Genomic DNA, 55,167 nt, shown 5'->3' on the forward strand with positions numbered 1-55,167 from the left:
TACGGTCTCGCTGTCGGTCTCGCCAGCCAACCCCGCCTGCACGGGTTTCCAGTAGCAAGCTCCCAGCAGCCTGGTCAGCCCCGCCGCGAAGATCGTCTTGCCGATATCGGTGTCGGTGCCGGTGACGACGATGCGCATACTCAAAGGTTGCCAACCGCCTGCGAGGGATGGGAGGTTTGAGAGGACGCACCGTTGATCTGTTGCTGACGATCATCGGTGCCGGCATGGACCGGCTTTTCGGCTGCGCGCATGCCGAGCTTTTTCAGCAATGCGAAATCCTTGTTGCGCTCCGGATTGCCGGTGGTCAGAAGCACGTTGCCGGTGAAGATCGAGTTGGCACCCGCAAGGAAGCATAGCGCCTGCAACTCGTCGCTCATGGCATGGCGGCCGGCTGAAAGCCGAACCACGCTCTCAGGCATGAGAATGCGTGCCAGCGCTATCAGCCGCACGAAAGCGATCGGCTCGACAGGCTGGCTCTTTTCCATCACCGGTGTGCCCTTGACCTCGTTCCACATGTTGATCGGAACGCTTTCCGGGTGTTTCTCCAGCGTCGCCAGGATGACCAGCATCGCGATGCGGTCAGTCATGGTTTCTCCCATGCCGACAATGCCGCCCGAACAGATCTTGATGCCGCCGGCACGGACCAGCGCCAGCGTATCCAGTCTGTCATCAATGGTGCGGGTGGTGGCGATCTCGGGGTAGTATTCCCGCGACGTGTCGATGTTGTGGTTGTAGTAGTCGAGGCCGGCATCGTTCAGGCGTTCGACCTGCAGGGCAGTCAGCATGCCAAGCGTCACGCAGGTTTCCATGCCGAGCGCCCTGACGCCTTCGATCATGGCGCAGACCCGGTCCATGTCGCGGTCTTTCGGGCTGCGCCAGGCAGCCCCCATGCAAAACCGGGTCGCCCCACCGGCCTTGGCGCGCTTTGCGTCCTCGATCACGCGCTCCACTGCCATCAATTTGCTGGCCTTGACGCCGGTGTCGTGATGCGCGCTCTGTGAGCAGTAGCCGCAATCTTCCGGACAGCCGCCGGTTTTGACGCTGAGCAGGCTGGCGGTTTCGACGACGGTTGGGTCGAAGCGGTCGCGGTGCGTGCTCTGTGCCCGATGAAGCAAGTCGGGCAGCGGCAAGCCATAGATCGCTTCCGCTTCGGCCTGTGTCCAGTCGGTGCGCACGGCGCTCGCCTCTTCAAAGGGCGAGCGTGTCGGCATGGAAGACGCACTCACCGACCGATCCTTCCCAGCAGGCGTGCCGGGATCATCGCCGCCCCGGCTGCGACCATGGCGATGTTGATGAGGTCGCCCAGGATGAACGGGGTAAAGCCGAGCGGAACGATATCCTTGACGGGAATATAGAAGCCGAGCCAGGGCAGGCCGGCTGCGTAGGTGACGACGAGACCAGCCAGCATAGCCATGACGCGGCCGAACGTCTGTCTGCCTTCAGCGAGCCAACCGGTCAGCCAGCTGGCGAAGAGATATCCCAACAGATAGCCGCCAGTTGGCCCCATCATGTAGGCAATGCCGATTCCGCGTTCCGGCGAGCCTGAGAATACGGGCACCCCGGCAGCGCCAACCGCCAGAAAGGCGAGGAAGGTGGCTGTCGCCATGCGCGGGCCGGTGGCGATCGCAATGCCCATGACCGCCAGCGTGTACAGCGTCAGCGGCACCGGCCAGAATGGAATGCGCAGCTTGGCGCATAGCGTGATCAGGGCGACGCCCGCGATGATCGTCGCAGCAGTTCTTACCGCCTTGCGCGGCTTGACGCCGCGCAGCGTGAGGGTCTCGCTCATGATGTTCCTTTCTTAAATTATAGATAATCTATGATCTATATCTACATTGAATCCACAAAAGGAAACGAGTCGCAATAGGATTATAGATATTTTTATCCGACAATCGCGAAAGCGTCGCGAATGCCGCCGCTGGCCGACTTCTGGGGGCGGCGGCCGATCCACTGGACGTGGCCGGCCAGCGTGGTGCACGCGGCCTCGATCTGGCCCTTGCGCAAGGCCGATAGAATGGCGCGATGGTCGTGGTCGGTACGCGCTTCCCAGTCCGACTGCCAGGCGGCGAACAGAAAACGGGCGCTGGCGGCGTGGAGGTCGTCGATGGCTGAAAGCAGGCGCGTCATGGCGCAAGGCTCCAGGATAAGTCGATGGAAGCGCCGGTTAGCCTCCTCCCAGGAGCGGACGTCGCGCGAATTGTCGCCAGCCTTGGTGGCTTCTTCGGCAGCATCAAGAATGGCCGGCGTCAGATGCGGCGCGGCATGGCGCAGCGCCAGCACCTCAAGCGCCGCGCGCATTTCCGCCACTTCCTTCACTTCGGCGAGGTCAAAGCTGGCAACACGCACGCCCCGACGCGGTTCGCTCACCGCGAGACCTTGTGCTTCCAGCCGGCGAAAGGCCTCGCGCACGGGAACGTGGCTGGCACCGAACTCCTCGGCGATATGATCCTGCCGCAGCCGCGAGCCGGGTTCGATCTTGCCTGCGATGATGCGATCGGCCAGCGTCTTCGAAATGCGGACCGCGAGAGTGTCTTCTTTTTGTGCGCCCATGTTTCATAGATAATTTGGCGCGCGAGGCTTGTCGATTGGCCGACAGGACAAGAGATACTTCCCTTGCTGGCGTTTCCCCAGGCTTTCTCTCTGGGCAAAAAGAAAGGCAAGGGGCAGGGCACCTTGCCTTGAGATGACGCGGAGACGTAGATCTGCCTTTTTGGCTGGGCTACTCTATTTCCTGGAATTGCTCTAGCGCCGCGCCACCGGCGGCACATAATGCTCGAGTTCCGGTGCCGGGAAGCGAACCGTCTCACCGGTTTCCGCCGATTTGTAGAGGCCCATCATCATCTCCACCACGGCAAGCCCATCGTGGAAGGTTTCCAGCGGGGTCTCGCCCTTGCGGAAACATTCGGTCATGTGGCGGTTTTCGTCGGTATAGCCGTAGACGCCGGCCTCGTCTTCCAGCACCGGCATCAGGCCTTGTTCGGCATTCTGCTTCTCGACCAGGTCTTCGCCCTCCGAACCTTGCACGGCGCGCGACATGAAGATCTTAAGGCCGGTGCCCAGCGAATTGAATTCCATCGCATATTCAGGCCCCAGCAATTCGAGCTGGATGCGCAACCCGGCTCCCACATAGGCCCAGGATGTGGTGGCTTCGATCATCAACTCGTTGCCCGCTTCGTCCTCCAGCGCCACAACCCCGCGCGCGAAGTCTTCTGAAGGGTGGTTGCGATAGTCGACGCCGGAGCCGAAGCGGCGAGCGAGGTCGTCTGCGTAATGCGGCCGGGTCCATTTCAGGTTGGCAACGGTTCCGTTGACCGATTTGACCTTGAGCGAACCTCGCGCTGCGCCGGGAGCCGTCAGCAGATGGCGCGCGACTTCAAGGCTGTGGCACATCATGTCCGACAGCACGCCGCCGCCTTGTTTGTCGCCTTGCCAGAACCAGGCCTCGTGTGGACCGGAATGCTCTTCGGCGGCACGGGCAAGATAGGGGCGGCCGGTGGTCGATGCGGCGCGGCGCCAGATGATTTCCTTGCCGCGGATGACCGGTGTCGCGAACACCTGGTTTTCGAGATAGCCATGGTTCAGCCCGGCCTCCTCGGCCAGCTTCAGCATTTCGCGTGCTTCGGCAACGGTGCGCGCCAGCGGCTTTTCGCAGGCAACCGCGAACACCTTGGATCGGCCGGCCTTTATCTCGGCATGCAGCGTGCGCATGATGTCGAGGCGCGTGTAATTCGGCGACAGGATCCAGACCGCATCGAGCGTGGGGTCGCCAAGCAGGCTTTCCAGGCTGTCGTGGTTCTTGCAGGCGCCGAGACCGAGCTCTTCGGCCAGCTTGACGAAGTGCTCGCGTTTTTCGTTGCTGCGGCTGTAGACGCCGACAACATCGATGTTGCGCACGCCGACCAGCGATTTCAGGTGGAACTGGGCGATGAAGCCCGTCCCCACGAACCCGACGCGCAATCTCTCCTTCGGCAACTGTGCCATGATCGTCCTTCCTGCTTTGTCTTTCAGATTGATTTTGGCCGGGCGGTGGAGCCGCGGATCTGCAGCGTCGTCGGCATTTCCAGCGTCTCCGCTTCGACTTCTTCTCCAGCCAGCACCCGCAGCAACTGCCGCATCGCTTCCTGGCCGATCTCCGCGCGCGGCTGGCGCACCGTCGTCAGCGGTGGATAGTAGGCCTGGCTGAGGAACAGATCGTCGAAACCGACCACGGAAATGTCGCCGGGAACGTCGAGGCCTAACCGGCGCAACTCGTTGATCGCGCCGAAGGCCATTTCGTCGTTGGCGACAAACATCGCGGTTGGCCGGTCCGGTCGCTCGAACAGCTCGCGGCACAAGGCTTCGCCCGAGTGCAGCAGATAGTCGCCGACAGGTTCGTAGCCGTCCGGTATCGCCAATCCTGCAGCGTGCATGGCCTGGCGAAATCCTTCACGACGGCGGACGGCCATGATTTCGGGGATGGGGCCGCAGATATGGGCGATGGCTCGATGACCGAGCCCGATCAGATGTTCGACCGCGCTGCGTGAGGCGCCGACATTGTCGATCTGCACATGGGGCAACCCCATGCCTTCGATCGTTTCCAGTGCCACCACCACAGGCAGGCCCTGTAGATGGGATCGACTCTCTTCGCTCGACCACGGCAGCTTGCCGGTGATCAGGATCATGCCGTCGGCATGGCCATCGCGCAGCATGTCGAAATATTCGACCTCGCGCTCGGCGTTGTTTTCGGTGTTGCCCATCAGCACCGAATAGCCGGCAGCACGAGCGGTCGCTTCGACACCCTTCATGATCTCGAGATAGAAGGGGTTGCCGACATCGCGCACCACCATCAGCACTGCCATCGATTTCTGGGTGCGCAAATTGCGGGCGCTCACATTGGGCCTGTAGTTCAGCATCTGCGCCACTTCGCGAATGCGCGAGAGCGTCGGCTCAGCCACCAGGCCGGTATCGGAAAGCGCGCGCGAGACCGTGGCCGGAGAAACGCCGGCGCGGGCGGCGATGTCCTTGATCTTGGCGGGCCCGGCCATCCTGGTCAGCCTCGCATCGCCTTGGCGCGTCCGTAGAACAGCATCAGCGCCACCAAGGTCGCGCCGAACACCATCTGCCGGCCGGCCTCGTCGATATGGACGGTGGTCAGGATGCTTTGGAGCAGAACCAGGAGGATCGCACCGGCCATCGTGCCGGTATAGCCGCCCTTGCCGCCGGAGAGCGGGGTGCCGCCCAGCACCACAGCGATGATCGAAGGCAGCATGTATTGTTCGCCGACATTGGCGAAGGAAGATCCGGAATAGCCCAGCAGGCACATGCCGGCGATGGCTGCGAAAACGCCGGACAGCATGAACAACGCGACGCGGACCGTCTTGACCGGCACCCCGGCCATGAAGGCGGCCTGCTCGTTGGAGCCTATGGCGTAGACGCGATAGCCGAAGACCGTGCGGCGCAGCAGGAATGCCATGGCGAGCCCGATCAGCAGCCATAGCCAGATGATGCCCGGCAGGCCGAGCAGGAACGGTTTGACGACGAAATCGGACAGACCCGGCGCAGCGCGGCCGGATGGGATGCCATTGCGGATCACCACCAGCAGGCCCTGCAGCACGCCGAGCATGCCGAGCGTCATTACCAGTGGCGGGATGCGCAGCAGCGTCACTCCGACACCGTTGATGAGGCCGAACAAGGCGCCGACCACGATGCAGACGAGGATGGCTGGCAGGATGCCGCCATCGGCACCGTTCATGACATTGCCGGCCAGGATCGCCGCCAGCGAGACGACACCCCCGACCGAGAGGTCGATGCCCTCGCGTCCGCCCAGTATGACGAGATTCTGGCCAGCCGCGACGATGCCGAGCAAGGCAGCAACGATCAGCAGCCTCAGGATCTGGCCGGGTGACGCGAAGCCCGGCGACAGCCATTCGCCGACGGCAAGCAGCAGCACGATCAGGATCAGCGCCACCACGAGCGGCTTCTTCAGGAACGCCAGAACGGCATTCCCTGTGGTTTTAGAGGAGAGGGCGTCGGTGCTCATGCCCGTGCTCCGCGGCTGACGAGGATGCCTGTCATCAAGGCCAGGAGGATGGCGAGACCCTGTACGAAGTTCTGCCATTCCGAAGGCGTGCCGACGAAGAAAACCAGCGCATTGATGAGGCCGATGATGAGTGCGCCGACCAACGACCCTGTCACCGTGCCGAAGCCGCCGGCCAGTGCCGAACCGCCGAGCACGACGGCGGCGACCGAATAGAGCGTCATCTTGCCGCCGACCAGCGGATCGCCGCTTGCAGTGTCGCCGGTGATGCAGAGTGCGGCGAGCGCCGCGAACAGGCCGCAGAAAACGTAACCTTTGATGCGGATCGCGGTCACCGGCAAGCCGCTCTGGAACGCCGCCTGCTGATCGTCACCGACAGCCAGCATCTGCGTGGTCAAACGCAAGCGCATCAATATGGCGAGCAGGATTGCGACCGCGGCGACGGCAAAAAAGACAAAGGGGATGCCGAAGAAACGACCGCCATAGGTCGTCCAGTAGGCTTCGGGCGCCGGTGTGCCGGCCACAGGCAAGACGGTAAGTGCGAGGCCGGTGAAGAAGATGGAGGTCGCGAAGGTGGCGACGATCGCCTGCAATCTCAGGCCCGCCACGACGATGCCGTTGATCAGCCCGCAAGCGAGCCCGATCAGGGCGCCGACAAGGCAGGCAGCAATGACAGTGAGACCGTCACCGCCCCATTTCTGCATCAGCACGATCACCGAGACATTGACCAAGGATACAATGCTGCCCGCCGACAGGTCGATGTCGCCCGAAAAGACGACATAGGTCTGCGCCACGGCCAGCATCATCAGCGCCAGGTAGGTCGAGACGAGTCCGGTCGTCGAACGGAAGCTCAAGCTGCGCGGCTCGAAGATGCCGTTGAGCGCCAGAAGCAGGATGAGGATGATCAGTGCCGGCAGAAAAGGGTAGCGGCGGATCAGACGTCCAAGGCCAGTACCGGTCTGGGTTGCTGCGTTGCTCATCAGGCAGCCTCATATGCAGCATGGTAGAGATTGTAGCGGGTTCGATCGTCGCCCTGCAGTTCGCGGGTCACGACGCCCGAATTGAAGACCAGGATACGATCGGCGTTGGTGAGCAATTCGGCATCCTCCGAAGAATACAGCACGATGCCCATGCCCTCAGCCGCCAGGGAGCGGATGAGCTGGAAAAGGTCCGACTTCGCGGCAAGGTCGATACCCTTGGTCGGGTCGTCGAGCAGCAGGATTGCAGGCCGGTCGATCAGCCAGCGTGCGATCACCACCTTTTGCTGGTTGCCGCCGGACAGCGAATTCACCGGCTGGCCGATATCCCGGAATTTGGTCTTCAGCGCCTTCAGCGGTCCATCGGCCAGCGCAGAGAGGACGCCGGGACGGGCAAGCTGCAGCCTGTTGCGCAGGAAATGGATCGGCGTGACGTTTTCCAGGATCGGCCGGCCAGTCAAGGCGCCGTCGCGGCCGCGATCGCCGGAGACATAGGCAATGCCATTGCGGATGGCCTCGGCCGGCGTGCGTGCGGCGCAGGCCCTGCCGCTCACCTCGATCGTGCCGGTATTGTGGGGCAGGGCCCCGAAAATAGCGCGTAGGACCGAGGATTGACCTTGGCCATGCAGTCCGCCGAAGCCCAGAATCTCACCCTTGCCGACGGTGAAGGAAACATCGCGGAAGCCGGAGCCGCCGAGATTGGCAACCAACAGCATGGGCTCGCCGGCGGCAGCCGGTACAGGCGGCTTGCTTTCGGCCGACAGCGCCTCGCGTTCGCCCACCATCTGGCGGATCACTTCATCGGCGTTCGTCTCGGCGATGGCGGAAGTGGCGACGGTGGCGCCGTCGCGTATGACCGTGACCCGGTCGCCGATCGAGAAGATCTCGTCCATGCGGTGCGAGATGAACACCATGGCGCGGCCTTCCTGTTTCAGGCGGCGCAGAATCTCGAAGAAACGATCGACCTGGGCGCGGTCGAGCGCGGAGGTCGGTTCGTCGAAAATGAGGATAGGGGCCTCGCTGGCAAGAGCCTTCATGATCTCGACCAACTGGCGCTGGTCGGCGCGCAATCTGTCCACCGTGACATCGGCGGCAAAGCCTTCGCCGGCGACGTCCTGGAATTGCGCAATGATCCGGGCCGTCCGAGCCTCGAGTTCGGAACGATCGACAAAGATGCCACCCTTCACCGGCATTGCCGGCAGCAGGATGTTCTCAGCCACGGTGCGGCGGGCTGCCAGGCTGAGCTCCTGGTAGAAGATGCCGATGCCGAGCGCGCGCGCCGCGCGCGGTCCGTCGATGGTGACCGGCTTGCCGTCCAGCAGCACTTCGCCGGCATCCGGCCTCACGCTGCCGGCGACGATCTTGCACAGCGTGCTTTTGCCCGATCCGTTCGAGCCGATCAGCACATGCACTTCGCCAGGTTTGAGATGCAGGTCGCCGCGGCTTAGCGCAACTGTTGCGCCATAGGCCTTGCGCGCGCCGCGAACGATGAGTTCGGACATCGAAGCCGTCCCTTCGGCAGCCGGTTTTTACCCCGGATTGTCAGCTTACTTGAAAAGTCGTCCCGGATCCGCCCGGAGCACAGCTGCCGGGCGGAGGTCCTGAGACCTGTTATTTGAAGAGCTTTTCAGCGTCTTCGATCGAGAGCTGGCTGGTGAAGGAGTAGTAGCCGGGCTTGCCGTCCACGGCTTTCGCTGCGTCATCGAGGCTCTTGTTGTCGATGAAAGGGATCGGCAGGTACATGGCGTTGCCGTACTGGCCGGCAGCCGCAGGTTCCTTCAATTCCTTGCCCTGAAGCATCAGCACCGCGACATTGAGTGCGCTGGCCATGACCCCGGGTGGGTTCACCGAGGCGCCGGAATTCAGCTTGTCCTTCTTCCACAGGTCGATGAAGTCCTTGCGGATTTCACCGGTCGCGGCGATCGAGGACTGCTTGTTGGCGTCGATGATCGACTTCCATGCGCCGGCAGCCATGCCATCCTGCACCCAGACGCCGGTGATGTCCGGGTAAGTGGCAAGCAGGTTCTGCATGGCCTGCTGGCCCTGTGCCTGATCCCAGTTGGCGTTCACCTCGTTGACGATCTTGATGTCGGGATATTGGCCGAACACTTCCTTGTAGCCGGAAACGCGCATCTCGTTGGCGGGATGACCGGCAACGCCGTTGATCGCCACGACATTGCCCTTGCCGCCAAGCGTCTCGGCCAGCCATTTGGCGCCGGCGGCGCCCCAGGCCTTCTGGTCGATGCCGACATAGGTGGCATCCTTGGAAGACACTTCCGAATCCGTGGCGATGACCAGAATGCCGGCGTCCTTGGCCTGCTTGAAGATCGGGTCGAATGCGGTCGGGCTGTTCGGATTGATGATAATGGCGTTGACGCCCTGGCTCATGAAATTGCGCACCTGCGCGATCTGGCCGGGCACGTCGACATTGGCGCTCTGCACCACGACCTCGACATTGACGCCCTTATCCTTCCAGGCAGCAGCAGCGGCCTGGGCCTCCTCGATCATCTGCGTGCGCCATTCCGAGCCGACCCAGCCATTGGAAAGGCCGATCTTGAAATCCGCTGCGTAGGTGGAAAATGCCGACGCGGCCAGCGCGGTGGTGGCCGTCAAAGCCAATACGATCGCTTTCTTCATTATTGATCCTCCCTGAGTGCGACAACGGCAAGGTTATCAGGAATGAAATCGATTTCAATAGCGATTTCACGGCATTTCAGTGCGAATTTCGTCATCTGAAAGCGAAAATGAGGACGAGGTGTCCGGCCAAACCCGATGGGTTGGCGTTGCGTCTTACTTCGCGTCGATGAAGTCGAGCACGGCCTTGTTGTATTCGTCCGGAGCCTGCAGCATCGCGAAATGGCTGGCGTTGGGCAGGATGATCTCGGTCGCGCCGGGGATCATCTTGGCCATGGCGTCGGTGTGTTCGCGCTTGATCGCCTCATCATGGTCGCCGGCAACGACGGCGATCGGCGTGGTGATCCTGGCGAGCTGTTCCTTGTTCCAGCTCGGCTGAGTTTCCCACATCTTGCTGATCTGGCCGACGAAAGCGTCGTACTGGTCGGGCGTCTTGGACAGCTTCTTGTAGTCGCGGCCGGAGCGTTCGATGTATGCGGCGAAGGTCTTGTTGGTCAGCACGCCCGGATCGACGCCGTCGGTGCTGACATTGGCGGCCTGCGCAAAGACGCGCGTCAACCGGTCGGGATGGTTCATCGCGAGGTCGATGCCGATGATGCCGCCATCGCTCCAGCCCACCAAAGCGGTTTTGTCGATCTTGAGGTGGTCGAGCAAGGCGACGTAGTCGGACGCCATCAGATCATAGCCGAAGGGCTCTTCCGTGCGGGTCGAGCGGCCGTGCCCGCGGCTGTCGGCGACGATCACCTTGTGCGTCTTGGCCAACTCCGCCACCTGGCTCGACCAGATGTCGGCGTGGCCGAGACCGCCATGGATCAGCAGGGCCGGGGTGCCTTTGCCATAGACGGCGTAATACATCTGGATGCCGTTGACGGGAGCGTAGCCGCTGTCATCGGCCTTGGGCATCGGCACCGGTTCGGGCAGGGTCTGCCAGCGTTCCTCGGCATTGGCGGCACCTGCAAACAGCAGCAGGGCGGCAACGGTCAGGGCGGTCCACAAACGCGACATCGGGCGATCCTCCGGAAGGGAAGGCGGGATGAACCGCCTTCCCTTCCGGAAAGTCAACAGCGATGACGGTCGCGAGGCAAGGCCTCAAGCATCCTCTTCGACGAACACTTCCTCGCGCTTCTTGCGCACGGATGGCAGCAGGACGACCACCAGGACCAGGGCGGCCGCCAGCAGCAGGATGGCGCTGATTGGCCTGGTCACGAAGATCGATGGATCGCCCCTGGACAGGATCATCGCGCGGCGCAGGTTTTCCTCGAACAGCGGGCCGAGCACGAAGCCGAGCAGCAACGGAGCAGGCTCGCACCGCAGCTTGGCCAGCAGGTAGCCAAGGAAGCCGAAGAAGGCGACCGAGTAGAGATCCCAGGCGCTCGACTTCACCGAATAGACGCCGATCGCCGAGAACGCCATGATCGCTGGGAACAGCACCTGGTAAGGCACGGTCAGCAGTCTCACCCACAGCCCGATCAGTGGCAGGTTGAGCACGATCAGCATCAGATTGCCGATCCACATCGATGCGATCAGCCCCCAGAACAGTGCCGGTCGTTCGGCGGCGACGTCGGGTCCCGGCACGATGCCCTGGATGATCATGGCGCCGATCATCAGTGCCATCACCGGATTGGCCGGAATGCCCAGCGTCAGCATCGGGATGAATGAGGTCTGCGCCGCGGCATTGTTGGCCGATTCCGGCCCGGCCACGCCTTCGATCGCGCCCTTGCCGAATTCCTCCGGGTTCTTGGCGACCCGCTTTTCCATTGTGTAGGAGGCGAAGGAAGCGAGAATGGCGCCGCCGCCGGGCAGGATGCCCAGCACCGAACCGAGCCCTGTGCCGCGCAGAATAGGGGCCGCCATACGCCGGAAATCCTCGCGCGTCGGCATCAGTCCGGTCACCTTGCGGATCATCACCGAGCGGTCGTGTTCGTTTTCCAGATTGCGCAGGATTTCTGCGACGCCGAACACACCGACCGCCACCGCGACAAAGTTCAGGCCATCGGCGAATTCACGGATGCCGAGGGTGAATCGGGGCGTGCCCTCGAAAATGTCGGAACCGACCAGGCCGAGCAGCAGGCCGAGCACCACCATGGCCAGCGCCTTGACTATCGAACCATGGGCAAGTGCGATCGACGAGACCAATCCGACGACCATCAGCGAGAAGTATTCGGCCGCACCGAACTGCAGCGCGATCTTGGTCAGCGGTGGCGCAAACAGCGCGACCAGGAAGGTCGCCACCGTGCCGGCGAAGAAGGAACCGAGCGCGGCAGTGGCAAGTGCTGCTCCCGCACGACCGTTGCGCGCCATCTGGTAACCGTCGATGGCGGTCACCGCAGAGGAAGACTCGCCCGGCATGTTGATCAGGATGGCCGTGGTGGAGCCGCCATATTGTGCGCCGTAATAGATGCCGGCCAGCATGATCAGCGACGAAACCGGGTCGCCGATCTGGAAGGTCACCGGCAGCAGCATGGCGATGGTCGCCGTTGCGCCGATGCCGGGCAGCACGCCGATCAATGTGCCGAGGAGCACACCGACCAGGCAGAAAATCAGGTTCCACATGGTGGAAGCGGTGACGAAACCGAGCGCGAGATTGTCGAAAAGATCCATGGCTCAGACTCCCGCCCAGGAAAGCCAGGGACCGAACCGCTGGAACGGCAGGCCGAGCGCATAGCTGAACACGATCGTAGAGAAGATGGTGAGTGCCAGCGCCACGATGATCGCAGTGCCCGGCCGCATCCGCTGCGAGGCAAAGGCTGCGATCAGTGCGGTTATGAACAGCGACGGTACGAAACCCAGGCCGCGTACGGTGAGCCCGAAGAAGATCGGCGCGGGCAGGATGAAGAACATGCCACGCCAGGCGATTGCACCGATAGGCTCGCCCGCGACCCGGGTGGCCTGGATGGCGATGATGGCACCGAGCACGATCAGGATGCCCGACAGCACGAGCGGGAAATAGCCCGGTCCCATGCGAAAGGCGGTGCCGATCTCCTGGCCGAGTGACTGGTAGCCGAAGAACAGGCCGGCGGCGACGAAAATCGCCCCGCACGCGCCGTTCGTCGGATCGATGGAAAGCTTGTTCACGGTTCCCTCCAGAGGCCTGACGCGAGACGTCGCTTCACGCGGCCGCCCCGCATGCTCAACCCGAGCGCGGCAGCCTGCAACGTGAAAGGCCGGACGAGGCGTGCTCGTCCGGCCTTGTGAAGTGTCAATCGGCGTATTGACCGGCAGCTTCGATCACCGGCTTCCAGCGGGCGACTTCGCTCTCCAGCTTGGCCTTGAGCGCTGCCGGCGTGGCATCGGCCTCGGGCGACGGCTTGGTGCCGAGTTCTGCGAAGCGGGCGATGACGTTCTCATCCTTCAGCGCCTTCTGCAGCGACTTGCTGAGCTTGTCGAGCACTTCCGGAGGCGTGCCTTTCGGCGCATAGAGCCCATGCCAGATGCCGACCTGGAAACCCGGCAGTCCAGCTTCCTCCGTGGTCGGGATGTTGGGCAGCACGTCGAGACGGGCAGGCGAGGTGACGGCATAGGCCTTGATGGTACCGCCCTGGATCTGCTTGGTGGTGTTGGTGGTCTGGTCACACATGATATCGACCTGGCTGCCGAGCAGATCGGTCATCGCCGGGCCGGTGCCTTTGTAGGGCACGGTCACGAACTGGGTCTGGATGGCGTTCATGAACATCATGCCGCACAGATGCGAGGCGGCGCCGATGCCGGCATTGGCGAGTGTCACCTTGTCCTTGTTGGCCTTGACGTAGTCGATCAGGCCTTTCAGGTCGGCGGGTTCGAAATCCTTGCGCGTGACGATCGTCATCGGCACTTCGGTGACGAGGCCGACATAGTCGAAAGCATTCAACGTGTCGTAGGCGAGCTTGCGGTAGAGCGTGGCGCTGGTGGCCATGCCGATATGATGCAGGAGCAGCGTGTAGCCATCGGGATCGGCTTCGGCGACGCGGGCCGCGCCCAACGTTCCGCCGGCACCGCCGACATTTTCCACGATGAGCTGCTGGCCGAGGTCCTTGGACATCGACTCAGCGACCAGGCGGGTGACTGTGTCGGTCGGTCCGCCGGCGGCGAACGGTACGATCACGGTGATCGTCTTGTCGGGATAGGTCTGTGCCCCGGCAGAGCTCGCCAGAACGGCAAAGGTCGCGGCCGTCGCCAGCGAGGCGATAAGCTTCTTCATGAAATCCTCCCAGATGCTCGTTTAGAGCGTTTCCGTTTTCGACGGAAACGCTCCGTTCCCTTGTTTCACGCTATTCCGGACGGAAAACCGCTACGCACTTTTCCTGGAATTGCTCTGGCGCAGGTCTCCTCCGGCGCCGTGAACGGATGACTAATAGGAGAAGTCTTTGCTTCGTTCGGCAATATCAGAATGTGCGAAAACGATGGCACCCTTCGTCCAATGCCGGTGCAATGGGTGGAAATCGTAACATTGTGCTCTGGGCGTGGGTGGTTTCCCACACATTCGGGCTCAGTCCGCGGCCTCCGGCATACCGAGCTGCTTCTTGTCGAGTCCATAGCGCTGCATCTTTTCGTAGAGCGTCTTGCGCGAGATTCCGAGCTGTTCGTAAACCGGCTTGAGGCTGCCGCCATGCGCGACAAGGGCCGCCGAGATGATGTCCTTTTCGAACTCCGCGACGCGATCCGCCAGGCGCAGGTCACCATTGGTCGGTTCGGTCGTCTGCGCTCCGCCATCCGGGCTCAATCCCAGCACGAACCGGTCCGCGGCATTCCTGAGTTCGCGCACATTGCCAGGCCAGTCCCGCCCGGCGATGTCGGCGATGACATGCGGCGGCACATCGGCGTCGTCGCGGCGATAGCGTCCGGCCGCCTCGCGCACCAATTGCAGGAAGAGCAAAGGAACGTCTTCGCGCCGGGCGACGAGCGCCGGCATTCTCAGCGTCACCACATTGAGGTGGTAGAGCAGATCGGCACGGAAGCGTCCTGCCGTGACTTCCTCATCGAGATCGACCTTGCTTGTGGCGATGAAGCGCACGTCCAACGGGATCGCTTCATTGGAGCCCAGCCGGTAGATGACACGGTCCTGTATGACGCGCAGCAGCTTGGCCTGCAGATCGATGGGCATCGAACCGATTTCGTCGAGAAGGACGGTGCCGCCCCTGGCATGCTCGAACTTGCCGAAGCGCGGCCGCAGGGCGCCAGGGAAGGCGCCGGCCTCATGGCCGAACAGTTCGCTTTCGATAAGGGTGGCGGGAAGCGCAGCACAGTTGATGGCGATAAAGGGTTTGGTCGCGCGGCCGCTGATGTCGTGCAACGCGCGCGCAGCCACCTCCTTGCCGGTTCCGGTATCGCCGATCACCAGAATGTCGGCATCGGTGGCCGCGATCGCCCGCAATTTGTAGCGCAGCTCGACCATCACCTGGGTCCGGCCGGGCAGGCGGGCCTCGAGATCGTCATTCTTGCCGGCCGCGGCGCGCAACTGCCGATTTTCCAGCACGAGCTGGCGCCGGTCGATGGCGCGCCCGGCCATTTCGATCAGGTGCTGCACGACATAAGGTTTTTCCAGGAAGTCGTAAGCGCCCTCGCGCATGGCGCGCACAGCAAGCTGCACGTCACCGTGGCCCGTCACGAGGATGACGGGGATATCCGCGTCGATCTCGCGAATGCGCGCAAGCAAAGTCATTCCATCCATGCCGGGCATACGGATGTCGGAGACGACGACGCCGTTGAAACCCTGGGTGATGAAGTCGAGCGCGCGCTCCGCCGAGGCGCATTCCTGCAGCGCAAGCCCGGCAAGGTCGAGCGATTGGGCCGCTGCCCGGCGCGGTTCCTCTTCGTCGTCGACCAGCAGCACGATCGGCGGCTTCATTCGGCTGCCTCCCGCAAGGTGTTGCGCATCGCTTCGAGTTCTATCGTGAACAGGGCGCCACCTTCTGGATGATTCAGGACGGCAAGGCTTCCGCCGAAGTCCTTGATGATGTTGTAGGAAATAGAGAGGCCAAGACCGAGCCCCTTGCCGACGCCCTTCGTTGAGAAGAACGGATCGAATATGCGTTCCGCGATGGCGTCGGCGACACCCGGGCCACGGTCGCGAACGGTGACCAGCACTTTGCCTGCCTTGCGGCGCGCCTGCAGTTCAATCCGCCTGTCGGGAAGTCCTTCGATGGCGTCGGCAGCGTTGGTGATGATGTTCACCAGCACCTGCTGCAGCCGGACCGAACCGGCCTTGACCGTCAGCGGCGTACGGCCGAGGTCGACAAGCAGCGTCGCATCGGCCGCCTTGAGGCGCCAGGCCACGATTTCTTGTGTATCGCGCACCACATCCGCCAGATCGACCGCGCCGAGTTTTTCGTTCGGCTTGCGCGCGAAGTTGCGGAGGTGGCGGCTGATCGAGGCCATGCGGTCGGCGAGGCCCGAAATGCGCGCAACGTTGTCGCGCGCCTCGGCGACACGGTTGCGCTCGATGAGAATGGCGGCGTTGTCGGCATAGGTCTTCACCGCCGCCAGCGGTTGATTGAATTCATGCGACAGCGCCGCCGACATCTGCCCAAGCGCTGCCAGCTTGCCGGCCTGGATCAGGTCGGCCTGTGTCTGCCGCAGTTGCTGCTCCGTGGTGCGTCGTTCGGCAACTTCGGTCTCCAGGCGCGTGTTGACGAGGGCTAGATCATGTGTGCGCTCTTCGACACGATGCTCCAACTCTTCGCGCGCAAAACGCTGCATTTCCATGCGTTCGGCAAGCCGGGCCCGGCGCTGCAGCAGGACAAAGCCGGCCAGGGCGGCAAGGCCCAAAGTCAGCAGAACCGCGGCCACCGTGGTCAAGGCCTGAGTGCGTGCCGAGCGTGTGTCCAGCAGCACGTTGATCGTCCAGCCGGCATCCGGCATGGCCTCGGACAGCACCAGATATTCGTTCTGCTGCCTGTCGAAATCGACCGTCATCAGCGAAAGCCGGTTTTCGAAATTTCCGCGCGTCACCGGAAGTTCGCGAAGGCTGGCGTTGGCGTAGCGCCGCGAGGCGGCTGTGCGGGCGAGGCGCTCCGGGGTCAAGGGCAGCAGGCTGGTGTAGAGCCACTCAGGCCGCTCCGCCATGAAGATGATGCCTTCGGGATCGGTGACGATGATCTCGTCGTCGCCGCCGAGCCATGACGCCTCGATGGCGTCGACCTCGACCTTGAACACCACGACACCGCGGATGACATCGCCGACCTGGACGGGAGCCGAAAAATAGTAGCCGCGCTTCAGCGAGGTGGTGCCGAGTGCGAAAAAGCGGCCGCGCTTGCCTTGGATCGCCTCCTGGAAATAGGGGCGATAGGAGAAATTCTCGCCGACGAAGCTGATCGGCCGGTCGAAATTGCTGGCCACGATCGTCACGCCATCCGGGCCGATGACGTAGATGTCCGAGGACTGCAGCAAGGCATTGATCTGTTTGAGATAAAGGTCGCCCCGCGCGCGAAGCTCCGGGTTGCCGGGATCTGCCAGCAGTTCTTTGATGTCGTCATTGTCGGCGATCAGGGATGGCAGTGGCTCGAAGCGATTGAGCTGCCCCTGCAGAGCGGCTACCGCCAGCCTTAGCGTGGTCTTGCCGCGCGACGCCGCCTGATCGAGATAGGCGCGTGTGGCAAAATTGCTGCCGTAGAAGCCAAGCGCCACGGTGAGCGCTGCCAGAAGCGCGATCCAGAACCAGCGTCTATCGGAAAGTGACTTGAGCATCAGCGTCGCCGGTTGATCCGCATGCAGTATAGCCGGCGTGCCATCCTGCACAACGGATCCCGGAGGTCGCGAGGGTTCGGCCGGTCGCGGGCGCATTTCGGCACATCCGCTGTTCCCGTATCGGCATTGGAGGATCGATCGGAGATTCCGATATTCGTTGTCCTGTGGATACCAGGACAATGGAGCGCGCCATGACGAACCGACCTGACCAATTGTCTGCAAACATCACCGCAACGTTGATCGGCGGTCCAACCGCCCTGATCAATATCGGCGGCCTCAATCTTCTCACCGATCCGGCATTCGATACGCCGCAGGCCTATGACGGCGGGGTACGCCTGGTGAAGCTGACCGGTCCGGCGCTCGGACCGGATGAGCTGCCGCCCATCGATGCCGTCCTTCTCAGCCACGACCAGCATTTCGACAATCTCGATCATGCCGGGCGCGCCTTCCTGCCGAAAGCCGGCCGGGTGCTCACCACGAAGGTGGGGGCCGAGCGCCTGGGAGGTCTCGCCGAGGGTCTCGAGCCCTGGCAGAGCGTCGACATCCAGACCCCGCAGGGGCAGCGGCTGGTGATAACGGCGGCTCCCGCCCGTCACGGTCCGCACGGCTTCGAGCCGATCAGTGGCGATGTCATCGGCTTCATCATCTCGCTCGGCGATGAGAAAGGGCCGAGCATCTATGTTTCCGGCGACACCGTCTGGTTCGACGGCGTTGCGGAAGTTGCCCGGCGTTTCGACGTGCGCCTGGCCGTGCTGTTCACCGGTTCCGCCAAGCCACGCGGAGCCTTCCACGTCACCATGGATGCCAATGACGCGATCGAGGCAGCCGCGGCCTTCAAGAAGGCGATCATCGTCGCCATCCACAATGAAGGCTGGGAGCACTTCACCGAAACGCAGGAGCAGCTCGCGCACGCCTTCAAGGCTCTGGGCATCGCCGACCGACTGAAGGTGTTGGAGAAAGGCAAGCCGACCGAATTTGCAGTTTAGCTTCAGTCTGTTGGCATGATTTCCTGACTCTCCGTCTCACACGACCTTCCGACAGGATGTCGTGTGAGACGGAGACGCGCACTCAAATCAGCCGTTAGCTTGTCATCATCGAACTGGTTTCCCGCCGGCAGTTTTGCCAGAGTGGGAAATTCAGTGCGATCGACGGAAGCGAAACGTGATTCCAGCAACATTTTCCCGACCCAAACCCTGGACCGAGATGGCGACGCAGCTTGTCGATGTCGCCACCGGGCGCAAGCCGGCCGATCTGGTCGTACGCAATGGTCGCTGGGTCAATGTCCACTCCGGCGAGATCATCGCCGGCACCGACATTGCTGTTGTCGGCGGCCGTTTTGCCTATTGCGGCCCTGATGCGTCTCACGCCATAGGACCGGATACCGTGGTGGTCGACGCCGGCGGGCGCTATATGGTGCCTGGCCTGTGCGACGCGCACATGCATGTCGAAAGCGGCATGGTCACCGTCACCGAGTTCAGCCGTGCCGTCATTCCGCATGGCACCACCTCGATGTTCATCGACCCGCACGAGATCGCCAATGTGCTTGGCCTGCCCGGTGTGCGGCTGATGCATGACGAGGCGCTGGCCATGCCGATCAACGTGCATGTGCAGATGCCATCCTGCGTGCCTTCCGCGCCGGGGCTGGAAAACGCCGGCGCGGTGCTCACTGTCGAGGACGTTGCCGAGGCGATGACCTGGGAAAACATCATCGGGCTTGGCGAAGTCATGAACTTCCCCGGTGTCGCTGCCAACAACCCGGTCATGTCCGGCGAGATCGCCGCGACTGTGAAGGCGGGCAAGACGGTCGGCGGTCACTATGCTTCGCCTGATCTCGGCCTGCCTTTCCACGGCTATGTCGCCGGTGGGCCGGAGGACGATCACGAAGGCACGCGTGCCGAGGACGCCATTGCGCGTGTGCGGCAAGGCATGAAGGCGATGCTCAGGCTCGGTTCCGCCTGGTATGATGTGGCCGAACAGATCAAGGCCGTGACGGAGCAGGGCATTGATCCGCGCAATTTCATCCTGTGCACCGACGACAGCCACTCCGGCACGCTGGTGAATGAGGGGCACATGGATCGCGTCGTCCGGCACGCCATCCAGCAGGGCCTGAAGCCGGTGACGGCGATCCAGATGGTGACGATCAACACCGCCCAGCATTTCCGCCTGGAGCGCGAGATCGGCTCGATCGCACCGGGACGGCTGGCCGATTTCCTGATCGTGTCCAATCTCGCCGAGATGACCATCGACGAGGTCTATGGCCGCGGCGCGCGGCTGGCGGCGAACGGCAGGCTCGAGGCCGATATTCCGGCCTATGACTATCCCGCCAGCGCCAAGAACACGGTGAAGCTCGGCAAGCGGCTTGCCGCAGCCGATTTCGACATCAAGGCGCCGGAAGGCGCCAACAAGGTGCGCGCGCGGGTCATCGGCGTCATCGAGAACCAGGCGCCGACGCGCGCGCTGGAGGCGGACCTGGCGGTCGAGGATGGTCTCGTTGCCATCGACCGGGCAGGTGACGTCTGCCAGATCGCACTGGTCGAGCGCCATCGCGGCACCGGCGGCGTCACCAACGCCTTCGTGTCCGGCTTCGGCTACACCGAGGATTGTGCGATGGCGTCATCGGTGGCGCATGACAGCCATCACATCATCGTCGTCGGTACCAACAAGCAGGACATGGCGCTCGCCGCCAACCGGCTCGCCGAGGTCGGAGGCGGCGTGGTGCTCTACTCGAAGGGCAAGGAACTGGCGCTGGTCGAAATGCCGATCGCCGGCCTGATGTCGGACGAGCGCGCCGAGATCGTCGCTGCCAAGGCCGAGAAGCTGACCGAGGCGATGCGCAAGGTAGGCTGTTCGCTGAACAACGCCTACATGCAGCACTCGCTTCTGGCGCTGGTGGTGATCCCGGAACTGCGCATCTCGGATGTCGGCCTGGTCGACGTCAGGACCTTCGAGAAGGTCGACCTGTTCGTCTGAACACAATCGACCTGTTCGTCTGGGCGCAACGGATTTCGAGACAGCGAATGTATATTGGCCGTTCCTACAGATTGCTGGATTTCGCGCTCTGGTCACGGCGCAGCGTCATCTACATGATCGTGGTGAGCGCACTGGCTGTCGCGCTGTACCGCACGGTCGGGTTCTCGGTGCCCTGGTCGGTCGTGCTTGTGCTCGGCACCACCGTGTCGCTGGTCGCCGGGTTCAAGAATTCGCAGGTGTTCACCCGCAGCAACGAAGCCTTGCAGGCGTTTTCCCAGATCACCGCAAGCAGCCGATTGTGGTCCAGTTTCTGCCGGGACTTCACCGACGCGACAACTGCCAGGCAGCTCATCTACCGGCACCTTGCCTGGTTGACGGCGCTGCGGTTCTCGTTGCGGCGGCCGATGCCATGGGAGGCGCTGGCGCGTGCCGCCAACATCGAGTTTCGGCACCGGCGCTATCGCATCCAGGAGGACAAAAGTTCCATCGCTGAAGAGTTGCGCGCGCTGTTGGCCGAAGACGCCGTACACGTCCTGAAGACGCCGCAACCGGCGATAACCCTGCTTGAGATGCAATCCGCCCAGATCAACGTCTTGCTCAAGAACGCCGCTGTTCCGACACAGGTGTATTCCGAACTGACAAAGCTGATACGCGACTTCCACGATCAGCAGGCGCGCTGCGATCGCATCAAGAACAATCCGTACCCGCGGCAGTATGCGATCATCAGTTCGATGTTCATGGTCATCTTCTGCACCTTGCTGCCGTTCGGTACTGTTCCTGTGTTTGCCGAGATGGGAAAGCTGGGCGGCATCCTCGGACCTGTCGCGATCTGGTTGACGATCCCGTTCAGTGCGCTTCTGGGCTGGGTCTACATGTCGCTGGACCTTGTCGGCGAGAGCAGCGCCAACCCGTTCGAGGGCGGCGCCAACGACGTCCCCATTTCCCAGATCTGCCGGGACATCGAGATCGAGCTACGCCGCTCGCTTGGGGAGACCAGCCTGCCGGCTCCCGTGCCGGCGATCAATGATATCGCGACCTGAACGGTCGAACGGGATTTTCCGGTAGCTCGCAGCATCACCATGACGATTCCCGTTGTGTGCGTTTCTGCATATCGGGTGCACAGCATGTGCTGAAAACCACCCAAAAACGGCTCCAAATAACCGCTTCTGTGTCTGTTGCGTGCTCTGGGAATTTTCAGGGTCTCTTGGCAGCATAGTCGAAATCGAATTGACCCACTTTGGGGCTCAAAAGAGCGGGTACTTCGGTGCTGGTAATTTTCCTGGCCATCTTTGCTCTTTTGGCTTTTGTGGCAGTGGGTTTCGTCGCGATCGCGCTGCGTTTTTTCTTTTGGCTTTGGCAGCAGACCCGATCTGGTCAAAACCTGGCGCGAGGAATGATCGTCGCGATGGCGATGGCTTTTGTTGTCTCGCCTTATGTCGCGTACAAAATTCGCGAACGGGCGGCGGTGCTCGCTCGCGTTCCCGAGCCTCTCAAAGTGGCGGCAATAGAATATCGATTGGAGGCGTCCTGGGGGATGGGTGGGCCGGGCGATGACGAAACAGGTTTCGTTGTTTATCGTCTCACCGCGTCCAGTACGGAATGGGCGCTTAGCCGAGGAGCCAATCTCGGCAGCATGCTGGCGGCCGAAGCAGAAGAAAGATGGCGACCGACACCGGTCGGCGAAGATGGTGATCGCGATACTTGGCACCCCAACGACAAATCCGACATGGGGTCGTTCCGACCTGAGCCGCACCCTCCGACCATTGAGGAATTCCTGGAGAGGTACGGCTTTACGATACCGGTCGAGAAGGGATTGCTGGCCGAGGTTGACCGAGTGATCCAGGCCAAGGGTTCTTTCTACTACGATGATGGTGGGGGGAGCATTACGATCGTCGATCCGCAAAATGGAAAAGTCTATTTTGCATATGCAGGGTAGTATCCAACCTGGAGAACCTGTCTGTCTCACAGCTGCCATGGCGGCTGTTTCCAGGCTGCCGCTGCCGCATCGACAAATAGGCGTACCTTGGGCGACAGATAGCGGCGGCTGGGATAGACCGCGCGAATTGGCGACCCTTCAGCCACGAAATCGTTGAGCACGGCGATCAATCGGCCTGATTTCAACGCCTCGCCTGCCACGAACTGGTCAAGCTGCGCCAGGCCTGCGCCATCGAGCGCAGCTTCGAGGATGGTTTCGGTGCTGTTCAGCCGAAGCCTGCCATTGACCGGCCTTGTCCAGGATTGACCGTGTGCCTGGAAACGCCATTCAAGCGGTCTCCAGCCACTGGTGAAGCCGATGCACTGGTGGGCCTGAAGATCGTCCGGTGTGGCTGGGGCTCCATGCGTGGCGACATAGTTCGGGCTGGCGCAGATGATCATGCGGTTGCGCGCCAGCGTTCTGCCGACAAGCCGGTTGTCGCCTTCGTCGCCGATCCGGATGGCAAGATCGATGCCTTCGCCGACCAGATCGGTGAAATGGTCGGTGAAGCTTGCCTGGACCGAGACTTCCGGCCAGCGCCGCAGGAAGCTGGTTATCAGCGGCATGACATGCAGGCGGCCGAAGCTGACCGGGAGATCGAGGCGCAACGTGCCGAACGGCTCGTCGCCATGGCTGGTCGCTGCAAGCTCTGCCTCTTCCAGATCCTGTAGGATCCTCGAGCAGCGTTCGAAGAAGAGCGCTCCTTCCTCGCTGAGGCTCAGGCTGCGGGTCGTGCGGTGGAGCAGGCGTGTGCCGAGATGTCGTTCGAGGCGTGCGATGCTTTTGCCGACGGCGGAACGAGAGACACCGAGCCGTTCTCCGGCGCGCGTGAAACTCCTGGCCTCGACGGCGCGCACGAAAGCGACAATTTCGGTGATCCGATCCTGCATCGCATTGGGTCCTCATATTCCCCATTGATGGGAATATCGAGCTTCTTATAGCAAATAGGATCCCGAATATATTGGAGGCATGGGTGAGCTGCATCGAGCTTGCCGCAACTGTGGAGGCTGTCATGCCTATCGCAATCTTTGCTCTCGCGATTTCGGCTTTCGGGATTGGGACGTCGGAGTTCGTCATCAATGGGCTCCTACCGGAGATTGCCCGCGATTTTCAGATTTCCATTTCCGTTGCCGGCCTTCTGGTGAGCGGTTTTGCCGCCGGCATCATCGTCGGTGCGCCATCGCTGTCCATCCTGACCCAGCGTTTGCCACGGAAAGCGGTTTTGCAGGCGTCGTTGGCGCTTTTCATCGTCGGCAGTGGCGTCAGCGCGGCAGCGAGCGACTATTGGCTGCTGATGACCGGTCGTGTGGTGTCTGCCATGGCGGTGGGCGCATTTTATGGTGTCGGTTCGATCGTGGCCGCATCACTGGTCGGATCGGACAGGCAGGCATCCGCAATCGCGCTGATGTTTGCCGGCGCTACCGCCGCCACGGTTTTCGGCGTGCCGCTGGGAACCCTGGTTGGGCAGCAACTGGGTTGGCGTATCACCTATTGGATTGTGACGCTGATCGGTGTCGTCGGTCTGCTTGGTGTAACGGCGTTCGTGCCGCGGATTCCTCAAGGCCCGGGATCGAACATCTTCGGCGAACTGGCGACGTTCAAAAGACCGCAGGTCTGGCTGGCGCTTGCCATGACGGCAGCCTCATTCGGTGCGATCGCTACGACCTTCACCTACATCGCGCCACTGCTGACCCATGTGACCGGCTTTGCCGAGAGCGACATGACCCTGCTGCTGTTTGTCGGCGGTCTCGGCCTGTTCGCCGGGAACTATGCCGGCGGAAAACTCGCCGACCGCAGTCTCATGGGCACGATGAGCGGCTTCTTCGCCATGTTGGTTTTAATCCTGCTCACATTCTATCTTGCCGCGCACGACAGGGCGTCAGTCGTCGTCCTCACCTTTCTGTTCGGCTTTGCCGGTTACGGGCTGGTGCCCGGCGCGCAGATCCGTGTCGTCGGCAAGGCCGGGGGAGCACCGACGCTCGCTTCGGCGATGAACATTGCCGCATTCAACGTCGGCGTGACCATCGGCGCTGCGTTGGGTGGCGTCGCTATCGATTTCGGCTTTGGATTTGCCTCGGTGACCTTGGTTGGAGCGGCGATTGCGCTGGTGGGGCTGTCTCTCGCGATATGGTCATGGCGACTGGATGTCGCCACGCGGCAGCACGCGACCGAAGCGCCTTGCATCGTTTAGGGCATCGGCAGGGTGGTCCAGCCATTTGGCGACAAATCGCATTCGAAGCTTATTGCAACTTCACGAACCGCTAAAGAAGATCTTCGCGAGCGCGATGCCAGTTTTCTGAAGGCCGTGGAAGAGACCAAACGCACAAAAGCATATGATCAACATCAGGCCCAATTTCTGTTTCCATAAGTTCCACGTTCCGAGCTGAGACGGCTGCGCCAACTGGGACCTTTTTGCGATGAGTTCAGCTGCCAAAGCAGGGTTTCGTGGAAGGTCTTCGTATTCCCGACGCAAGCTGGTGATCCTGAGCCCCACTAGAAAAACCACGAGCGCGATCCAGCTGATGCCGAAAAGCCATATGCTCATGACATAAAGTTGCGGATAAAACACATGATCGCTGCTTAAGCAGGCCTGTGAGAGCGATATGCCTCGTCTAATGCTGCTCCGCGAAAGCCCGCCTATCCACCAGCCTTTCTCGCTTGTTGCTGGGCCAATCAAAAAGCCTGCAAAAAGTACAGCGCCGGAAGCAAGGCAGAGCGATGGTTTGCAGTCCTTCCTTTGTCGAAGGGCGTAGACGGCAAAGCTCACCGCAATTGCGAGTAATAGAAAACAGAAAAGTACAGAGTACGTTGTCTGCGCCATAATGATGGCAGAGAACAATTGAGAGCATTTTCTCAGGTCGACTTCGAGGTCGAAAGCCTCAGAGAACATAGTTCCGAACGTTCGGCCTGATCCGTAGAAAAAACTATATACGAATGTGGTCAAGCAGAGGACGATGGTCGAGGCTGCGAAAAATGCCCAGCGCGTGTCGTCGAATTTGGTCTCCCAACGAACTTTCATATCCGACGCCCAGGTGAGACTTCAGTCTAGCGCTCCAAGCTTAATAAGTTTCCAGCTGTATCCGTCGCGTTCGATGAATCTGGATCCATTTGTCGCTATTGCGAATTAACTCAACACCGCACGATTTCCGCTCTCCGCTGCTGCTTCGATCGCAGCGATGATGCGGTGAACCGCGACAGCGTCGTCGAAACTTGGAGCGGTGCGTGTGCCATTGCGCAGGTCGTCCGCCATCCTGGCGTAGACCCGGGCGACGTTGCCTGGCTCTACCGCCGTCGGCCAGCCGGTGCGATAGGAGGCCGGGACCTCCAACGGTCGGAACGCCGTGTCGCCGCCGCGCGCACCTTTGAGCGAAAGCTGAACCATCTGCGTGTGACCGGAAGCGCCGATGATGCGGATGTCGCCCTCGGTGCCGTGGATTTCCCAGAACAGCCCATCGCCATCCCGAGCCGGACCGCCGCGATAGTGGATGGAGATCGGAGCACCGCTGGCCAGGATGCCGCTGACCAGGATCTGGTCTGGGGCCGATACCGGCAGCCACTCCTGTGTGTCGACTGCAAGCGCCATGGGTCGCCGCGTCGCCAGCACGGCGGAGACTTCCGCGATCTCACCGAGCACATCGCGCAATGCTGCCAGCGTATGCCCCACGGGGATCGTCAGCGCGGTGGCGCCGTTGGCGTGGTCGAGCAGATAGCTGTAGGTTCTCTTTTCGGAAATAGAGCCGGAGCCGAGCGAGGCTCCGGCATAAGCGACCAGGGTGGTGGACAGAACTTCGCCAACATAGCCCTCGGCGATCAGCTGCCGTACATAGGTGATTTCCGGGGCAAGCCGCGCTTGGGTTCCGACCACTCCTACTATTCCCCTTTCACGGGCGAGTTCCGCCATTGCTTCTGCTTCGGCCAAACCGTTGCCGAGCGGCCACTCACAGTAGACATGTTTGCCGGTGGCGATCGCCGCTTTCACGATCTCGAAATGCGGCGGCACCTTCACCGTGACGGTGACGATATCGATGTCCGGTGCGGTAACGAGGTCGGCTACACTGGCGAACGCCTTCGACGACAATCCCATCTCGGTCACCGCCGACTCCGCGCTGGCGAGACTGGAATTGGCGATGCCGGCGATTTCGAACCTGTCGGGCAGCGCCCGGAGTGCAGGTATATGGGCTCTGGCAGCCCAGCTCCTTCCCGGTTGCAGGCCAACGATACCCACCCTGAGACGGTGTCCGGTCATGCTGTGATCCTCGCGGGAGATTTGCTTCGATGGCGAAGAAATACATTGGTGCGTTCTCTGCGAAAATTCGGCATATGTGCGAGTGGTCCTGGAGATTTTGCACAGATGATCGATTGGGAAGATGTCCGCCATTTCCTGGCTGTTGCGCAGGTCGGCACGCTATCGGGCGCCGCCCGCTGCCTGAGGGTTGATCACGCCACGGTCAGCCGACGGCTTGCATCACTGGAAGCCGCGCTCGACGTGCGACTTGTCGATCGGCTGCCGCGCTCCTCCCGTCTCACCACGCTGGGCAGGCAGGTGTTTGAACAAGCAATGGAAATGGAGAACGGAGCCAATGGCATAGCCCGGCTGGCCAAAGCCTCTCAGGCTCCGCTTTTCGGACGGATAGCGCTCAGTGCCCCACCTGTTCTCGTCACCCATCTCCTGACGGAGAATCTGGCGCGCTTCAGAGCGGAACATCCCGACATAAGGCTTTCCATGTCGGCGCAACCGCAACGCGTTTCGCTTGCGCGACGCGAGGCCGATGTAGCGGTACGGTTCGTGAAGCCCGAAGAGGCCGGCAGCGTGACGCGAAAGATCGGCACGATGCCCTTCGGCCTTTATGCGCACCGGTCATATGCACATCTCGCCGCGCCGGAGCGTTGGGAGTTCATCGTCTGGGATGAAACCTATGCCCACACGCCGGCGCAATCATGGCTGCTCGGCATTGTCGGCGATCGTCCCGTGATCTGCGAACTGACCCATTCCAGCGAACATCTCGTTGCCGTCAGGGCTGGCCTGGGCATTGCCAGCCTGCCCTGTTTCCTAGGGGAGAGGGACCGCGATCTGGTCAGGGTCGAAAAGGACGCTCCATCCTTTGCGCGCGACATCTGGCTGGCGGTTCACGGCGACCTGCGCAAGATGCCTGCGGTGCGTGCGGTGATGGACTTCGTGACCGCTGTCGTTTCCGAACGGGAACACCTGTCTTTCGCTACAGCAGGGTGAGCTGGGCGCGGAATGCACGCGCCTCCGTATTGACCAGCCTTGATGCCCGGCTACCGGGATGCTCGGACAGGAAACGTTCCACCAGCCGGAACCCCAGCGCATATCCCGACCAGCCAGGCCGGTCGGCGGTGCCGAAGAACCATGCTTCGTGGTTGTAATCCGTCTTGTCCCACTCCTGCACTGCCAGACCAAGGTGGGGCCGGACTTTGCTCATCGGCAGTGACTCCCAGGGCTCAAGCGGCTCCCCATGGAGTTCCTGGGCGAAATGTCCGGCAAGTCCTTCCGAGACGAGCGCTTCCCCGAGAGATGAACCATAGCCTGGCCCGTCCCAGCGGGCCGCGTGATGAAGCTCATGCGCAAACATCCGCTCCAGCGATGCCTCCGCATTGGTCTGCAACGCCGGATTATTCGGATCTACCGTAACGAAGATCACGCCAGGTTTCGGTGCATATCCCATATGCCCTTTCTCGGGAATGACCCAGCTTCCGGTCTGCACGATGACGTCCAGAGGCTGAATAGCCATCAGCGCTGCCGCTTTCGCATGTGTTTCCAGCAAGCTGTTGCGAAGCCAGTCACGATGTTGCGTCAGCGCGCCGCGTGCGTCGAGGAAGTGAAGCTCCATGGACATGGCGACGAAATCCCAATGACATCCATGCGGGAGGGGGTGGCGTGCGGTGCGCGTTGCCTCCAGGCGCTATTCTCCGCCGGTCACCACCGTCAAAACCTTGAATGGCGTGGTGATAACGATCTGCGCCACGGATCCGACGGCCTGGCCAAGGCCGGTACCGAGCTGTTCGATCGGCTGGCTGCCACCCGGCTCAACTGCGGCAAGCGCTGCCGGTGTCCGCAACTGCTTGCCGAGCAACTGCACCAGGAGCGGGTTGTCGGCGAACTTCGCATGATTCAGGCTGTCGCCGCTCTCGGTCTTTGTCAGGTCGACGACGGTAACGCCGTACTGCGCGAGGTCGGAGGCATTGCCATAGTCGCCGACGCGCGGCTTGGCGCCGGAGATGAAGGTCGAAAGCTGCAGTGCGCGGTCATCAGCCGATAACAGCACCGTGAACGGACGGTCCGGCTTGCCGTAGCGGATCATCTGCTTCTTGAAGACGTCGACATCGATATCGGGCGAAGCGAGCACGACATAGCCGAGCTTGCCGGAAAGATCGCGGTCGCCGGTGATGGCCAGTTGCCGCAAAGCCTCCATCGCCACCCAGTTGCCCATCGAATGCGCGATGATGTCGATGCTCTTGGCCTTGGTCTTCGCCAGCAGCCTGAGCGTCGCCTCTAGATCGTCGCGGGCCGCGTTAGCGCTTTCCTTGTCGTAGATGTAGCCGGTGGTCTTGCCGGACGAAGCCCAGGAGAACAGCACCGGAGTTCCAGGATAGTTCGTATCCTGCACGATCTGGGTCAGGCGATAGACACCGTCGTCGAAGCCGTTGTTGTAGCCGTGCACGAAAACAAGGACACGTCCGTCGCTGCGGGCGATGTCGGCGCCGACCGCCTGCTCGAATTCCTTGGCGTTGCCATAGAGCGTGGCGCGGGTGGCGGTGAAGTGCTTGGCGGGGTTGCTGTCAGCACGGCCCTTGGCCCGCTCGATCTGGCCGACCTGGTGGATCTTCGGCACCGACACGTCGATGCGTGCATATTGCGTGCGCAGCGAGCGCTCGCCAGCGAACACCTGGCGCGGCTCGGCCTTCGCCGCTTCGCGTGTCGTGGCGACATAGATGTCGTGGGTGGCGGCGATCGCCGAAGCCGGCGCTTCCACCACGTTCTTGTTGAGCAGATCGTGTGTCTTGGACCCGGCGCAGCCGCTGGCCGAGAGCGCGATGGCGACGACGAACAATGCCTTCCAGCGCATCAAGCCGCTCCCGATGCCTTCGCGCCCGAGCATGGCGCTTTCAATCCCGAATAGAGGCAGAAGCCGCCCCCGTCCAGATTATTTGAGCTGTGACTTACATCATGCCCAGCTGTTTGATGCGGTCGGTGACGGTACGGTCATTGGCATAACCATCGTCTTCGCGCAGCCGCTGGCCAAGCAGTTTGACCATCTCGGGATTGTCGGCGAACTTGTTGTGATTGAACGAATCCGTACCCGACTTGGACGACAGGTCGACGACGGTTACGCCATAGTCCGCGAGCTCAGCGGCATCCTTGTAGTCGCCGAGGCGAGGGCGCGAGCCGGCAAGGATACCGGAGAGGCGCAAAGCGCGATCGTCGTCGGACAACAGCACGATGAATGGCTTGTCGGGCTTGCCGTAGCGGCGCATCTGGCTCTTGAAAACGTCGACGTCGATGTCCGGCGAAGCCAGGATCACGTCGCCCAGCTTGCCGTTCAGATTGCGGTCACCAGTGATGGCAAGCTGGCGCAGGGCTTCCATCGTCACCCAGGTGCCCATGGAGTGCGCCACGATGTCGATGCGGCGGGCGCCTGAACGTGCCAGCGTCCGCAAAGTGCCTTCGAGCTGGTCGCGGGCGACGCTGGCGCTCTCGCGGTCGTAGACGTAACCGGTGGTCGAGGCGCCCGAGGCCCAGGAGAACAGCACCGGCGTGCCGGGATAGCCGGAATCGTTGACGATCTGCGTCAGCCGGTAGACCGCGTTGTCGAACGAGGTGTTGTAGCCGTGCACGAACACCATCGCGCGGCCGCCACGGGCAGCAATATCGGCATTCAGCGCAGCTTCGAACTTCGGCTCGGTGTCGTAGCCGACCATCTGCGAGGCCATGAAGTACTTCGACGGATCATCGGAATTGCCGCGGCTCTTGCGCTCGATCTGCCCGACCTGATGTTCTTTCGGCACGGTGACGTTGACGCGCGCATAGTTGAGCGTGGCCGAACGGTCGCCGTCAAAGCCCTGGTTGGGATCGTCGGAACGTTTGCGGGTCGTGGTGATGAAGATGGCGTGGTTGCCGACGATGTCGGAAACCGCGGCCGTCACCATGGCGCTGCCCAAGACTTCCTGTGGCCCCTGGCTGGCGCAGCCGGCGGCAACAAGCGTCATCGCAACGATCAGGAACCTCTTCAAACGCACGATACGTCCAGCCCTGCTAAGTCCGACTCCAGCCGGTTCTTGTCCTTTGAAAGCAGCCTCACGACAGGTCAAGTGCGGCTAAAGTAAGTCAGCGGCAGCCAAAACCACACTGCGGGGTGTCTGTCGAGAGCTGGGTGTTGCGCCAAAGCCAAAATGGCGTCAGGAACGATTGCTGTAATTTCTACAAGGGCTTGCCTTATGACCAGTTTTGCCGATCGGGTCGCAAACGCAGCCGCGGCGGTGCGGCAGATCTTTCCGGAAACGCCTCTGCAGGAGAATGATTACCTGTCGCGGAGGTACGGTGCGCGTGTGCTTTTGAAGCGCGAGGATCTGACGCCGGTGCGGTCCTACAAGATCCGGGGGGCGTTCAATTTCTTCCGCAAGGCGTTGGCCGAAGGCAACGAGGCCGAATTGTTTGTCTGTGCCTCGGCCGGCAATCATGCCCAGGGTTTTGCGTTCGTCTGCCGGCATTTCGGCCGCAAGGGCGTCGTCTTCATGCCGGTGACGACCCCCCAGCAGAAGATCGACAAGACGCGGCTGTTCGGTGGCGAGTTCGTCGAGATCAGGCTGGTCGGCGACTTTTTCGACGAATGCTACCGCGCCGCCTTCGAATTCACCGAGCAGAGTGGTGCCCAGATGGTGCCGCCATTCGATCACAAGGACATCATCGAGGGGCAGGCGACGGTGGCTTACGAGATCGCCGATCAGATGCCTGGTGCGCGGCTGCCCGACATCATCATGCTGCCGGTTGGCGGCGGCGGACTTTCGGCGGGTGTCTCACACTATTTCACCCAAGGGGGTAAGGCGCCGCGTTTCATCTTCTGCGAGCCGGCAGGCGCGCCGAGCCTCAGGGAAAGTCTTGCCTCCGACAAGCGCGTGAAACTCCCCAGGGTCGATAACTTCGTCGACGGCGCGGCCGTTGCCGAAATCGGCCGCGAGCCGTTCCGTCATCTGAAAGGATACTCCCAGGACGATGTGCGGCTGGTGCCGGAGAACCGGCTCTGCGCCACCATGATCGAGATGCTGAATGTCGAAGGCGTTGTGCTGGAGCCCGCCGGCGCGCTCGCCATCGATGCGCTGAAGGATTTTCCGCGCAAGGGAATTCGAGGCAAGACCATTGTCGCCGTGGTTTCGGGCGGCAATTTCGACTTCGAAAGGCTGCCCGACGTTAAGGAGCGGGCGCTGCGTTTCGAAGGCTTGAAGAAATACTTCATCATCCGGTTCCCGCAGCGCCCGGGGGCGTTGCGCGACTTCCTCGAAATGTTGGGTCCGGACGACGATATCGCCCGCTTCGAATATCTGAAAAAATCCGCGCGTAATTTCGGCTCGGTGCTGATCGGCATCGAAACCAAAGACCGTCGCAACTTCGACCTGCTCACCGCCAACTTCGCCACGCATGGTGTGCAATATCAGGACATCACCGACAACGAGACCCTGGCGGGTTTCATCATATGAACGGGTTCGTGGCGCTTTTTTCCGGCATCAATGTGGGCGGCAATCGCATCGTGAAGATGGCGGAGCTGCGTGCCTTCTTTGAAGAACTCGGCTTTGCCGATGTGGCGAGCTACGTCCAGAGCGGGAATGTGGTGTTCCGCTCGACGCAGACCGACGTCGCAGCACTGACCAAGGCATTGCAGGAGGCGTTCGAGCAGCGTTGGGGTTTTCATTCACGCATCCTGGTGCGTGATGCGGCATGGTTTGCGCGCCTTGTGGCGGACAATCCTTATCCCGAGATCGTGGACGACCCGACGAAGCTGCATGCAATGGCGCTGGAACGCGTGCCGACGCCCGAAGAGACCAGCAGGCTCGCGGAGAAGTGCACCGGACCGGAGCGGTTCGAAATAAAAGGCGATGTCCTCTATCTGCACGCGCCGGATGGCCTGGGCAAATCGAAGTTCGCCGAAATCCTGCCGCGCACGCTCAGGGTGCCCGGCACGATGCGCAATTGGCGCAGTGTGCTTGCGCTGGCGGAGATGATCGGCCAGCGCTGACGCTCAGTGCGATTCCAGGAAAGCGTAAAGAGCTGGAGCGTTTCCCTTGGAGCGCGCGGCGCTTTAGGCGGCCACCCAGTTGAAGACGAGCTCCTCGCGGAAGGCAAAGCGCTTGATGTGGTCTTCCACGACACGCTCAAGCTGTTCCAGCTGGGGGGCGTCACTTGCCGTCAGCCCGATGCGCAGCGCCGTCGCGTCGGCATCCATCACGGTCTTGCCGATGGTCAGCTCGATTTCACCATGGTTGGGGTCGAAGCTGACGGGAAATTTATGTGCCCAATGCTTGCAGAGCTGCTGCAGGTAGCGGCTGGCGTGTTCGGTGCTGACGTCGGCATTGCTGGTCGACATGGAAGTTCTCCGTTCGGCTGTCTGGCTGGCGTCACGCTGGCTGATAGAGCGGGACGGCTACAGGGCCGTTCCGCCGAAAGATGAAAGAGTGGGCTTGTCGCCGCCCTGGTGACTACCAGTTTCCGGTATTGGCCATGGAGGCCCACGGCTCAGCCTTCTCCTTGGCCGCGCCCTTTTGCAGAAGCTCGATCGAAATGCCGTCGGGCGACTTGATGAAGGCCATGTAGCCGTCGCGCGGCGGGCGGTTGATCGTGACGCCCTGATCTTGCAAGCGCTGGCATGTCGCGTAGATGTCGTCGACTTCATAGGCCAGATGGCCGAAATTGCGTCCGCCTTTGTATTCTTCGGGATCCCAGTTGTAGGTCAGCTCGACCAGCGGCGCGCGCGCTTCGACGCCGCTTTTCTCGTCCGCGGAGGCGGCCAGGAAGATCAGCGTGAAGCGACCCTGTTCGTTCTCGATGCGGCGGACTTCCTTGAGGCCGAGCTTGTTGCAGTAGAAATCGAGGGATTCTTCGACATTGGTCACGCGGACCATCGTGTGCAGATAGCGCATATGTGTCTCCAGGCTCGGGATCGCGGGCACCATAGGGGCGCTCGCCGGATGCTGCAACGCCGAAAAGCAACGTAACGGCAGCTAGCAAATAGTCTTTATGAGCTTATTTGACTGTACCCCTGAACGAGCCGGTGAAAAAAGGCACGTCAGGTCTTGCACACCCCGGAAGCCGAAGTGTTAATCTCATGTAAAGAATCAGTAGTTGCAGTTTCGGAGAAAGGGGGCGTTCTGATGGGGGAAAAGGCCTCTCTGACCGGTCGGGATGCGCTTCTTGGCGATACCGCTGGGCGTGACGAGATCGGCGAATCGGCGGATCTGCTGGAGGTCTCCGGCGCGATCAAATGGTTCGACGTTGCCAAGGGATATGGCTTTATTCTTCCCGATGATGGTGTCTCCGGCGATATTCTGCTTCACGTGACCTGCCTGCGCCGTGACGGCTTCCAGACTGCACTCGAGGGCGCCCGCGTGGTTTGCCTTGTGAAGCACGGCGACCGCGGCCTGCAGGCGTTTCGCGTGCTCTCCATGGACACCTCGACCGCTGTCCATCCGGCCGAACAGCAGGAGCAGCGCACGCACGTTACCGTGACGCCCGAAAGCGGGCTGGAGCGGGCGCTCGTCAAATGGTTCAACCGCACCAAGGGTTTTGGTTTCCTGAGCCGCGGCGAGGGCACCGAGGATATCTTCGTGCATATGGAAACGCTGCGCCGTTACGGCGTGACGGAGCTCCGGCCCGGTCAGGTCGTTCTGGTGCGCTACGGCCGTGGTGACAAGGGCTTGATGGCCGCGGAAATCCACCCCGACATGGGAACCTTGCCTGTCGCGCACTGAGCGTCGGGTTTTCCGGAAATAGAGGCCGCGTTTGCGCGGCCTTTTTTGTTACCCGGCATGCGCCGTCTTGCCACCGTCGATCACCAGCGATGCGCCGGTCATGTAAGGGTGGTCATCGGACGCGAGCACCAGTGCGAAGGCTGCGATTTCTTCGGCCGTCGCCATGCGGCCGAGGCCCGGCACATTCGACTTTGCCCATTGTGCCGCCACCACTTTCCATGCGGCATCGGGGATACCTTCCATTCCGGCGGCCCGCCGCACCAGCTCGGTATCGGTGGTGCCGGGAACAAGGGCGTTTATCCGAATGTTGTGCCGCGCGTAGTCGAGTGCGGCTGCCTGCACCAGTCCGACCAGCGCGCGCTTGCTGGCGGTATAGGCGCCGCGCCCGGCATTGGTGGCAATTGCGTTGGATGAGGACGTGACGACGATTGTGCCGCCCCCAGCGGCGATCATGTGCGGCAACTGATATTTCATCGACAGGAAGACGCCGCGCAGGTTTGTGTTCACCACCCGGTCCCATTCATCGATGCTGTATTCGTGCAAGGTCTTCTCGAGCGTGACGCCGGCGTTGTTGAAAGCGACATCCAGCCCGCCATAATGATCGACAGCCCTGTCGACGAAGGTCCGCATGTCGTCTTCCTGCAGCACGTCCGCAGGCACATAGAGCGCATCGCCGCCTGCTGCCTTGATCTCGCTTTCGACCTTGCGGCCAAGCTGTTCGCGCCTGCCGCAGAAGGCAACCTTGCCGCCTTCGCGGGCAAAGGCGACTGCCGCTGCCCGCCCGATGCCGGAGGTTGCGCCGGTGATGATGACGACCTTGCCAGCGAAACGCCGTCCCTCGATGCGGGGCGTCGCCGGAGGGTTGGAAGATTGGCCAAGTGCGACGCCGCCGGTCAGTCCAAGCGCGAGACCTGCGCCCGCGCCAACTGCAGCGGCACTCAGCAGTCCACGACGCGATGGTGTGCGGATGTCTCTGGTCATGGCTTTTCCCCTGTTGCACCTTGGAAGACGGAACTGTGCCGCGTGATCCTATAGACCGCTGCCGGCGGCATATTGCGCAGCGTACGGCCCGCACGTTCCGCCCTCAGGCCGAGCGCAGCCAGAATGGCTGGGGAGATGGGGCAACGCGGCCCATAGGTGAATTGGTAGAAAGCGCCGTCCTGGCGCATCCAGTGGAATGCGCCAGCCAGAATGGCTGTCACCTTGTGGGCCGGCATTGACAGCAGTGGCAAGCCGCTGATCGCCGCGCCGGCGATCGCATGGTCGAAAAGCGGGATCGAGCCGACGACGGCGGCATCGATCTCCAGCACCCTGGCGTCTGGAAAACGTTCCCTCGACAACTTCGCAAAGTCCGCGCCAAGCTCGATCAGCGTCAGATCGCTTTCAACCACGCCGCGCCTCAGCAGCGCGCGGGTGAAGACACCTGTGCCCGGCCCGAATTCCAGCACCGGCCCGGTCGACGCCGAGATCCCGGAAGTTATCAGATCGGCGAGCGCACTGCTCGATGGTGTCACCGAGGCCACGCGCAGTGGCGCTGACATCCATGCCAGGAAGAAGGCCAGTGTATCCGGCGCCATAGCTGAACCTCCAGTTGGCAGGCCGATGCGGCCTGCACACCAAAGGTAAGGCTCTTGCTTCTGTCCGAGAATACGACATAACGTGGACGAACTATGCAGTCTGGCTTCATAATAGCGCGAGATCAGTTTGACGGGGTGGTCGCGCTCCTGCGCGTCGCGGAATTGCGCAGTTTTCGCGCAGCGGCACAGGAGCTCGGCGTTTCGCCATCGGCCCTCAGCCAGATCATTCGTGCCCTGGAAGCCCGCATCGGTGTGACCTTGCTCACCCGTACGACCCGCACTGTCGGCCTGACCGAGGCCGGCGAGCGTTTTGTCGATCATGCCCGTCCCGCTGTCGACCGCCTGATGCTCGGCTTCGAGGCTGCACAGGCACTGGGAGCCGAGGTGACAGGGTTGCTGCGCATCACCATGCCACGTCCGCTGTTGCCGTTTTTCTCCGATGAACTGCTCTCCGAATTCTGCGCTCGTTATCCGGCACTCGAGGTCGAGTTGTTTGCCGACAATGCGCTGACCGACATTGTCGGCGAGGGTTTCGACGCCGGCATTCGCCTTGGTGAACTGCTGGAGGCGGACATGGTGGCGTTGCGTCTCACTCCCGCCTTTCGGTTCGTCGTGGTCGGATCGCCAGATTATTTGGAGCGCCACGGCAAGCCACGGAAGCCGGCCGAACTGCAGGCTCATCGCTGCATTCGGTCACGCCGCGCCGCGCGCCGTTCCATCTATCGCTGGGAATTTGTGGAAGATAGTCGCGACATCGAGGTCTCGGTCGACGGTCCTTTGATCGTCAATGACGGCGCATTGAACATCGCTGCTGCCGTCAAAGGGCTGGGGCTGGCCTATGCGCCGGAGCCGATCGTCATGCATCACGTGCGCAAAGGCGAGCTGGAGATTGTGCTGGGGGACTATGCCCCGGACTCTCCGGGCCTTTTTCTCTACTATCCCAGTCGCTCGCAGATGTTGCCGAAGCTCAGGGCTTTCATCGATTTCGCACGGGAGCGGGTCCGTGCCCGTTTTGCAAGGCTGATGGATTGATGTTGGCCATCATTGGTGCCCCGCTGCGAATTTCGAGCGCGAAACAACCGGCCCTACGTCTTGTCGAACGGCGCCGCAACCGGGTTCAAATAGGGCTTGCTTCAACCGGTGTCATCAGGAGGGGGGCATGGTGGTGACCGGTAAACTCCCCAAAAGGATCAGCGCCTTTCACCTTGATGGATTTGCCGACAAGTTTCTTGAGTAGGTGCTTGTCATTGATGAGTTGGATGCGATCGATGACCCTGCCGTCGTCCAGGGAGCTGTCACCGGTTACGCAAAATGGCTTGTTCAGCGTCAGGATGTAGGCAGGCTCTGGTTTGTCGCCGGTTCGTACGTCCTCATAATTCGGAGGACCAGGGAAAGTTGTGAGGCGCAAAACCCCGGTTGCTTTAACTGTCGGGTGTGTGGAGAGATCGAGACATGCCGCGAGGACGGGTGATGAAACGGTTGCCGCAACGAGAATGACCAGCGTGGGTAAAGCACGAACGCCGTACTTCGTGATGACCTTCAAAACAGCCCCCATCGCCACGTAGGAAATCATGACAATTCCACACTGTTCCGGTACCCACAGTGGTGTCAATGATGATAGCCTGTGCGGCGTCTCAGTTTGGCTGTCCAGATCCAAAACGATCACAAACGCGACGGCATTGGAGTAAATGGATTGGAATTGTTCAGAGTGCCATTGTGGCAAATTATGCGTCACTCCGCCTTTGCCGTTGCTTTGGTTATCTGCGTCGCCAGCCGGGCACTGGCCGTCGAGGGGCAAGCGATGATGTTGCCCGTCGACCCAGCGCCACTGGTTGCGGTGACGGCCAAGGGGGACCGTCCTTTCCAGATCGAGATTGCTGACGACGATGGCGAGCGCGAAGCCGGGCTGATGTTCCGCCAGACCATGCCGGATGATCGCGGCATGCTGTTCGTGTTTCCTCAGACCCAGGGTGTCGGCTTCTGGATGAAGAACACGCCGATGCGGCTGGACCTGCTCTTCATCGGACAGGACGGCCGGATCAAGGCGATCCGGCAGGGAGAGCCACAGTCGGAAGCCGTCATCGCGCCCAATGAACCGGTGCGTTTCGTGCTGGAGCTGAAAGCGGGTACCGCCGCGCGCGAGAACATCAAGGAGGGGGATCTCGTCAAGCATCCGGCCCTCAACGCTGTCTCAGGCGTCAACTGAAGGTAATTTCACGCAATGCAGTTTTTCAGCCATGACGGCTTTGATCTTGCCTTTCTCGATCGCCAGCCGGCCACGGGCAGCGGCGATCCCGTCCTGATGATCCACGGCTTTGCCTCGAGCCACTATGTCAACTGGGTCTCGCCGGGCTGGTTCAAGACGCTGAACGACGCGGGTTACCGCGCCATTGCCTTCGACCATCGTGGCCATGGCGCCTCCACCAAGAGTTATGACGGTGCCGATTATACGCCAGACAAGATGGCTTCGGATGCGGCTGCGCTGCTCGATCATCTCGGCATCGAGCGGGCGCATGTCATGGGTTATTCCATGGGCGCGCGCGTCTCCGCTTTCCTGGCGCTCTCGGACCCCGACAAGGTCGCCACGCTGGTTCTGGGCGGGCTGGGCATCGGCATGGTCGACGGCGTCGGCGACTGGGATCCGATCGCCGAGGCATTGATGGCGCCGGATGCCTCTGCCATCACGCATACGCGCGGCAAGATGTTCCGCAGTTTTGCCGACCAGACCAGAAGCGATCGCCATGCGCTCGCCGCTTGCATTGTCACGTCGCGCGAACTGCTTTCCGAAGACGAGGTTTCACGGATCGCGCAGCCAACGCTGGTGGCCGTCGGCACCACCGACGACATTGCCGGTTCGGCCGATGATCTGGCGGCCTTGATGCCGAACGCCGTGGCATTCCACATCGAAGGCCGCGATCATATGCTGTCGGTGGGGGACCGCACCTTCAAGAAACGGGTCCTGGAGTTTTACGCCGAACATCCGCTCTGAACGGCACGTGGTCGACCTTCTCGTTACATATCTGGACATGGCTGCACCGCCCGCCGGGCCCGCACTGGCGCCTCCGGATGGCATGGTGAGCCTTGCGCGCGAGTACCCGCCGCTCGACGACTATCTGGACCTCTATCGCACGGTTGGCGCTCCACTGGATTGGGATCAGCGGTTGCGCATGCCGAGGCAGGACCTAGCAGTGCTGCTGGCCAAGCCATCCACCTTGCTCAACGTCCTGCGCATGGACGGTGTGGCTGGCGGTTTCTGTGAGTTCATCGACGTCGGCGAACCGATCGTGGAACTGGCTCATTTCGGCTTGGCGCAGGCCTTCCAGGGCAGGGGACTTGGACCTTATCTGCTGGACAGGTCGCTGCGCGCCATCTGGGCGATGCGGCCGGAGCGGGTCTGGTTGCACACCGACACCAACGACCACCCCAAGGCACTGTCCGTTTATCTGCGGGCCGGTTTCTCCATTCGTGAACAGCGGATGGAGACGTTCCCGGACTAGCCCGGGGTGGACGCATCAAGCGCGTCGATGGAACGCCGGAGATTCTCCCGCGCCTGTTGTTCGTAGCGACTGCGGAAGACCTTGGTGTGGAAAATGTGGTCGCGCGCGAGGAACGTCTTCAAGACATTGCTGCGCCCGATCACCCAGAATGGTTCCTCCAACCAGGCATATTCGCGTCGCACCGCTGCCTCATACGCATCGAACGTTCCGGGCTCTGCGCCCAGGATAGACAAATCCATGTCAAGCAGAAGGGCGGTGTCGTGTCTCGCCGTCTCTGGTTCGATTTCGGGGACCGTGTGTGTGGCCGTCGCCTCGATCGTTCGGACGATGCGGTTGAGCCGTTCTGCACTGACGACCTCGATCAGTTTTTCGCGTGCGAGATCGGCGCTGCGCGCTTCGTTGTCCTTGGCGCGGCTGTCGTAGATCGCGTCGTGGAACCAGATCACCGCCTCGATTGCCTCGGCGTCGGCGAAGCATGGGCGATAATGGTCGAGCAGGCCGAGCAGTGCCTGGATATGAGCGATGCCGTGATAGTGGCGATCTTCGGCGCCGTAGAGTGCCGACAATTCTGCCTTCAATGCCGGCGAAATCAGCGAGGCGCTCATTGGCCGATGAACTCCGGTCTGCGACGCGCCTGGAAGGCGGCACGACCCTCGGCGTAGTCCGAACTTGTGAAGGTTCTATCGCCAGCGGCACGAGCAAGCTCAACGTCGGTCGCATCGCCACTCAGCTCCGCATGGATCGCCAGTTTCGACGCACGCACCGACAGCGGCGCATTGCCGGCGATGGTCGCTGCGAGCTCTGCGATGCGCCGCGCGAGTTCCGCCTGGGCCACGATCTCCAGCAGGAAACCTGCTCTGAGAGCGGTCTCGGCATCGATGCGATTGCCGGTGAAAGTCAGATAGCGCGCCATTTGTGGTCCCGCCGCGCCAACGATGTCACGCATGGCATCCTGCGGATAGGCGAGACCGAGTTTTGCGGCAGGCACGGCAAACGACGCATCCGGCGTTGCAATCCGCAGGTCGGCCGCAGCGGCAAGGCCGAAGCCGCCGCCGAAGCACACGCCATGCAACGCGGCGATCACCGGCACGCGCGCGTTGCGAATGGCGGCGAAGGCCGCGGAATTGGCCGCTTCATAGCCACGCGCATTGTCGCCGCCGCGCAACGTGTCGAATTCAGCGATATCGGCACCGGCGCAGAAATCGGCGCCGGCGCCGCTCAATGTGATGGCCCGCACAGACGCATTGGCGGACAAGGCTTCAAATTCGGCGGAGAGTGCCTGCCACATGGCGAAGGTGACGGCGTTCTTTTTCTGCGCCCGGTTGATGACAATCGAGGCCACCTTGTCGGTGACCGTCACGATCAAGGGTTCGTTTTCCATGCCCGGTTGAATTCCAGCCAGCCAAAACCATTTGAACACACACTAAGGAAAATTGAGTTCACCCGTGCTATGATATGGCTTATAGGACCGGCCGGATAAGACAAGCCGCCAGCGGAGACTGTCCATGAACAGCATCAGCATCGCCCGCTCCAACCTGTTGCAACCGGTAGACCCGATCTGGCGGTCCATTCGCGACGAGGCGACCGAGGCGGTCAACCGCGATCCGCTGCTGGCTGCGTTCCTCTACGCCACCATCCTGAACCAGGAGACGCTGGAAGAGGCAGTGATCCACCGCCTTGCCGAACGGCTGGCCCATCAGGACGTCGGTGCCGACCTGATCCGGCAGACCTTCAAGGCCATGCTGGACGATCAGCCCGAATGGTCCGATGTGGTGCGAACCGACATCCAGGCCTATTTCGACCGCGATCCGGCGTGCGACCGCTATCTGATGCCGGTTCTCTACTTCAAGGGCTTCCATGCGATCCAGACGCACCGTCTGGCGCACTGGCTGTGGAACCACGGCCGCCGCGATTTCGCGCTCTATGTGCAGAGCCGGTCGTCATCGGTGTTCCAGACCGACATCAACCCTGCCGCCCGGATCGGCAAGGGTATCTTCCTTGATCATGCCACCGGCTTCGTCGTCGGCGAGACGGCGGTCATCGAGGACGACGTTTCCATCCTGCATGGCGTGACACTGGGCGGTACCGGCAAGGCCGGTGGCGACCGTCACCCCAAGATCCGCCACGGCGTGCTGATCGGCGCCGGCGCAAAGATCCTCGGCAACATCGAGATCGGCCATTGCTCCAAGGTGGCGGCCGGTTCGGTCGTGCTCTCGGCGGTGCCGCACAACAAGACGGTTGCCGGCGTGCCGGCACGTGTCGTGGGCGAGACCGGCTGCGACCAGCCGTCCCGCCAGATGGACCAGTTGCTGCCATCACAGTCGATGGAGCACGTTGTTTCCTTCGACATCTGAACCAGTTCCAGATCTCTGGATTTTGGGGGCGCCAGCGCCGCTTCATTGTGCGACGGAGCTTGTCACCAACAGGCGTGCCCGCCTTTACATCGCCATCCTTGCCGTGCCAGAAGCGCGGAACGCCGAGAGCGCCGGATGGTGCCGGGCAGCCATTTCCTAGAGCGTTTCCGTTTTTCACGGAAACGCGGAAACGCTCTAGGCTTTTGTTTTTGCCGCATTTTTGTAACGCCAAGTGATTCCACTTGGCTACAAAATGCTCTAGCGGAGAAAGCCGTTGAAACCCGACGAAATCAGAAAGCTGGACGCCTACTTCAAACGCGTCTTCCAGAACCCGAATCTTGAAGTGAAGGCGCGTCCTCGCAAGGAAGATTCTGCCGAACTTTATATCGGCGACGAGTTCCTGGGCCTTGTCTACAAGGATGAGGAAGAAGGCGACTACAATTTCTCGATGGCGATCCTCGACATCGATCTCGGCTGATAAGATTGGCACTGCCCCTAGAGCGTTTCCGTTTTTCACGGAAATGCGGAAACGCTCTAAGGTTTAGTTTTGCCGCATTTTCGTAACGCCAAGTGATCCCACTTGGCCCCAGATGCTCGAGTGGCGGCGCCTTCAATTCTTCGACGGTGCGCCCGTATTCACAGTGCGCGCTGCGAAAGCCAGGACGGTTGCGTCCAGTGCTGGCCATTGGGCCAGGAATTCTTTCGGGAACCGGTAAGTAAGGCTCAGCCTTTCGCCGACGAGCACATCGCGCTCGCAGGGGGCGAGCGATTCTTCCGCGCTCGGCCCGGCGAGGCAGCGCGCAACGAACGGCTCCTGTCCGGGGCGCTCGGCCACGATCAACGTCTCGTTGAGATAGCCGGACTTTTCAATGAAATTGTAGATCATGCTTCCCGCGGGCCCGGGCGTACCGGGTTGTGCGATCAGCGATGAATAGATCGGCCCAAGGCGACCACTCATATCGCGCGACATCGCCTGTTCTTCGAAAGTCAGAAACAGGACGGTGCGTTTGCCGCGCGCATTGTTAAAGTCGTCCCGCGCGGCGGTCGAGTATCCGTCCATCCTGGGGTAGCGCAAATAGAGATCGAGCCGCTCGGCACTGCCGTCGCGACGCGCTTTGTCGAAACGGATCACGTTGGCCGGCACCGCCAAAACATTGTTGCCGATGATCACCCTGCGCAGTTTTGTATCGTCGGAATAGCCGCCCATGGCGATGGAATGGCCCAGCCATTTCCCGGCAGCGCTGATAGCCAGTGACAGCAATGCCACGGCCGCGAAAACGTAGAACACCTTCACCATCAGGCGGGAATCGAGAACCGTGAATTCGGGCGTGTCCGCTGCGGCTTTGCTCATCTCTATCCCGAAGGCTGTATCCTGCTGTTGGTGCCGCGCGTGTGCGATTCCAACAGGATGTCGGTCCAGCTTCGACTGTGGGGATTTATGGTAAACGGACGGTAAAGGTGTGGCTGCTTGTCATGGCTGTGGCGCGTCCTCTACTCTCCGCGCGACCTGAATTTGAACTCCGAGGAAAAGATGCCGACTTATGCATTGGATGGAAAAGCGCCGCGCTTCGTCGATGCCGACAGCAACTGGATCGCGCCCGATGCAACATTGATCGGTGACATCACGCTGGGCCGTAATGCCGGCATCTGGTTCGGCGTGGTCATTCGCGGCGACAACGAGCCGATTCTCATCGGTGACGACACCAATGTGCAGGAGCATACCATCATGCACACCGATATCGGCTTCCCGCTTACCATCGGTACCGGCTGCACCATCGGCCATCGTGCGATGCTGCACGGCTGCAGCATCGGTGACAACAGCCTTATCGGCATGGGTGCCATCGTGCTGAATGGCGCGAAGATCGGCAACAACTGCCTGGTTGGCGCTGGCGCGCTGGTGACCGAGGGCAAGGTGTTTCCAGACAATTCGTTGATCGTCGGTTCACCGGCACGCGTCATTCGTACGCTTGACGAGAGCGCGGTCGCCGGCCTGCGCAATTCGGCCGCCCACTATGTCGCCAACGGCAAGCGCTTCAAGGTCGGTCTTGCCGCCACGTGATCCAGCTGTTGGATCGGGCCGCCACCTGAAAAAGGTGGAGCCGGCCCGGGGACTGGGCCGGCTCCGTGACCCGGTCGTCGGGGACGGGGAGGGTGGGGACTCGACCGGGTTTCCGTGATGTCCTTGACGTGCGAGGCGTGGGCCGTGCCTGGTCTCAGCGGACGCTGGCGACGGCGTCGGCGCGGCCATCGGTGATCGTTACCCACACACCGGAGTTCGTCTCGGACTGGCGCTTGAGATAGGTGTAGGGCGTCTGGCTCCACAGCAGGACCTTCGGCTGCAGGTTGTCGAGCACGAAGTCGCCCATCGAAGTGCGGACGGTGAGCACGGCGTGACCATCGCCGTTCGGCTGGCGCGCCACGGTGATGAGAAGATCTCCTGCGGGGACGCCGGCCCTCATCAATTGGCGGCGCTTCTCCAGGGCATAGTCTTCGCAATCGCCATAGCCCTTGTCCGGATAGGCCCAGTATTCCTCGATGCCATAGGCTTCCAGATCGGTGACGGGTTTCACCTTGGTGTTGACGTCGTTGTTGACCGAAATCATCGTCGCCCACAATTTGCGCGACAAATCGATCGGTGCGCCCTTTGCCGTGCGCTGGCTGCATTCGTCAGGCAGCCGCTGGCAGAGCTCATAGTGGCCGACGGGCTGCGTCGTGCGAGCGCCGGTAGGCATATAGTCGCCGCCAGCCTTTGCGGTCCCCACCGCGCCGACCAGCACAGCCACCGCCACCAGCAGCTTGCGTCCAAATCCGTGCATCCTGTCGTCTCCCCGTTTGAGGTGACAATGACATGGTCGGATTTATTTGACGCAAAACGGCGAAGTAGATATTGAATAAAAGGCGGAACGATTTGAAAACTATTTCAAACTCAATAAGTATAAAATAGTTACGATTTTTGTTATATATTGTTAACCATGCTGCCGTGGGCTCGAGCAGAGGTGGCGAACATGGCGATTTGCCGACCGACCATCGCTGGATTTCGAACTGGCGAAACGCCGAAAAAGCGTGTGGCGTGATCCCGCGGAAGGGCTTGCCTTTCAAACGGCAAAGGCGCAAGCCTTGCTGCATCAACAGGTTTTGCCAATTGAGTTTTGTCCGAGGGGCGGCCGCGGGTCTGTAGATGGACGAGGAGATCCAGAAAAGGTCCGGCCATCGCCAGTCGTCGGTTCTTCCCGATGATCATAATCTGCTGCGCAGCATCATCGACCACGCGGCCGTGGCAATGGCGTTGCTTGATGAAGACGGTCGATGTCTTTTTGCCAACGGCACTTTTGGTGCATTGTTTGGCCGGGAGCCATGGGCCTGCGTCGGCCTTCTCGTGTCGGAGATCGTGCATCCCGATGACCGTGCAGGTTTTGTAGCGCCTTTGCTGGCGCAGGCCGGCGTGGAGCGCCGCTATCGACGCGCCGACGGCAGCATCTTTCATGGTCTGACCAACATCGCGGTGCTGGAGAGGGTGGGACGTGGCGACCCATTCCGCTTTATCCTGCAACTCATCGACATCGATGCGAGAAGGCTTGCCGAACAAATTCTCGCCGGGAATGAACGGCGACTGAGTGAAGCATTGCTTGGATCCGACCAGGCTGTCTGGGACAACGACGTCGTTGCAGGGCGGATGTGGGTCTCAGCGCAGATGACGACCATGCTTGGCCTCGAAGCGCGCGAAATGACGATCAGCGCGAACGAGTGGCACGAGAGGGTACACCCAGATGATCGGGACCGGGTCGGCCGCGCCGCAAGAGACGTCGTCAAAGGCATACTGCCTGCACATGACGAAATTTATCGGCTCCGCCATGAAGACGGTCATTGGGTCTGGGTTCGGGCTCGCGGCAGGGTCGTCTCGCGGATGCCCGACGGGCGATCGCATCGGCTTGTCGGCACCGTTACCGACATCTCGCGCCAGAAAGAGATGGAGACGCAGCTCGCCGATGCTTCCGAGCGTCTGGACATCGCATTGGAAACCGGCGGGATCGGCATCTTCCACGTCGATTTTCCATCCGGGTTCCGCCACTGGGATGCGCGGACGCACGAGTTGCACGGGGTCAGCCAGGAAACCTTCGATGGCACGGTCGATTCATTCAAGCGTCTGCTCCATCCCGATGACCTGCTCAAGGTAGACCGGGTCCGGAACGCTGCCCTGCTTCAGCAGGAGCGTTACCAGACGGACTATCGCGTCAAGACGGATGTACCGGACACCTATCGCCATATCCGGGTTTCTGTCCGCCTTCTGCGCGACCCGGATGGCTCGGTGCGTCGTGGCATTGGTGCCTGCTGGGACATCACCGGCGACGTTGAGCGAGCGACCGAGTTGACCGAAACGCTGGAACAGCTTTCTGGTGTCACCGACCGCCTGCAACTGGCTCTCGAGGCCGGCCATATCGGCACTTTCGACATCGACTGTGCGACCGGTATCCGAAAATGGGACGCGCGCGCCTATGCGCTTCACGGCGTGACGCCGGAAACCTATGACGGGTCGCGTGAAAATTTCTACACGCTGCTTCATCCGGAAGACATTGCGCGCGTGCGTGAACAGACCCGTCACTTCACGGAATCGCGCGATACTTTCACCTCCGTCGAATACAGGGCAGTTCATCCCGCTTCGGGGGATGTTCATCACATCCGCGTTGCAACCAAGGCAATCCGTCGGCCGGACGGTGAGGTTCGCCGTTTTGTTGGTGTCTGCTGGGACATCACCGAGCAGATCGAGCGGTCCAGGCAATTGCACGATGCGCTGGCTCTTCTGGAGGCCGTGATGCGTGGCACGCCGGACCTGATCTATGCCAAGGATATCGAAGGGCGCTATCTGCTCACCAACAAATCGGTCGAGCAACTGGCTGGTCGCGCGAGCGCCGATATACTGGGTCTGTTCGACCATGAGGTGTTTCCGAAAGCCACGGCGGACACCGTGGTCGTCCACGACAAGCAAGTCATGCAGACCGGCAAGCCATTCACAGTCGAGGAGACCGTGCTGGTGGACGGTGTGCTGCGAACCTATTCGTCGACCAAGGCGCCTCGTCTGGACGAAAAAGGGGGCATCGTTGGCATCGTCGGCATTTCGCGTGACATCACCGAGGCCAAGGCTGCGGAAGCGGCGCTACGCAGAAGCGAGATGCGCTGGCAGTTTGCTGTCGATGGCGCCGGCGATGGTATCTGGGATTGGAACCTGGAGACAGGCCACGTCTTCTACTCCCATCGCTGGAAAAGCATGCTGGGTTATGACGAGGACGACATCGGCAATGCGGTCAGCGATTGGTCGGACCATGTCCATCCGCAGGATCTGCCGCGCTGCATGGAGATCATCGAAAAACATTTCCGCAGTGAGACAACCGACTTTGTCCTCGAACACCGCATGCGGGCCAAGGACGGTACTTGGCGCTGGATCTACGATCGCGGCAAGGTGATCGAGAGGGATGAGGCCGGCAAGCCGTTGCGCTGCATCGGGACCCATACCGACATCACCGAGCGGAAGGAGGCGGAGCAGGCTATCCTGGCTTTGAACCAGCGCCTGCAATTGGCGGTCGAGGCATCCGAGGCCGGTATCTTCGAGCTCGATTTCGTCACCGGGCAGTTCACCTGGGACGAACGCATGTATGAATTGTACGAGCTATCGCCTGAGGATTTCAACGGCACGCTCGAGCATTGGATGACCTTCATCCATCCCGATGATGTGCCGGAAGTGTTGCGTCGTTATGAAGTCGGGGTCCAGGAAACATCGATCTTTTCCATGGACGTGCGCATCCGGCGCCAGCATTCGGGTGACATGCGTCATATCCGATCGCTCGCCAAGTTGTCGCGGGATGAAAGCGGCTCGCCTTTGCGTGCCGTCGGGATGAATTGGGACATCACCGAGCATATCGCCTTGGCCCAGGCCGTGTTCGAGGAAAAGGAACGCTTGCGCATCACGCTGCACTCGATCGGCGACTCGGTGATTTCAACCGATGCGCACGCGCGCATCACATTCATGAACCCGGTTGCCGAACAGATGACCGGCTGGCTGGCGAGCGAAGCGGCCGGCATGCCTTTGCGCGACGTATTCCGGATCGTCGACGAAAAGACCGGTGATCCGATCCCGGATCCGGTAGAAACCTGCCTCGACCGGCTGCAGCCTTTCTATCTGAGCGATGCCGCGATCCTGATCGGCCGTGACGGCGAGCGGCGAAGCGTCCGCGACTCCGCTGCGCCGGTGCGCACGGCTTCAGGCGAAGTGATCGGTGCGGTTCTGGTCTTCCAGGATGTAACCAAGGCCCGTACGCTGCAGCAGGCGCTGGAGCATTCAGCCAGCCATGACAGCCTGACAGGCTTGCCCAACCGTACGGCTTTCGAACGAGAGCTCAGGATCGCGACCGAGCAGGCTCGTTCGCGTGGGCAGGAGCATGTCATGTGCTTTATCGATCTCGATCGCTTCAAGCTGGTCAATGACAGCGCCGGTCACGCCGCCGGCGACGCATTGCTGCGTGAAGTCGCCAATGTGATGCGCAGGGTCTGCCGTGAAGACGACATCGTCGCTCGCCTTGGCGGCGACGAGTTCGGTCTGCTGCTTTACGAGTGCGGAACTGCCGACGGCGAAAAGATCACCCAGCAGCTGCTGCGCCAGCTCGCCGCGCTGAAATTCGTCTGGGATGACCGCACCTACCAGATTGGTGCAAGCATCGGCTTGACCATCATCGGGCCGGAGGGGCTGCGCATCGACGAGTTGATGAGCCAGGCCGACATTGCCTGTTACACGGCAAAAACCGCGGGCCGCAACCAGGTGTCGGTTTATGGTGGCGCGGGCAGTGATGCGCATCGAAACCATCGCCAGGTCCAGGTGGCGGCAGGCATCCGCAATGCCATCGAGGCCAACCGGTTCAGACTATTCGCCCAGCAGGTGCGCGATCTCAGCGGCCGCTCGAACGGCACTTTGCACTATGAAATTCTGCTCAGGATGCTTGGCGACGATGGCGGCATCGTCGAACCTGCGGCCTTCATTCCGGCATCCGAACACTACGATCTCATGGGCAACATCGACCGTTGGGTCATCCGCACCACATTCCGTGACTTCGGCGAGCGTCTGGCATCGGCGGAGAATCTGTCCTTTGCCATCAACCTGTCAGCCAACTCGCTCAACGACCCGTTCCTGTGGCCGTTCCTGCAGGAGGAATTGGGCCGCTCTGGTCTTGCGCCGGGGCGACTGCATTTCGAGATTACCGAAACGGCGGTCATGAACAATCTATCAGCGGCCAAGCAGTTCCTGTCCAAGGCGCGCACGGCCGGCTGCGGCGTGGTTCTGGACGATTTTGGCACCGGCCTGAGCTCGTTCAGCTATCTCAGGCAGTTTCCGGTCAACGGCTTGAAAATCGACGGCAGCTTCATCCGTCAGGTCACGGAGAACGATCTCGATCGCGCCATCGTGGAATCGATCAATGCCGTCGGCCACCGCCTGGGCGCCATCACCGTTGCCGAGCAGGTCGAGGACAAAAAGACACTCGAGCTGGTGAAGGCCATGGGCATCGACCAGGCGCAGGGATATGCGATTGCCATGCCGCAGCCGCTGGAGACGATTTTCTGACAGCCGAGGGGACAACGGCACTGTTGCAGACGATGTCCTCTGGCCCGCGGACTAAGTCCGCGGCCGGTTGAATTCGGAATCGAGCGTTTCCGGACGCTGCACGACCGCGAACTCGATGGCGATGCCTTCTTCGAAGTGACGCACCACCTGACCCCGCATGGTGCCCAGCACCACCTGGACACCCTTGGCTGGTTTGACATCGATCTCGATGGCCGCGCCCGACAGCGACAGATCGATGATGCGGCACTGGTACTGGCGTCCGTCCGAAAGCTGCAGCATGCTCATCGGGTTGCGCGGTGCGACGCGCTCGTGGCGCCGGTCTTCCGGCAGGTCGAGCTCGTGCTTGTTGGCCAGCCAGGTGAGCTGCGCGGCCAGCTTGTCGCGTTTGCGCTCCGAGGCCACCACGGTCATGGCGAAGCCGTCCTGAAGGCGCCGCGTCACCACGCCTTCGATTCGGCCGATATGGTCGAGATAGGCGATCACCTTCTCGCCCGGGTCGCCGACCCGGTCGGCGCGAAGAGCCACGTTGCCAGGTGACATGTCGATGACCTGGCAGGGATGCTCCGTGCGGTCCTCAAGCATGAAACGGCCATAGATCTTCACGCGGACGCGCTGAAAGTTGCGCCTTTCAGCCGCCGCCGGCTCGATCGCCGCTGACCTCATCACCGTTCAATACCTCGTTGGCATTCCCGCGCCGCTGCGAGGAATTTCAGCGGAACGCTACACGATGAGAAGTTAAGAAAGCTGAAAATGTTAACGTCAGCTTAGAGGATTTACTCTTCTTCACGCCCACCTTCGAGCACGACCAGATGGCGCACGCGCCTTGCTCCGCCGAAGGCTCCCTTCAGGCCGGCCCGACCAAGTTCCGTTGGTGCGAGCGATGGAGCGGGGATAGCCGTCCGGCTGGTCAGGGCAGCCATTTCCTTGTCAGGATCGATGACACGGACCGACGCGATCACTGCGCTGACGATGGGGTCGGCGCCCAACCAGAACGGCTTTTCGGCGACGCTGACGACGCCCAAGCAGCGTGGGTGTTCCGCACCGCCGTCGAGCGGCAACGCCAGCAGTTCGAACGTGCAGGAATGGCCGCCGCGGCTCATGCCTTCATAGCTGATCAGGACCGCTGAATTCTGCTCGAAAACCCCCTGCATCAGGCGGGATACCAAGCGTTGATCCTTTTCCAGCCAAAGTGAAGGGAAGGAGAAACCCTTCAGCTCACGGCCATAGGTGGCGCACAGCCTCGTGCCGGCGAGCCGGAAGACGGCCTCGCCACGCGTATCCTTCTCAAGAATGAAGGTGTCGGCCAGCAATGTCTTTATATCAGCAGGCTCTACCTCGGTTCGCCGGGGTGCCGGGCGGCCGCGGCGCAGCCGGTTCCAATATTGGAACAGTGCGATCGATCCGTTCAGGTTCATAGTCGATATGCTCCGCGCCATCCGTCCGTCAGATGTGCCATCGGGGAACAGGTGGGCGTTTTCCGATGACCTACATGGGACGCGGAGCAGGATGCGTGCCAGTCTGGATGCCAATTGTTAACCGGCCGGGGTCATTAAGGTTAACGAACGGTTTAGATTGCTGTTCAAACTTGTCCATGCAAGATTGAAATCACTCCAGTTTTTGTCGTTGTCCCGCTTGGGCAACGACATCCAGTCAAAAGCTTCAGGGGGAGCATGGGGGCTCGACCGGCCGTCCGAGGGAAACCTCGGACGGCTTTTTCTTTTGTTTCCTGGACTTTGATTCGTTCCCGTCGCTGCCGTTTGTGTAATGCGCCACCTTGGCTTACATGCTCGCTCGACGAGATCAGGCCAAACACCGGGAATGATGTAATGAACGAGGCAAGAGAAACGGAGACATCGGCGGACGGCGAGGTTTCGTCGCGCGAGCCGATCTTCAATCTTCCGGCTATCGTCCTGGCGATCATCGTGATCTGCGCAGCGGTACATCTGCTGCGCCTCTACGTCCTGACGCCGCAGCAGGACATTGAACTCCTTATTCGGGCGGCATTCATCCCGGTTCGGTATTCTGGTCAATACGACATTGATTTCTATGCTTTTTCCAGCCCGCTTACCTACACTTTCCTGCATGGCGGCTGGGCGCATCTGATCGTGAACATGATCTGGCTTGCGGCCTTCGGCTCGCCGCTTGCGAACCGCATCGGCATCGTGCGCTTCGCACTCTTCTTCGCAGTCACGGGGATTGCCGCGGCATTCTTCTTTTTCGCCATTCATCCGCAAACGCAGGCGCCGCTGATCGGCGCGTCGGGCTCGATCTCCGGGATGATGGGCGCGGCCGCCCGTTTCGCCTTTCATGTCGACCGCTCCGCCGGCAAAGGCGCGTTCGCGGGGCGGCTGCTGCCATTCCGGGAGGTCTTTCGCTCGCGGGCCACGCTGAGTTTCCTGGCTGTATGGATGATCATCAACATCGTCACCGGCGTCGTCGGTTTTGTCCCAGGCGAAGACAGCCAGATAGCGTGGGAGGCTCATATCGGCGGCTTCCTCGCTGGTTTCCTCGGCTTGCGTTTCTTCGACCGCAGGCAGGCCTATGGTCGTTGATCGGAATACTTGAAATGCGGCTCGTCACGGCGCACCATATCCCTGCTTGACGTCAATATCCGTCCGCCCGAGGCTGACGGATAGTTGCAGAGGAGGACGCCATGACTGTTAAGGCAATTCTTGAAGCGAAGGGCCATGCTGTGGTCACGCTTGGCCCCAACGCCACGCTGGCCGAGGCCGTCGGGTTGCTCGCCGATCGGCGCATCGGTGCGCTGGTCATCACCAACGGAGATCGCAAGATCGTTGGTATTCTCTCGGAACGTGACGTGGTGCGCGTGATCGCCAAGGAGGGGGCCGCCGCGCTCGACCTTCAGGTGCGTGCCGTCATGACGCCAAAGGTCAAGATCTGCAACGCCAGCCACACGGTCAACGAGGTCATGGAAATCATGACCAACGGCCGCTTCCGCCACTTGCCAGTGGAAAAGGACGGTTTGCTCGACGGTATCATCTCGATCGGTGACGTGGTCAAACGCCGTATCGAGACGGTCGAACGCGAGGCAGAGCAGATCAAAGCCTACATCGCTACGGCTTGAGCCACGCGACGGATTCTAAGCCTCCCGGCGCCGTTTGTGAAACGGCGCCGGGAGGCGTTTTTTGTGTGCAACTCAGCGGTTGTCGAGTTGTGGTCGCACCAGCTTCAACCCTTCGCGTGTGATGCGGTAGGGGCCACCATTGCTCGAAGCGACCGCCTTCTTGCGCTTCAGTTTCTTGAAGAGCGGAACATCGAAGCCTGGGTAACGCCAACCCTCGCGGGTGAGGCAATGTACGGATTCGATCTTCAGGTTGTCGCCTTTTTCGATTTCAATGCGTCCGCCCTGCGCGAGCAGGTGCAGGATGCGCTGTTCCAAGCGCGAAATGTTCATTGTGTAATCCCGGGAAAACCTGGCCGGAACGGCCAAAGCAAAAAACCGCAGCCACGCGAACGCGGCACGGGGTTTCAGGTTTTCACGCCCCGCCTTCAGGAGAAGGTCGGGGCCCTAGCGGGACTCAGACGAAGTAAACATCCACACTCCATGGGATGAGCGCCATATGGGCGAAACCCTCACGGAATGCCAGTCTGGGCATCCAGCCGGATCAGCTGCGACGGTCCAGACGTGCGACCAGCCGGTCGCCCAGCCACTGTATGCCGCACACGAGTACGATCAGCACTGCCACCACGGCAATCATCACGGTGGTCTCGAAGCGCTGGTAGCCGTAGCGGATGGCGAGGTCGCCAAGTCCACCGGCACCAATCGCGCCAGCCATTGCGGATGCGCCGACCAGCGTCACCAGTGTCACGGTGAAGCCGGCAACGATGCCAGGAAGGGCTTCGGGGACCAACACCTCGCGGATGATCGTCCAGCGATTGCCACCCATCGCGCGCGCCGCCTCGATGAGACCGCGATCGACTTCGCGCAGCGAAACCTCGGCAATGCGCGCGTAGTAGGGCGTTGCAGCGATCGATAGCGGCACGATTGCCGCCCATGTGCCGATCGAGGTGCCAACGATCAACCTCGTCACCGGGATCAGCGCCACCAGCAGGATGATGAACGGTACCGAACGGAAGCCATTGATGATGGCGGCGAGGATGCGGTTTACCCAGAGGTTCTCCGCGATGCCGCCGCGCTCGGTCGCGATCAGCGCCAGTCCCAGCGGCAAGCCGGCAATCAGCGAGATCAAGCCGGACGCCGCCGTCATCAGAATGGTCTCCCAAAGCGACCGCAGCAGGAGTTGGAGCATGATGTCAGACATAACCGAGCACCTTGGTCCGAGCGTTCCGGGCGGTCAGGAAATCAAGCGTTTTGGCGACCTGGCCGTCCTTGGTGGCGATGCCGAGGAAAAGGCTGCCGACCGGCTCGCCCTGGACATGGTCGACGCCGCCGTGGATGAGGCGGAAACGGCCTGGAACGGCGGCTGCCAATTCCGAAAGCAGCGGACGCCTTGCGGCATCGCCAGCGACGTCCACCCGAAGGATCGCCTCCTTGCCCGGAACGGATGAGAGATTCTCGGCGATCTCGGCCGGCAATTGCGGACGGATACCGCCAAGCAGGCTCTGCGTGATTTCGGATTGTGGATCCGCGAACACCGACCAGACCGGACCTTCTTCGACGATGCGGCCGGCGTCGATCACTGCGACGCGGTCGGCAATGGACCGGATCACTTCCATTTCGTGGGTGATGAGCAGGATGGTCAGGCCGAACCGCTGGTTGATGTCCTTGAGCAGCGCCAGGATCGATCGTGTCGTCTCCGGATCGAGTGCGGAAGTGGCTTCATCCGACAACAGCAGCGCCGGTTCGGCAGCAAGCGCACGGGCAATGCCGACACGTTGCTTCTGTCCGCCCGACAGCGAGGATGGATAGGCTTTCGCCTTGGAGGAAAGCCCAACCAACTCGAGCAGTTCGGCCGCGCGGGCCCGGCGCTCGGCTTTGGGCCGGCCTTCGATCTTGAGCGGGAGGGCAACATTGTCCTCGACGGTCTTGGCCGACAGCAGGTTGAAATGCTGGAAGATCATGCCAATGCGCCGCCGCAACGGCTGCAGTTCGCTTTCACCGAGCCGGCTGATTTCACGGCCTTCGATATAGACTTGGCCGGAATCCGGGCGTTCCAGCCCGTTCAGGCAGCGGATCAAGGTCGATTTGCCCGCACCGCTGCGGCCGATGATGCCAAGGATCTCGCCCTTGCGTACCGTCAGCGATACGCCTTCCAGTGCTGGCGTCTCGCCGAAATGGCGCTTCAGGTCGACAAGGCGCACGATCTCTTCGCCCGAGGCGGGGGCAGGGCTGATTGGCCGGTTGGTGACATCGTCGTCGATTGCGTCGGCCAAATGCGGGATCTCCGCCAAGACGTGCTGGTTCACAAAATGTCCTTTCCGCGCGACCTCCTGCGGCTGCGCATCGAACGGCTCCAAACCAAGCAGCCCGCTGGCCGAAAGGCCGCGAGCTGCTCGCCGTTCAAGATAGGGTTGCATCGGCCTCAGTAGGCGCTGATGCCGGTGCCCTTGTAGACGCGGTCGAATTCGGCTTTCACCGTCGGGTTCTGATAGGCCGCGACCAATGCTTTGACCCAAGGTTCCTTCTCGCTGCCCTGCTTGACGGCGATGAAGTTGCGGTACGGATTGTCGGCAACCGGCTCCTGGGCGATGCGGTTTTCGGGAGTGAGCCCGCTCTTCAGCGCCCAATCGGTGTTGACGACGGCCGCGTCGAGGTCTTCAACCGAACGGCCAACGATGCCCGCGTCGAGTTCCTTGATCTCGATGCCGCTTGGATTCTCGGCAATGTCGGCGGTGGTGGCGAGAATGCCTGTACCGTCCTTCAGCTTGATCAGCTTCTCGTTCTGAAGCACGCGCAGCGCGCGGCCTTCATTGGACGGATCGTTCGGCACGCCGACTA

56 protein-coding genes and 1 pseudogene (2 of these 57 running past the window's edge) are annotated in these 55,167 nt (G+C 61.5%); 20 read left to right on the forward strand and 37 right to left on the reverse strand.

Annotated features, from left to right (window positions below; translation table 11 throughout):
* The 16 genes from bioD to AC3WTO_RS05005 form a co-directional block, all read right to left on the reverse strand.
* A protein-coding gene (bioD, locus tag AC3WTO_RS04930) for a dethiobiotin synthase (protein WP_492460036.1) crosses the window boundary here: on the reverse strand, positions 1 to 138 show its start. 501 nt of this gene lie to the left of the window's left edge; only the first 138 of its 639 coding nucleotides appear in the window; the start codon lies at positions 136 to 138; the stop codon falls past the left edge of the window.
* Between the two features lie 2 nt (positions 139 to 140).
* Entirely contained in the window at positions 141 to 1,211 is a 1,071-nt protein-coding gene (gene bioB, locus AC3WTO_RS04935) for a biotin synthase BioB (RefSeq protein WP_492460037.1), read from the reverse strand.
* Positions 1,212 to 1,222: 11 nt separating this feature from the next.
* Positions 1,223 to 1,789: a biotin transporter BioY gene (locus tag AC3WTO_RS04940; protein ID WP_492459561.1), complete on the reverse strand. Its 567-nt coding sequence runs from the start codon at positions 1,787 to 1,789 to the stop codon at positions 1,223 to 1,225.
* Between the two features lie 92 nt (positions 1,790 to 1,881).
* Positions 1,882 to 2,550, reverse strand: coding sequence for a GntR family transcriptional regulator (locus AC3WTO_RS04945; RefSeq protein ID WP_492459562.1), 669 nt, complete (start codon positions 2,548 to 2,550; stop codon positions 1,882 to 1,884).
* Between the two features lie 192 nt (positions 2,551 to 2,742).
* The gene (locus AC3WTO_RS04950) at positions 2,743 to 3,981 is read right to left on the reverse strand and encodes a Gfo/Idh/MocA family protein (protein WP_492459563.1); all 1,239 of its coding nucleotides are present in this window, start codon (positions 3,979 to 3,981) and stop codon (positions 2,743 to 2,745) included.
* A gap of 23 nt (positions 3,982 to 4,004) precedes the next feature.
* Positions 4,005 to 5,024, reverse strand: a complete 1,020-nt coding sequence (locus AC3WTO_RS04955; protein ID WP_492459564.1) for a LacI family DNA-binding transcriptional regulator — start codon at positions 5,022 to 5,024, stop codon at positions 4,005 to 4,007.
* A gap of 5 nt (positions 5,025 to 5,029) precedes the next feature.
* Positions 5,030 to 6,019, reverse strand: a complete 990-nt coding sequence (locus AC3WTO_RS04960) for an ABC transporter permease (RefSeq protein WP_492459565.1) — start codon at positions 6,017 to 6,019, stop codon at positions 5,030 to 5,032.
* A complete protein-coding gene (locus tag AC3WTO_RS04965; protein WP_492459566.1) occupies positions 6,016 to 6,996 on the reverse strand; it encodes an ABC transporter permease in 981 nt (326 codons plus the stop codon). Before AC3WTO_RS04965 ends, AC3WTO_RS04960 begins: the two co-directional genes overlap by 4 nt.
* The gene (locus AC3WTO_RS04970; RefSeq protein ID WP_492459567.1) at positions 6,996 to 8,495 is read right to left on the reverse strand and encodes a sugar ABC transporter ATP-binding protein; all 1,500 of its coding nucleotides are present in this window, start codon (positions 8,493 to 8,495) and stop codon (positions 6,996 to 6,998) included. The genes AC3WTO_RS04965 and AC3WTO_RS04970 overlap by 1 nt, the downstream gene beginning before the upstream one ends.
* A gap of 109 nt (positions 8,496 to 8,604) precedes the next feature.
* On the reverse strand, positions 8,605 to 9,630 hold the full coding sequence (locus AC3WTO_RS04975) for an ABC transporter substrate-binding protein (protein ID WP_492459568.1): 1,026 nt from the start codon (positions 9,628 to 9,630) through the stop codon (positions 8,605 to 8,607).
* Between the two features lie 153 nt (positions 9,631 to 9,783).
* Positions 9,784 to 10,632 (reverse strand): alpha/beta fold hydrolase, encoded by an 849-nt coding sequence (locus tag AC3WTO_RS04980; RefSeq protein WP_492459569.1) that lies wholly within the window; start codon positions 10,630 to 10,632, stop codon positions 9,784 to 9,786.
* Positions 10,633 to 10,716: 84 nt separating this feature from the next.
* The gene (locus tag AC3WTO_RS04985) at positions 10,717 to 12,228 is read right to left on the reverse strand and encodes a tripartite tricarboxylate transporter permease (protein ID WP_492459570.1); all 1,512 of its coding nucleotides are present in this window, start codon (positions 12,226 to 12,228) and stop codon (positions 10,717 to 10,719) included.
* A gap of 3 nt (positions 12,229 to 12,231) precedes the next feature.
* Positions 12,232 to 12,702: a tripartite tricarboxylate transporter TctB family protein gene (locus AC3WTO_RS04990; protein ID WP_326895738.1), complete on the reverse strand. Its 471-nt coding sequence runs from the start codon at positions 12,700 to 12,702 to the stop codon at positions 12,232 to 12,234.
* A gap of 124 nt (positions 12,703 to 12,826) precedes the next feature.
* Positions 12,827 to 13,804 carry a tripartite tricarboxylate transporter substrate-binding protein gene (locus AC3WTO_RS04995; RefSeq protein ID WP_492459571.1) on the reverse strand — a complete coding sequence of 326 codons (978 nt, stop codon included), beginning with the start codon at positions 13,802 to 13,804 and terminating at the stop codon, positions 12,827 to 12,829.
* A gap of 288 nt (positions 13,805 to 14,092) precedes the next feature.
* A complete protein-coding gene (locus AC3WTO_RS05000) occupies positions 14,093 to 15,451 on the reverse strand; it encodes a sigma-54-dependent transcriptional regulator (RefSeq protein WP_492459572.1) in 1,359 nt (452 codons plus the stop codon).
* Positions 15,448 to 17,289: a sensor histidine kinase gene (locus AC3WTO_RS05005; protein WP_492459573.1), complete on the reverse strand. Its 1,842-nt coding sequence runs from the start codon at positions 17,287 to 17,289 to the stop codon at positions 15,448 to 15,450. The genes AC3WTO_RS05000 and AC3WTO_RS05005 overlap by 4 nt, the downstream gene beginning before the upstream one ends.
* 191 nt (positions 17,290 to 17,480) lie before the next feature.
* Between AC3WTO_RS05005 and AC3WTO_RS05010 the strand changes: the two genes are divergently transcribed.
* The 4 genes from AC3WTO_RS05010 (at position 17,481) to AC3WTO_RS05025 (ending at position 22,195) form a co-directional block, all read left to right on the forward strand.
* Positions 17,481 to 18,275, forward strand: coding sequence for an MBL fold metallo-hydrolase (locus AC3WTO_RS05010; protein ID WP_492459574.1), 795 nt, complete (start codon positions 17,481 to 17,483; stop codon positions 18,273 to 18,275).
* A gap of 217 nt (positions 18,276 to 18,492) precedes the next feature.
* Positions 18,493 to 20,259: an adenine deaminase gene (gene ade, locus AC3WTO_RS05015; protein WP_492460038.1), complete on the forward strand. Its 1,767-nt coding sequence runs from the start codon at positions 18,493 to 18,495 to the stop codon at positions 20,257 to 20,259.
* Positions 20,260 to 20,306: 47 nt separating this feature from the next.
* Entirely contained in the window at positions 20,307 to 21,299 is a 993-nt protein-coding gene (locus AC3WTO_RS05020) for a bestrophin family protein (RefSeq protein ID WP_492459575.1), read from the forward strand.
* A 224-nt stretch (positions 21,300 to 21,523) separates the two neighbouring features.
* On the forward strand, positions 21,524 to 22,195 hold the full coding sequence (locus AC3WTO_RS05025) for a hypothetical protein (RefSeq protein ID WP_492459576.1): 672 nt from the start codon (positions 21,524 to 21,526) through the stop codon (positions 22,193 to 22,195).
* 26 nt (positions 22,196 to 22,221) lie between these two features.
* Here the strand turns inward: AC3WTO_RS05025 and AC3WTO_RS05030 are convergent, their stop codons facing one another.
* Positions 22,222 to 23,124: a LysR family transcriptional regulator gene (locus AC3WTO_RS05030; RefSeq protein ID WP_492459577.1), complete on the reverse strand. Its 903-nt coding sequence runs from the start codon at positions 23,122 to 23,124 to the stop codon at positions 22,222 to 22,224.
* A gap of 122 nt (positions 23,125 to 23,246) precedes the next feature.
* Between AC3WTO_RS05030 and AC3WTO_RS05035 the strand changes: the two genes are divergently transcribed.
* Positions 23,247 to 24,425, forward strand: a complete 1,179-nt coding sequence (locus AC3WTO_RS05035; protein WP_492459578.1) for an MFS transporter — start codon at positions 23,247 to 23,249, stop codon at positions 24,423 to 24,425.
* Between the two features lie 60 nt (positions 24,426 to 24,485).
* On the opposite strand, the gene AC3WTO_RS05040 is transcribed toward AC3WTO_RS05035, so the two are convergent.
* Entirely contained in the window at positions 24,486 to 25,253 is a 768-nt protein-coding gene (locus AC3WTO_RS05040; protein WP_492459579.1) for a hypothetical protein, read from the reverse strand.
* A gap of 105 nt (positions 25,254 to 25,358) precedes the next feature.
* Complete coding sequence (locus tag AC3WTO_RS05045) at positions 25,359 to 26,480, reverse strand: Gfo/Idh/MocA family protein (RefSeq protein ID WP_492459580.1); 1,122 nt, start codon at positions 26,478 to 26,480, stop codon at positions 25,359 to 25,361.
* 105 nt (positions 26,481 to 26,585) lie between these two features.
* On the opposite strand from AC3WTO_RS05045, the gene AC3WTO_RS05050 reads away from it, so the two are divergent.
* Complete coding sequence (locus tag AC3WTO_RS05050) at positions 26,586 to 27,464, forward strand: LysR family transcriptional regulator (protein ID WP_492459581.1); 879 nt, start codon at positions 26,586 to 26,588, stop codon at positions 27,462 to 27,464.
* On the opposite strand, the gene AC3WTO_RS05055 is transcribed toward AC3WTO_RS05050, so the two are convergent.
* The 3 genes from AC3WTO_RS05055 to AC3WTO_RS05065 form a co-directional block, all read right to left on the reverse strand.
* Positions 27,451 to 28,092: a DUF2268 domain-containing putative Zn-dependent protease gene (locus tag AC3WTO_RS05055; RefSeq protein ID WP_492459582.1), complete on the reverse strand. Its 642-nt coding sequence runs from the start codon at positions 28,090 to 28,092 to the stop codon at positions 27,451 to 27,453. The two genes, AC3WTO_RS05050 and AC3WTO_RS05055, sit on opposite strands and share 14 nt — an antisense overlap.
* Positions 28,093 to 28,158: 66 nt before the next feature.
* Positions 28,159 to 29,355 carry an alpha/beta hydrolase gene (locus AC3WTO_RS05060; protein WP_492459583.1) on the reverse strand — a complete coding sequence of 399 codons (1,197 nt, stop codon included), beginning with the start codon at positions 29,353 to 29,355 and terminating at the stop codon, positions 28,159 to 28,161.
* A 61-nt stretch (positions 29,356 to 29,416) separates the two neighbouring features.
* Complete coding sequence (locus AC3WTO_RS05065; protein ID WP_492460039.1) at positions 29,417 to 30,463, reverse strand: alpha/beta hydrolase; 1,047 nt, start codon at positions 30,461 to 30,463, stop codon at positions 29,417 to 29,419.
* A 228-nt stretch (positions 30,464 to 30,691) separates the two neighbouring features.
* Here AC3WTO_RS05065 and ilvA point away from each other — a divergent pair, with 228 nt between their 5' ends.
* Together ilvA and AC3WTO_RS05075 are read left to right on the forward strand one after the other, a co-directional pair.
* Positions 30,692 to 31,948, forward strand: coding sequence for a threonine ammonia-lyase IlvA (gene ilvA / locus AC3WTO_RS05070; RefSeq protein WP_492459584.1), 1,257 nt, complete (start codon positions 30,692 to 30,694; stop codon positions 31,946 to 31,948).
* Positions 31,945 to 32,484: a DUF1697 domain-containing protein gene (locus tag AC3WTO_RS05075; protein ID WP_492459585.1), complete on the forward strand. Its 540-nt coding sequence runs from the start codon at positions 31,945 to 31,947 to the stop codon at positions 32,482 to 32,484. Before ilvA ends, AC3WTO_RS05075 begins: the two co-directional genes overlap by 4 nt.
* Before the next feature lie 63 nt (positions 32,485 to 32,547).
* Here AC3WTO_RS05075 and AC3WTO_RS05080 read toward each other — a convergent pair whose 3' ends face one another.
* Both AC3WTO_RS05080 and gloA read right to left on the reverse strand, forming a co-directional pair.
* The gene (locus tag AC3WTO_RS05080; RefSeq protein ID WP_492459586.1) at positions 32,548 to 32,832 is read right to left on the reverse strand and encodes a DUF2218 domain-containing protein; all 285 of its coding nucleotides are present in this window, start codon (positions 32,830 to 32,832) and stop codon (positions 32,548 to 32,550) included.
* A 112-nt stretch (positions 32,833 to 32,944) separates the two neighbouring features.
* A complete protein-coding gene (gene gloA, locus AC3WTO_RS05085; RefSeq protein WP_492459587.1) occupies positions 32,945 to 33,385 on the reverse strand; it encodes a lactoylglutathione lyase in 441 nt (146 codons plus the stop codon).
* Between the two features lie 231 nt (positions 33,386 to 33,616).
* Between gloA and AC3WTO_RS05090 the strand changes: the two genes are divergently transcribed.
* A complete protein-coding gene (locus tag AC3WTO_RS05090) occupies positions 33,617 to 34,213 on the forward strand; it encodes a cold-shock protein (RefSeq protein WP_492460040.1) in 597 nt (198 codons plus the stop codon).
* Between the two features lie 48 nt (positions 34,214 to 34,261).
* Here AC3WTO_RS05090 and AC3WTO_RS05095 read toward each other — a convergent pair whose 3' ends face one another.
* Both AC3WTO_RS05095 and AC3WTO_RS05100 read right to left on the reverse strand, forming a co-directional pair.
* Positions 34,262 to 35,194, reverse strand: a complete 933-nt coding sequence (locus AC3WTO_RS05095) for an SDR family NAD(P)-dependent oxidoreductase (protein WP_492459588.1) — start codon at positions 35,192 to 35,194, stop codon at positions 34,262 to 34,264.
* Positions 35,191 to 35,790, reverse strand: a complete 600-nt coding sequence (locus tag AC3WTO_RS05100) for a class I SAM-dependent methyltransferase (RefSeq protein WP_492459589.1) — start codon at positions 35,788 to 35,790, stop codon at positions 35,191 to 35,193. The genes AC3WTO_RS05095 and AC3WTO_RS05100 overlap by 4 nt, the downstream gene beginning before the upstream one ends.
* A gap of 93 nt (positions 35,791 to 35,883) precedes the next feature.
* On the opposite strand from AC3WTO_RS05100, the gene AC3WTO_RS05105 reads away from it, so the two are divergent.
* The gene (locus tag AC3WTO_RS05105; RefSeq protein ID WP_492459590.1) at positions 35,884 to 36,822 is read left to right on the forward strand and encodes a LysR family transcriptional regulator; all 939 of its coding nucleotides are present in this window, start codon (positions 35,884 to 35,886) and stop codon (positions 36,820 to 36,822) included.
* An 85-nt stretch (positions 36,823 to 36,907) separates the two neighbouring features.
* Here the strand turns inward: AC3WTO_RS05105 and AC3WTO_RS05110 are convergent, their stop codons facing one another.
* Entirely contained in the window at positions 36,908 to 37,588 is a 681-nt protein-coding gene (locus AC3WTO_RS05110) for a DUF4431 domain-containing protein (protein WP_492459591.1), read from the reverse strand.
* 3 nt (positions 37,589 to 37,591) lie between these two features.
* Here AC3WTO_RS05110 and AC3WTO_RS05115 point away from each other — a divergent pair, with 3 nt between their 5' ends.
* Genes AC3WTO_RS05115 through AC3WTO_RS05125 form a run of 3 tightly spaced genes read left to right on the forward strand, consistent with a single transcriptional unit; the run spans position 37,592 to position 39,287 of the window.
* Positions 37,592 to 37,996 (forward strand): DUF192 domain-containing protein, encoded by a 405-nt coding sequence (locus AC3WTO_RS05115; RefSeq protein ID WP_492459592.1) that lies wholly within the window; start codon positions 37,592 to 37,594, stop codon positions 37,994 to 37,996.
* A gap of 15 nt (positions 37,997 to 38,011) precedes the next feature.
* Positions 38,012 to 38,779 (forward strand): alpha/beta fold hydrolase, encoded by a 768-nt coding sequence (locus AC3WTO_RS05120; RefSeq protein ID WP_492459593.1) that lies wholly within the window; start codon positions 38,012 to 38,014, stop codon positions 38,777 to 38,779.
* Positions 38,780 to 38,786: 7 nt separating this feature from the next.
* A complete protein-coding gene (locus AC3WTO_RS05125) occupies positions 38,787 to 39,287 on the forward strand; it encodes a GNAT family N-acetyltransferase (protein WP_492459594.1) in 501 nt (166 codons plus the stop codon).
* Here the strand turns inward: AC3WTO_RS05125 and AC3WTO_RS05130 are convergent.
* Together AC3WTO_RS05130 and AC3WTO_RS05135 are read right to left on the reverse strand one after the other, a co-directional pair.
* Positions 39,284 to 39,892, reverse strand: coding sequence for an HD domain-containing protein (locus AC3WTO_RS05130; RefSeq protein WP_492459596.1), 609 nt, complete (start codon positions 39,890 to 39,892; stop codon positions 39,284 to 39,286). The two genes, AC3WTO_RS05125 and AC3WTO_RS05130, sit on opposite strands and share 4 nt — an antisense overlap.
* The gene (locus tag AC3WTO_RS05135) at positions 39,889 to 40,668 is read right to left on the reverse strand and encodes an enoyl-CoA hydratase-related protein (RefSeq protein ID WP_492459597.1); all 780 of its coding nucleotides are present in this window, start codon (positions 40,666 to 40,668) and stop codon (positions 39,889 to 39,891) included. Before AC3WTO_RS05135 ends, AC3WTO_RS05130 begins: the two co-directional genes overlap by 4 nt.
* A 124-nt stretch (positions 40,669 to 40,792) precedes the next feature.
* Here AC3WTO_RS05135 and cysE point away from each other — a divergent pair, with 124 nt between their 5' ends.
* Positions 40,793 to 41,641, forward strand: coding sequence for a serine O-acetyltransferase (gene cysE / locus AC3WTO_RS05140; protein ID WP_492459598.1), 849 nt, complete (start codon positions 40,793 to 40,795; stop codon positions 41,639 to 41,641).
* A gap of 274 nt (positions 41,642 to 41,915) precedes the next feature.
* Complete coding sequence (locus AC3WTO_RS05145; protein WP_054313098.1) at positions 41,916 to 42,119, forward strand: DUF3126 family protein; 204 nt, start codon at positions 41,916 to 41,918, stop codon at positions 42,117 to 42,119.
* 132 nt (positions 42,120 to 42,251) lie between these two features.
* Here AC3WTO_RS05145 and AC3WTO_RS05150 read toward each other — a convergent pair whose 3' ends face one another.
* Positions 42,252 to 42,992, reverse strand: coding sequence for a hypothetical protein (locus tag AC3WTO_RS05150; RefSeq protein ID WP_492459599.1), 741 nt, complete (start codon positions 42,990 to 42,992; stop codon positions 42,252 to 42,254).
* Positions 42,993 to 43,172: 180 nt separating this feature from the next.
* Here AC3WTO_RS05150 and AC3WTO_RS05155 point away from each other — a divergent pair, with 180 nt between their 5' ends.
* Positions 43,173 to 43,700, forward strand: a complete 528-nt coding sequence (locus AC3WTO_RS05155; protein ID WP_492459600.1) for a gamma carbonic anhydrase family protein — start codon at positions 43,173 to 43,175, stop codon at positions 43,698 to 43,700.
* 154 nt (positions 43,701 to 43,854) lie between these two features.
* On the opposite strand, the gene AC3WTO_RS05160 is transcribed toward AC3WTO_RS05155, so the two are convergent.
* Entirely contained in the window at positions 43,855 to 44,457 is a 603-nt protein-coding gene (locus AC3WTO_RS05160) for a transglutaminase-like cysteine peptidase (RefSeq protein ID WP_492459601.1), read from the reverse strand.
* A gap of 464 nt (positions 44,458 to 44,921) precedes the next feature.
* On the opposite strand from AC3WTO_RS05160, the pseudogene AC3WTO_RS05165 reads away from it, so the two are divergent.
* Together AC3WTO_RS05165 and AC3WTO_RS05170 are read left to right on the forward strand one after the other, a co-directional pair.
* Positions 44,922 to 45,167 (forward strand): annotated as a pseudogene (locus tag AC3WTO_RS05165) (PAS domain-containing protein); the annotation flags it as partial.
* A gap of 96 nt (positions 45,168 to 45,263) precedes the next feature.
* Positions 45,264 to 49,247 (forward strand): PAS domain-containing protein, encoded by a 3,984-nt coding sequence (locus tag AC3WTO_RS05170; RefSeq protein ID WP_492558407.1) that lies wholly within the window; start codon positions 45,264 to 45,266, stop codon positions 49,245 to 49,247.
* 51 nt (positions 49,248 to 49,298) lie between these two features.
* On the opposite strand, the gene AC3WTO_RS05175 is transcribed toward AC3WTO_RS05170, so the two are convergent.
* Both AC3WTO_RS05175 and AC3WTO_RS05180 read right to left on the reverse strand, forming a co-directional pair.
* On the reverse strand, positions 49,299 to 49,910 hold the full coding sequence (locus AC3WTO_RS05175) for a PilZ domain-containing protein (protein WP_492459602.1): 612 nt from the start codon (positions 49,908 to 49,910) through the stop codon (positions 49,299 to 49,301).
* Between the two features lie 110 nt (positions 49,911 to 50,020).
* Complete coding sequence (locus tag AC3WTO_RS05180) at positions 50,021 to 50,662, reverse strand: PAS domain-containing protein (protein WP_492459603.1); 642 nt, start codon at positions 50,660 to 50,662, stop codon at positions 50,021 to 50,023.
* A gap of 411 nt (positions 50,663 to 51,073) precedes the next feature.
* On the opposite strand from AC3WTO_RS05180, the gene AC3WTO_RS05185 reads away from it, so the two are divergent.
* Both AC3WTO_RS05185 and AC3WTO_RS05190 read left to right on the forward strand, forming a co-directional pair.
* Positions 51,074 to 51,799 (forward strand): rhomboid family intramembrane serine protease, encoded by a 726-nt coding sequence (locus AC3WTO_RS05185; RefSeq protein WP_492459604.1) that lies wholly within the window; start codon positions 51,074 to 51,076, stop codon positions 51,797 to 51,799.
* 101 nt (positions 51,800 to 51,900) lie between these two features.
* The gene (locus tag AC3WTO_RS05190) at positions 51,901 to 52,332 is read left to right on the forward strand and encodes a CBS domain-containing protein (RefSeq protein ID WP_326895711.1); all 432 of its coding nucleotides are present in this window, start codon (positions 51,901 to 51,903) and stop codon (positions 52,330 to 52,332) included.
* Positions 52,333 to 52,404: 72 nt separating this feature from the next.
* Here AC3WTO_RS05190 and AC3WTO_RS05195 read toward each other — a convergent pair whose 3' ends face one another.
* The 4 genes from AC3WTO_RS05195 to AC3WTO_RS05210 form a co-directional block, all read right to left on the reverse strand.
* Positions 52,405 to 52,662, reverse strand: coding sequence for a YjhX family toxin (locus AC3WTO_RS05195; protein ID WP_492459605.1), 258 nt, complete (start codon positions 52,660 to 52,662; stop codon positions 52,405 to 52,407).
* A gap of 211 nt (positions 52,663 to 52,873) precedes the next feature.
* Positions 52,874 to 53,530, reverse strand: a complete 657-nt coding sequence (locus tag AC3WTO_RS05200; protein ID WP_492459606.1) for a methionine ABC transporter permease — start codon at positions 53,528 to 53,530, stop codon at positions 52,874 to 52,876.
* Entirely contained in the window at positions 53,523 to 54,590 is a 1,068-nt protein-coding gene (locus tag AC3WTO_RS05205) for a methionine ABC transporter ATP-binding protein (protein ID WP_492460042.1), read from the reverse strand. The genes AC3WTO_RS05200 and AC3WTO_RS05205 overlap by 8 nt, the downstream gene beginning before the upstream one ends.
* Positions 54,591 to 54,751: 161 nt before the next feature.
* Positions 54,752 to 55,167 carry the end of a MetQ/NlpA family lipoprotein gene (locus tag AC3WTO_RS05210; protein WP_492459607.1) on the reverse strand. The gene runs 418 nt beyond the window's last position, so 416 of the gene's 834 nt are visible here — the last part of the coding sequence; its start codon lies off the right edge, out of view — the gene reads right to left on this strand; the stop codon is at positions 54,752 to 54,754.

Source organism: Mesorhizobium sp. EU05-FHT14A09, assembly GCF_058790995.1.

Coding starts and splice junctions, on each gene's coding strand:
- AC3WTO_RS04965 (WP_492459566.1), bottom strand. CDS start 6,996: ATGAGCAACGCAGCAACCCAGACCGGTACTGGCCTTGGACGTCTGATC.
- AC3WTO_RS05040 (WP_492459579.1), bottom strand. CDS start 25,253: ATGAAAGTTCGTTGGGAGACCAAATTCGACGACACGCGCTGGGCATTT.
- AC3WTO_RS05130 (WP_492459596.1), bottom strand. CDS start 39,892: ATGAGCGCCTCGCTGATTTCGCCGGCATTGAAGGCAGAATTGTCGGCA.
- AC3WTO_RS05045 (WP_492459580.1), bottom strand. CDS start 26,480: ATGACCGGACACCGTCTCAGGGTGGGTATCGTTGGCCTGCAACCGGGA.
- AC3WTO_RS05050 (WP_492459581.1), top strand. CDS start 26,586: ATGATCGATTGGGAAGATGTCCGCCATTTCCTGGCTGTTGCGCAGGTC.
- AC3WTO_RS05190 (WP_326895711.1), top strand. CDS start 51,901: ATGACTGTTAAGGCAATTCTTGAAGCGAAGGGCCATGCTGTGGTCACG.
- gloA (WP_492459587.1), bottom strand. CDS start 33,385: ATGCGCTATCTGCACACGATGGTCCGCGTGACCAATGTCGAAGAATCC.
- AC3WTO_RS04980 (WP_492459569.1), bottom strand. CDS start 10,632: ATGTCGCGTTTGTGGACCGCCCTGACCGTTGCCGCCCTGCTGCTGTTT.
- AC3WTO_RS05120 (WP_492459593.1), top strand. CDS start 38,012: ATGCAGTTTTTCAGCCATGACGGCTTTGATCTTGCCTTTCTCGATCGC.
- AC3WTO_RS04995 (WP_492459571.1), bottom strand. CDS start 13,804: ATGAAGAAGCTTATCGCCTCGCTGGCGACGGCCGCGACCTTTGCCGTT.
- AC3WTO_RS05060 (WP_492459583.1), bottom strand. CDS start 29,355: ATGCTCGGGCGCGAAGGCATCGGGAGCGGCTTGATGCGCTGGAAGGCA.
- AC3WTO_RS04960 (WP_492459565.1), bottom strand. CDS start 6,019: ATGAGCACCGACGCCCTCTCCTCTAAAACCACAGGGAATGCCGTTCTG.
- ade (WP_492460038.1), top strand. CDS start 18,493: ATGGCGACGCAGCTTGTCGATGTCGCCACCGGGCGCAAGCCGGCCGAT.
- AC3WTO_RS05020 (WP_492459575.1), top strand. CDS start 20,307: ATGTATATTGGCCGTTCCTACAGATTGCTGGATTTCGCGCTCTGGTCA.
- AC3WTO_RS05080 (WP_492459586.1), bottom strand. CDS start 32,832: ATGTCGACCAGCAATGCCGACGTCAGCACCGAACACGCCAGCCGCTAC.
- AC3WTO_RS05135 (WP_492459597.1), bottom strand. CDS start 40,668: ATGGAAAACGAACCCTTGATCGTGACGGTCACCGACAAGGTGGCCTCG.
- AC3WTO_RS05065 (WP_492460039.1), bottom strand. CDS start 30,463: ATGACGCTTGTTGCCGCCGGCTGCGCCAGCCAGGGGCCACAGGAAGTC.
- AC3WTO_RS04975 (WP_492459568.1), bottom strand. CDS start 9,630: ATGAAGAAAGCGATCGTATTGGCTTTGACGGCCACCACCGCGCTGGCC.
- AC3WTO_RS05030 (WP_492459577.1), bottom strand. CDS start 23,124: ATGCAGGATCGGATCACCGAAATTGTCGCTTTCGTGCGCGCCGTCGAG.
- AC3WTO_RS05155 (WP_492459600.1), top strand. CDS start 43,173: ATGCCGACTTATGCATTGGATGGAAAAGCGCCGCGCTTCGTCGATGCC.
- AC3WTO_RS05000 (WP_492459572.1), bottom strand. CDS start 15,451: ATGAAGCCGCCGATCGTGCTGCTGGTCGACGACGAAGAGGAACCGCGC.
- AC3WTO_RS05195 (WP_492459605.1), bottom strand. CDS start 52,662: ATGAACATTTCGCGCTTGGAACAGCGCATCCTGCACCTGCTCGCGCAG.
- AC3WTO_RS05005 (WP_492459573.1), bottom strand. CDS start 17,289: ATGCTCAAGTCACTTTCCGATAGACGCTGGTTCTGGATCGCGCTTCTG.
- AC3WTO_RS05095 (WP_492459588.1), bottom strand. CDS start 35,194: ATGACCAGAGACATCCGCACACCATCGCGTCGTGGACTGCTGAGTGCC.
- cysE (WP_492459598.1), top strand. CDS start 40,793: ATGAACAGCATCAGCATCGCCCGCTCCAACCTGTTGCAACCGGTAGAC.
- AC3WTO_RS04950 (WP_492459563.1), bottom strand. CDS start 3,981: ATGGCACAGTTGCCGAAGGAGAGATTGCGCGTCGGGTTCGTGGGGACG.
- AC3WTO_RS05090 (WP_492460040.1), top strand. CDS start 33,617: ATGGGGGAAAAGGCCTCTCTGACCGGTCGGGATGCGCTTCTTGGCGAT.
- AC3WTO_RS05035 (WP_492459578.1), top strand. CDS start 23,247: ATGCCTATCGCAATCTTTGCTCTCGCGATTTCGGCTTTCGGGATTGGG.
- AC3WTO_RS05160 (WP_492459601.1), bottom strand. CDS start 44,457: ATGCACGGATTTGGACGCAAGCTGCTGGTGGCGGTGGCTGTGCTGGTC.
- AC3WTO_RS05055 (WP_492459582.1), bottom strand. CDS start 28,092: ATGTCCATGGAGCTTCACTTCCTCGACGCACGCGGCGCGCTGACGCAA.
- AC3WTO_RS05150 (WP_492459599.1), bottom strand. CDS start 42,992: ATGAGCAAAGCCGCAGCGGACACGCCCGAATTCACGGTTCTCGATTCC.
- bioB (WP_492460037.1), bottom strand. CDS start 1,211: ATGCCGACACGCTCGCCCTTTGAAGAGGCGAGCGCCGTGCGCACCGAC.
- AC3WTO_RS05180 (WP_492459603.1), bottom strand. CDS start 50,662: ATGAACCTGAACGGATCGATCGCACTGTTCCAATATTGGAACCGGCTG.
- AC3WTO_RS05175 (WP_492459602.1), bottom strand. CDS start 49,910: ATGAGGTCAGCGGCGATCGAGCCGGCGGCGGCTGAAAGGCGCAACTTT.
- AC3WTO_RS05185 (WP_492459604.1), top strand. CDS start 51,074: ATGAACGAGGCAAGAGAAACGGAGACATCGGCGGACGGCGAGGTTTCG.
- AC3WTO_RS05075 (WP_492459585.1), top strand. CDS start 31,945: ATGAACGGGTTCGTGGCGCTTTTTTCCGGCATCAATGTGGGCGGCAAT.
- AC3WTO_RS04985 (WP_492459570.1), bottom strand. CDS start 12,228: ATGGATCTTTTCGACAATCTCGCGCTCGGTTTCGTCACCGCTTCCACC.
- AC3WTO_RS04955 (WP_492459564.1), bottom strand. CDS start 5,024: ATGGCCGGGCCCGCCAAGATCAAGGACATCGCCGCCCGCGCCGGCGTT.
- AC3WTO_RS04945 (WP_492459562.1), bottom strand. CDS start 2,550: ATGGGCGCACAAAAAGAAGACACTCTCGCGGTCCGCATTTCGAAGACG.
- AC3WTO_RS05200 (WP_492459606.1), bottom strand. CDS start 53,530: ATGTCTGACATCATGCTCCAACTCCTGCTGCGGTCGCTTTGGGAGACC.
- AC3WTO_RS04970 (WP_492459567.1), bottom strand. CDS start 8,495: ATGTCCGAACTCATCGTTCGCGGCGCGCGCAAGGCCTATGGCGCAACA.
- AC3WTO_RS05115 (WP_492459592.1), top strand. CDS start 37,592: ATGATGTTGCCCGTCGACCCAGCGCCACTGGTTGCGGTGACGGCCAAG.
- AC3WTO_RS05100 (WP_492459589.1), bottom strand. CDS start 35,790: ATGGCGCCGGATACACTGGCCTTCTTCCTGGCATGGATGTCAGCGCCA.
- AC3WTO_RS04940 (WP_492459561.1), bottom strand. CDS start 1,789: ATGAGCGAGACCCTCACGCTGCGCGGCGTCAAGCCGCGCAAGGCGGTA.
- AC3WTO_RS05010 (WP_492459574.1), top strand. CDS start 17,481: ATGACGAACCGACCTGACCAATTGTCTGCAAACATCACCGCAACGTTG.
- AC3WTO_RS05105 (WP_492459590.1), top strand. CDS start 35,884: ATGCAGTCTGGCTTCATAATAGCGCGAGATCAGTTTGACGGGGTGGTC.
- ilvA (WP_492459584.1), top strand. CDS start 30,692: ATGACCAGTTTTGCCGATCGGGTCGCAAACGCAGCCGCGGCGGTGCGG.